Raw genomic sequence first — 57,671 nt, 5'->3', positions numbered from 1 at the left:
CAGGATTACATACACCCGCCATAGGAGCAAGCACGACTTGATTCTTCATTTCTATATCGCCAATTTTTAGCATGTTAGATCCCCTAAGAGTTTTTATTGTGTTACTTCTAGATTTACTTCTTAAAAACTCACTTCGAAAGCATATGCTCTGAGTTTTTATTGTGTTACTTCTAGATTTACTTCTTAAAAACTCACCTCGAAAGCATAGGCTCTGAGTTTTTATTGTGTTACTTCTAGATTTTTACGTTATTCGTCAGATCCTCAACCGTAATTCCTAAGGAATCTGCAATTTTATTTAAAATTTGAACTTCCACGTGCCGATTGCCACGTTCAATTTCTCCTAATATAACAAGCGATACACCCATCTCAGATGCCAGTTGTTGCTGCGTGTAACCTTTTAACTTTCTGAAGGCACGGATCCGGGAAGCCAATTGTAAGTTCTCCATAGCAGTATCCCTTCCTTTCCATCTAGCCTCTCAAGTGCTGACTTAATGACAGTATATAAACCAGTGGATTCCTCCATCGAAACAATATCATTTAATGGAACAAGAACAAATGCACGTTCTGCCATGCGAGGGTGTGGCAGAATAAGATCCGTTGTAGATTCAATTAACCCTTCCATCCACAGTAGATCTAGATCAACTGTCCGAGGACCCCAATGAATATGACGTACACGTCCTAATTCACGTTCTATCCCTTGCATCACCTGCAAAAGTGAATGTGGTTCTAAATCCGTCTCGACCGTGATTGCCATATTGAGGAAGCTAGGTTGGTCTACATAACCTACAGGCTCCGTCTCATATAGATGCGACGATCGCAGGACGTTGATTCGAGAATGTGCGTGCAGTCGCTCTATGGCTTCCATTAGCGTACCCTCTCGATCTCCCAAATTAGCGCCTAAAGCAATATAAGCCTCTGATCGCTCAGAGGTGAAATGTGATTTCATGATGGGCTCTCACTTCCTTGTTCTGAACAGCTCCACCGTTACACCTTGAAAGTGAATATCAAACGGAGGATGCGGTTTGGTCACTTTGACCGTCAATGCACAGATACTAGTATAAGTGTCTAATAACGATGATGCAATCACTTCTCCTAAAGCTTCGATTAATTGGAAGGATCTGTTCTCAACGATGTCTTTGACACTTTTATGTACTTCAGCATAATTAACCGTCTTCGTTAAGTCATCCGTTTCCCCCGCTTCGCGCAGATCTATTTCCATCTCTAAATCAATATAGTAACGTTGACCAAGCTTTCTCTCTTCTTCAAATACACCGTGATATCCGTAGTACTCCATTCGATGCATAACCATTTTATCCATCTACTTCATCGCCCCTATCCTACAATTTATGTACTATATTGGATCCTGCCGATCCATACAACATGGCGTCGCACATTTGAACGGTTCGTTTTATAGCAGCTACATCATGTACACGAACAATCTGACAACCTTGTGCAATACCAAAGGCGACAGTAGCTGCTGTGCCTTCAACAATATCATCCACAGGTAAATCTAGTGCGGTGCGAATGAACTTCTTACGTGATGTTGCAAGCAACACCGGATATCCAAGATTAGATAGTGTATCAAGCCCCATCATCACTTGTATATTGTCATCATAATCTTTTGCAAAACCTATACCGGGGTCAACCATAATATTGTCTTTATGTACACCTGCTTGAAGAGCTAAATCGATACTATCTTGTAGATCTTGAATAACATTCTCGATCAAGTTGGTGTATTTCTGGTCATGGCGGTTATGCATCAGAATGATAGGAACTGCAAGTTCTGCCACCGTTGATAACATCTCTGGATCCCCAACTCCCCTCCAAATATCATTGATGATATGGGCTCCAGCTTGAATGGCTTGTCGAGCAACGCAAGCTTTATACGTATCCACCGATATTGGAATATGTGGGGCGGCTTGATGAATGGCTTTAATGACAGGAATAACACGAGCCAATTCCTCCTTCATCCCCACTTGCGTTGACCCAGGTCTAGTAGACTCTCCGCCTATATCAATTAGATCTGCTCCGTCCGCTATCATCTGAAGCGCATGTTGAACAGCCAGTTCTGTATTCATGTATTGTCCGCCATCCGAGAATGAATCGGGTGTAACATTCAATATACCCATGATTAATGTCGACTGACCTAATCTTAATTGCGTTGGTCCACAGGAATACGTACGGTCATAAATGGTTGTTCTCATAGATGAATTCCTGCCTTCTGTCGATAAAGTTGTAAAAGCTTGCGTGTTATCGGACCAACCTTACCGTCCCGGATGGTGATGCAAGTACCGTTTTCTAATAGAAGTGACGTTACTGGAATTAGCTCTTGAATCGAACTAGTCATCCATATCTCATCCGCATTTGCTAAGTCTGCCCAAGAATACCAGCCTTCCTCGCAATCTAGACCCTCGTGCTGAGCTAATTGCAATACGAGTTCCCTTGTAATTCCGGGTAGTATGCCGGTATTTATATGTGGTGTATAAATCGTTTCTTCCCGCACAAAAAACACATTGCTTACGATCCCCTCAGCGATAACTCCCTCGGCATTCAACATCAGCCCTTCGGCTTGATACTGGGTTGCTGATGGATAACTCATCAATTCCCGCTTCGCTATAATGTTATTCATGTAATGCAATGACTTCAGACGTATGGGTCCCTCAGGTGTATTGCGAGGCGTAGAAAGTCTTTGCAATCCTTTGCCATGAATATATAGATCCGGGTCGGGTTTTGGAAGTTCTTTTACCATAAGGATATGTGTAGGGTTACTGTATTCCTTGGCTGGCAACCCCAGCATATCTTCACCCGCACTGATCGTGTATCGAATATAAGCCTCTTGTAATCCGTTAGCCTTCATCACATCCGCAATCCAAGTAGCAGTTGCATCTATATCTTTGTCATACTGAATCCCAAGGTACCTACATCCCTCAGATATCCTTGTTAAGTGTCGATCTAATAAAAAGGGGATGCCATGGTAAGTACGAAATGTCTCAAAAAGACCCATACCATAGAGCAGTCCATGATCCATCACAGATACCCGTGCATCTATATCTCGAACAATATCGAAATTCATGCCAATGAAGTTCATGCCTTCTGTACAGATGATTGCTCTAAGAAGTTACGTAGTATCTGTAATCCATGATCTGTAATGATTGACTCCGGATGGAATTGAACACCTTCAATAGCGTATTCTTTATGACGTAACCCCATAATTTCTCCTTCTTCAGTCTCAGCAGTAATCTCTAAACAATCTGGTAAGCTCTCCCGCTCTACGATTAACGAATGATATCTAGTTGCCGTAAAAGGTGAGGGTAATCCTGCAAATACGGATGTTCCACCATGAAGTATGGGTGAGGTCTTGCCATGCATTAAACGCTCTGCACGTATGACCTTGCCGCCAAAGGCTTGTCCTATCGCTTGATGCCCTAAGCACACACCAAATATCGGAATGATTCCTTTAAAGTGTTCAATCGTCTCCAGACTAATCCCTGCCTCGTTCGGTGTACAAGGCCCCGGAGATAATAGGATATAATCTGGTGCCAGCTCTCTAATGCCTGCAATATCAATCTCATCATTGCGATAGACCTTTACCTCTTGACCCAATTCACCTAAATACTGAACCAAGTTATAAGTAAAGGAGTCGTAGTTATCCAGCACTAATATCATTTCATATCCCCCTTATACATGCTTTACAGCTGTTTCCTCTTCACTACATAATACGGCCTTGATCATCGCCTTTGCCTTGTTATGGCATTCCCGATATTCCCGATATGGATCGGAGTCTACCACGATACCCGCTCCAGCTTGAATATATCCCTTACCATCTTGTATGGCCAATGTACGTATAATAATATTTAATTCCATATTACCATTATAGTCAATCCATCCCATAGACCCTGTATACGGACCACGACGCACAGGCTCAAGTTCCTCAATGATCTCCATCGTTCGGATTTTGGGCGCACCTGTGATCGTTCCCCCAGGAAATAGAGCCGCAATCACTTCATATACACCCTTACCTGACGCTACCTTTCCCTCTACCTGGGATACAAGATGCATCACATGAGAGTAATATTCGATCGTCATGAACTCGGGGACATGCACAGAACCATATGCAGCTATACGTCCGATGTCATTACGTTCCAGATCGACTAACATGATATGCTCGGCACGTTCCTTCTCATTCATCATAAGCTCGGAAGCCATCGCTTCATCCTCAATAACCGTATTGCCCCTTCGTCTTGTTCCAGCAATGGGTCGAGCACTTACCTTGTCCTTCTCCAATTTCACGAGCAATTCAGGAGATCCGCTAACTAACGAGAAGTCAGGTGATCTAAGCATTCCCATATAGGGAGATGGATTTAACAAACGAAGCCATTCATATATTTGCTCAGGTGAAGAGTGTAATTCAACCTCCTGGCGAAGGGACAGATTCACTTGGAAGACATCACCTTGCCTAATATATTCTTGAATGCGTAGGACAGCCTTTTCAAAGGACTCTTGGGAGAATCCCGATAACATGCCTGGCCACAGCTGCTGAGCAGACTTATCTAACGATTGACTCTGTTCCATTTCCTCAAATACCTTCAATTGTTCCAATCGCTGATTGCGTTCTACCGCTCCATGGCTATCTTGTTCGGTGTTGCACGCAATAAAGGAATGCCAACTATTCATCATCGCCGCCGCTCTAAGCTCAGCTTTCTTATACAATGCAGCCAGCGAGGCGTAGTCGCTACCTGCGTTTTCCTTACTTATTGGCAAATGTACCGCGCACGTAACTATTTGCTCGTGATGATCATAAATCCATACTTCATCCATTCTCATCCATATATAATCGGGAATGGATGGGTTATCTTCTGCCACTGTTGGGAGCCTCTCCAGAGTACGAGCAACATCGTATCCAATAAAGCCGACACAACCTCCTACAAAAGGTGGACATTGCTCATGGTCCATCCGGGGGGAATGATATGGTGCCATCCATTGCTTGATAAGTTGAAGCGGATCTCCGGACACTTTGTCATTCTCACCGGAACAAAGATGTAAGATATTTGCGTCCGTATCCTTACCCGTGATAACTGACTCAGGTCTAATACCCAAATAGGTATACCGTCCACCCTTGCCACTCTCTAGCACAACAGCATAAGGCGATGCCGATTCCCAGGCACTTGTCCATGTCAATGGCAGAGCTTGACACTTCATCTGAACAAGATAAGGTAGCATACTCCACCCTTCCGTCGACCACTGCTCCCATTGCACCAATGGAGTTATTACATTTGAAGCCACCTTATCATCTCCTAAAAGTTCTTTTTATAGCGTTACATCATGCTTTACTTCGTAAAAAGGACTTGCATCGAAAGCATATGCTTAGCTTTTTTGAATTTAGTTCAACCTACATATGACACTTCTTAAAAAGCTTGCTTCGGAAGCATATGCTTAGTCCTTTTTATAGCGTTACATCATGCTTTTTATCATTATTGTATCTAATCTATTGATATTATCAATAGAAAACCCCTATTGGCAATATAGCGCAATAGGGGTTTAGCTGATTCGTACACTCTAAGGGATTAGATTAGCCCTCGAAATTGTAAAGCGGTGTACTTAGGTAGCGTTCACCATTACTAGGAATAATAACAACGATACGTTTTCCTTTTCCTAATTGTTTCGCAACTTTAAGTGCAGCAGCTACAGCAGCGCCTGAAGAAATCCCGGATAGAATACCCTCTTCTGTAGCTACGCGACGTGCATATTCAAAGGCTTCTTCATTCTCGATATGAATGATCTCATCATATATATCTTGATTAAGGATTTCCGGGATAAAGTTAGCACCTAATCCTTGAATTTTGTGTGGTCCTGGCTTACCGCCTGCTAAGATTGGTGAAGCAGCTGGCTCTACAGCATAGATCTTAATATCCGGGTATTGTTGCTTCAGAACTTCTCCAGCGCCCGTAATTGTACCGCCTGTTCCGATTCCTGCAACAAAGGCATCCAAAGTGCCCCCGATAGACTCAATCGCTTCCACAATCTCTGGTCCTGTAGTCTCACGGTGAATCTTCACGTTCGCTAAGTTCTTAAATTGCTCTGCCATGAAATAGCTAGGGTTCTCCTTCACGATATCCTCAGCTTTACTAACAGCACCATTCATACCTTCGGATCCTGGCGTTAGGATAAGCTCTGCACCATAAGCGCGCAATAGATTGCGGCGCTCTAAGCTCATAGTCTCAGGCATTACAATAACTGACTTATATCCTTTAGCTGCGGCTACCATAGCCAACCCAATTCCTGTGTTACCACTTGTAGCTTCAACAATAGTGCCACCTGGCTTAAGACTACCATCTCGCTCTGCTTCTTCTACAATACTGATTGCAATACGATCCTTCACACTGGAACCTGGATTCTGATACTCTAATTTGAGGTAGATCTCAGCACTGTCTTCAGATACTAAACGATTTAAGCGAACTAGCGGTGTTCCTCCAATTAACTCTGTTACATTATTTACGACTTTTGCCATGGATAAGCCCTCCCGAGGATATTTTTAGATGTTTCTGTACCATTCAAGTCATTAGATTTTTATGTTTTATGTCTTTTTTGTTAATCCGAGTAATTCAGTAGGTATTTAGTAACATCATATTATCAAACTATTTAGTCCCTTGTCAACACACTATATAAAAAATACTTTACTAACAGTTATCATAAACTGTAAAGCAAAGTATTCCACAAAAGAACACAGTTATTAACTGTTGTATTAAACATGTTTAGGTTGAAGGAATATACACCAACATCCTAGCTTGGTATTTCTCCCTTAAGATATCTTCTAACTGGGTAAGGGGCATGGCTTTATTTAAAGCAAGCTGTTTGGCAATGGATTGGCGGATGAATTCTATCTCCTCTTGCTCTTCCACAATCGTATCGATTAGCTGAATAATGACATAATCATCATCCCATTGAAATGGACCTGCAATGTCATTCATGTTCATTGTACCAGCTGCACTGAGCATCTCTTGCGGCAAAAATGGATCGTTCGATTCCACTGCCCCTATTCTCCCGCCTATGTCACGACTGCTAGCATCTATTGAGAATTGGCTTGCCATCTCATTGAAGTCTGCTCCTTGATCGAGCTCATTCAATATTTCATCAGCATCCTTCTGGCTTGTTACTTTAATAACAGCTAGTTGAAACTGTTTACGCGCTTCGAACTGGTCTTTATTCTCCTCATAATACTGCTCTATCTCTTCATCCGTAATCACAATATCTGATATGGCGATACGCTCTAACGTTAACCTATATCTCATCTCCATCATAACATCTTCAGGTGAAAGACTTAGTTGTGTCTCCATCTCATGATAATAGGATTCTTCAGAATCATAACCCATGATATCTTTCTTCAACTTCCTCAAGACTTCATCTGATGAGATATCAATATCTAATGCCTTCGCTTCTTCATACACCGCTTTACGGTTCAACATATGAACCAATACATCATAACCATGCTTACGTTTTAGTTCTACTAGCCATTCTTGCTCAGAAATCGACTCTTGCTTAAAAAGGGCTACGGCATCATTTGTTCGTCGCTGTGATGTATCTGTTTTATGAAGTCCGCGAATCACAATCAACGATCCCATGATGAGGACACTAATTCCTAACATCACAATGACGCCTAGTAGCCATCTTTCTCTTGTATTCATTCTCATCATCTCTAAAGAGCGAGTTGTTGCATAATTTGTTGAAGCTCTACTTTATTAAAAGAAAATGCTTCATTACAGAAATGACATACGACTTCAGCCTGCCCATCTTCTGCAATGATCTGTTCAATCTCGCTTTGTCCTAGACTAATAAGTGTCTTTTCCACGCGATCCTTCGAACATTGACATTGGAAACGTATATCCATTTCTTCTAGAATCTCTGCATCTGGTAGCAATCGATGAAGCATTTCCTCCAAATCCAACCCTTGGTCCATTAGTGAGGTAATTGGGGGAAATGTGCTTACGGCTTTTTCAACCACTGTAATCTCGTCATCATGAAGACCAGGCATAAGTTGGATAATGAAACCTCCAGCTTCCATGACCTCATTATTTGTACCTACCAATACCCCTAACCCCACAGCAGAGGGCGTCTGTTCTGATGCAGCGAAATAATAAGTCATATCTTCTGCAATCTCACCTGAAATGATCGGGGTACTACCTGTATAACATTCCTTCAGTCCCTGATCCTTGATTACGTGAATAAACCCAGTAGTTCCAACTGCGCCTGCGACATCAAGCTTACCCAAGCTATTACTGGGTAGATGAACATGTGGATGTGTTACATAACCTCTAATATCACCTATTGCATTAGCTTCAACGACAATATGACCGATCGGTCCATCGCCTTTGACCTGAATATTTAATTTTTCCTTGCCTTTGAGCATAGCACCCATCATCGCTCCAGCTGTTAATGTTCTACCCATAGCAGCTGTAGCTGTTGGCCATGTATCATGTCTTGATCGAAGTTCATCTACAAGGTTGGTCGTTTGCACCATGAATACGCGAACACGACCATTCATAGCTGTTCCTCGGATCAAGCGATCCTTTCTGTTATCCATGTTGTCATAACCCCCTAGTTAGTCGTTATCATAACCCTATTCTTTTTAAGCATCTAATAAGTCTCATTGGTTCTTATAGTAAATAATACGCAATCCTTCAAGGGTAAGCATTTCTTCTACCTCATGTATTGATGTCGTCTCACTGGCGATCAATTCCGCCATGCCTCCTGTAGCAATAACCTTTAGATTTGGCGCGTTCATCTCGATCTTTATTCTTGCTATAATGCCATCCACTTGACCAGCATAGCCAAATATAATACCTGATTGCATGGCATGTATCGTATTACGGCCGATCACCTTTTTAGGTTTCTCAAGCTCTATCCGTGGCAATTTCGATGCCCTTTGATACAGCGCTTCGGTTGAGATACCTATCCCAGGGACGATGGCACCTCCAAGGTAATTACTCTCCTGATCTATACAATCAAATGTGGTGGCCGTACCGAAATCAACTACAACCAATGGCCCCTTATATTTATTAACAGCAGCTACGGCATTGACGATGCGGTCAGCACCCACTTCTCTAGGGTTCTCATAACGTAAGTTCAAGCCCGTCTTAATTCCTGGACCAACGACTAATGGTACGATATTCATATACTTCTGACACATATCCTCAAACACATGAACCAATGGCGGTACAACAGAGGATACAATTACACCTTCTATTTCATCAATTGAAATAGTAGACATTCTGAATAGATTAAAAATCATCACACCTAACTCATCCACTGTAGATTGACGTAATGTACTCAGACGGAAATGGTGTGCTAACTCCATATTCTTGTAGATGCCTAATACGATGTTCGTATTGCCTATGTCAACAACAAGAATCATGACCCTTGACCCTCCTTCTTGGCATTGAGATCAAGACTAATATCTAAACTGTTGAAGGAATATGTTAGTTGGCCTACCGAGATAATATCTATGCCACAAGAAGCCATTCCATGAATAGTCTCTAGTGATACATTCCCAGAAGCCTCAATCTTGATGTGTGGTGCTGTGGAACGAATGGCTTTTACAGCCTTTTTCATAAGCGTGGTACTCATATTGTCCAACATAATAATATCAGCCCCAGCTTCAATCGCCTCGTTCACTTGTTCAAAATTCTCTGTTTCCACTTCTATGGTCATGGTGTGTGGAATATGTGCTCTTGCACGGCTCACTGCTTGCGCTATACTACCTGCACCTTTTATATGGTTATCCTTAATCATCACAGCATCATATAGCCCAAATCGATGGTTCGCACCACCTCCAACCCGTACGGCATACTTCTCTAGCATGCGGTGACCTGGCGTTGTCTTACGTGTATCTACAAGACGAGTTGGTAACCCTTGAAGAGCCTTCACGAAGGCTTGTGTCTTCGTAGCTATACCGGACAGTCGTTGCAATAGGTTTAGAGCAATTCGCTCACCTGTAAGAATGCTATGTGTACTTCCTTCTACCTCTGCAAGTATGGTTCCTTTGCTAATCCATTCCCCTTCATTCACATGGGCTACGAATGAAAGCGATGGGTCTACAATCTGAAATACGAGTTCTACCAACGGAATACCTGCTATAATACCATCTTCTTTGGCATGAATAATCCCTTTAGACAGATGTCCTTGAGGTATTGTTGAAAGTGAGGTAATGTCGCCTGAACCTACATCTTCTCTTAACCATTGACGAATCGAATCCACTAGGCTTTCATTGTATCCATTAAACATCATCACTATGCTCCTCCACAATCTCATGCTTATGTCTTTGTATTAGATGCTTCTGCCAATTCTGATCATCACGATCTGGATAATCAGACCGATAATGTGCGCCTCGGCTTTCTTTACGTGCTAGAGCAGCCTGGGTAATTAGTAGTGAACATGTAAGCATATTTGCAAACTCAAATTCTTCCCTTTTGAATAATTTCGATTGGAGAACGGGTAAATGACGATGCAGCTCTTCTAGCCCCTTCACCAGCAACTCCTCCGTGCGACGTAGTCCTGCATTTCGCACCATGGCCTTTTGGAGTTTCAACCGCCGTTCTTTCATTGGTTCTGTATTCGTGTCCACTCGATTATATTCTACCACGAGCGGAACGCTAGACCAATTCAGTGCAGGCAACTCCTTTACTCTACTTACAATCTGATGACCAAACACCAGTGCTTCTGTTAATGAATTACTTGCTAGACGATTGGCACCATGTACCCCTGTAGAAGAGGATTCCCCGCATGCAAACAGTCTAGATATGTTACTCTCTCCACATAGGTCAGTCTGAACTCCGCCCATTATATAATGAGCAGCAGGAGCTACAGGTATCCAATCTGTTGTCATATCCAATCCATATTTCATACACGTCTCCATAATGTTAGGAAATCGACGTTTAATGAATTCTGGTGCCTCATGGGTCATATCCAAATATACAAACGTTGATTGTGTCTCTTCCATTTCGCTAACAATTGCCCTTGCTACAATATCGCGTGGAGCGAGTTCAAGCATCTCATGATATTTGAACATAAACGGCTCGCCTTTAATATTTCGTAGAATCGCACCTTCGCCACGTACAGCTTCCGATATAAGAAACCGTGGAGCCTCAGGATAACATAAGGCAGTAGGATGAAATTGAAGAAACTCCATATCCCTAATCTTAGCTCCTGCACGGTACGCCATAGCAATACCGTCGGAAGTGGCTACTTCGGGATTAGTCGTGTATCGGTATAATTGACCCGATCCACCGGAACATAGAATGGTTGCATCTGCTTGTACAAAGACACGCTTGCCTTCTGGTGTCTGTACTAATACACCTACACATACCTCTTCATCGGTGATGATATCTAGCGCGAAATGATAATCCCACACCTGAATGTTTGGACTTTTTTTCACTTGCTCAGATAAGGCTCTGACAATCTCGGAACCTGTTGCATCTCCATTCGCATGTAGAATACGTCTATGACTATGAGCACCTTCTTGTGTAAGTGCTAATTCGCCATCATCCTCATCAAAGGTCGTACCAAGCTTCATAAGCTCTCTAACGCCAATTGAGCCTTGGTTCACAAGGATATCGACTGCTGAAGATGAACAAAGACCAGCCCCCGCAAGCAGCGTGTCCTGCCGATGGGAAGCTGGTGAATCATCCTCTGAAATAACCGCTGCAATTCCACCTTGTGCATAACGTGTGTTGCTTTCCTCTAGAGGACCCTTGGTAATTATGATTACTTGTTGATTCTCAGCTAACTTAATCGCTGTGAATAACCCGGAAATACCAGATCCGATGACAATAACATCCGTACTTACCTTAGGTAAACTTTCTAGATTGAAATCTACCAAATATCGTGGAATCATAGTGTTGTTCACCTATCTTAAGAGAAGGAGTAGCGCATGCTACTTAACCTGTAACATGCGCTCTAGGGAAACTCTGGCCTTTTCAGCAACTGCTGGAGGTACATAGATTTGAGGCTTCATGGTCTCCAGACACTTCACAAGCTTTTTCAGATTGTTCACTTTCATATTAGGACATACTAGGAACTTCGTAGCAAAGTGAAAGGTCTTATCTGGACTATCCAATCGAAGCTGATAACCTGTGCCATCCTCCGTACCAACAATAAATTGCTTCACATCGGACGTTCTGCAGTATTCTAGAATAGCTGTCGTACTGCCTACGAAATCACCTAATTCTACGACTTCAGGTCGGCATTCTGGATGTACGACAAAAAGAGCATCAGGATATTTAGCTTTCATCTCATAAACATCTTTCACGGTCAACATATCATGTGTATTACAATAACCTTCCCAAATAATTAACTTCTTGTCTGTATGTTGTTGAACATAATGGCCTAAATTCTTATCTGGAACCCAAATAATCTCATCGGAATCCACAGATTGAATGACTCTCACGGCATTCGCTGAAGTACAACAAATATCCGTCTCTGCCTTGATCTCTGCAGAAGAGTTAATATAAGTAACGACCTTTGCATTGGGATGCTGTGCCTTTAACTTACGAAGGCCCTCCACATTCACCATATCTGCCATAGGGCAACCTGCCCGTTCATCAGGTATCAATACCGTCTTATTCGGTGCAAGTATCTTTGCACTTTCGCCCATGAAATGGACACCACAGAAAACAATGACTTCAGCATCGGTTTCTGCAGCCTTTTGTGCAAGAAGAAAGGAATCCCCTCTAAAGTCAGCTACCTCTTGGATTTCATCTCGTTGATAATAATGAGCTAAGATAATCGCATTACGTTCTTTCTTTAGTTCCATAAGTCTTTCTGTTAATTCTTTATTCTGTTGCGCCTTACGTTCTAATGCGAGAGCTTCCACGTTTCTTCCCCCCAATTATATATCTATATAAATATCATCATTTGGCTAATTGACGTTATTTTTTATCTTTTATGTTATACCTAATCATTGTAAGAAGCTAGGGTTGTTCATCAACTAATTTACACAAGGTTCATCGCGCTGTCAATCAACGTCCTTAGCTAAATGTGTATGTAAAAGAAACGTTTGTATGCTCATTATGAATGTTTGCCTTCTATAGCACCCAATTTCCTTATAAATAGTGTTCAACAATACCTATTTATGACGCAAAATAAGAAGCCCCCTTCACACAACAGTGTGAGGCGGGCTTCCTGAATATTATCTATTCTGCGTCTTAAATCTTATTTACTCTCAGGTGGTATTCCACCGCCATTACCTGAATCGCTTGGATCTTCCTCATCACTCTTAGGAAGAATACGAACGGTAACATCACCTACGGTTTCAACAATGGGAGTGCCCTCAGGTTCAGAAGGAGTATCGGTGGATACTGTCTCCTTGGCCGGAGCTTCCGTAATGAATCCTTCATCAATCAGTTGTTTAATCTGATCAATCTCCAATGTTTCTCTTTCCAATAGCGTATTCGCAATAAGATGCATTTCCTTAGTATGCTTAATCAGTAGATCTTTACAACGTTCATAACAATAATTAGTAAAGTTCTGCATTTCCTGATCGATTTCATACGCAATAGAATCACTATAGTTCTGCTCATGTCCAATATCTCTTCCTAGGAATACTTGACCTTGGGATGAACCGAACTGCATTGGACCTAACTTTTCACTCATTCCGTATTCCATAATCATACTACGAACGATAGCTGTTGCTTGTTGGAAGTCACTGTAAGCACCTGTACCAATTTCACCAATAAATACTTCTTCTGCCACACGCCCAGCAAGTAAACCCGTGACTCTATCAAACAATTCTTGTTTCGTAACAAGCATCCGATCTTCCTTCGGAAGCATAATTACGTAACCACCTGCGCGTCCACGAGGAATGATGGTAACCTTATGAACCATATCAGCATGCTCCAAGAAGTAACCAGCGATGGTATGCCCTGCTTCGTGATAAGCAACAATTCGTTTCTCACGATCGCTGATGACACGACTACGCTTCTCTGTACCCACAATGACGCGATCAATCGCTTCATCCACTTCATCCATAGATATATCTTTACGGTTACGGCGTGCTGCAATTAATGCCGATTCATTCAATAAATTCTCTAAATCCGCACCTGTAAATCCAGTAGTACGTTTAGCAATAACATCTAATCTCACATCATCTGTCATTGGCTTATTACGCGCATGTACTTTCAATACAGCTTCACGACCTCTAACATCTGGACGATCAACCGTGATTTGGCGGTCAAAACGCCCTGGACGAAGTAACGCAGGGTCTAATATATCTGCACGGTTCGTTGCTGCAACAATAATAATACCTTCATTGCCTCCGAAACCGTCCATTTCTACAAGCAATTGGTTTAGTGTTTGTTCGCGTTCATCATGTCCACCACCAAGACCAGCACCACGCTGACGACCTACAGCATCAATCTCATCAATAAAGATGATACATGGAGCATTCTTCTTGGCATTCTCGAATAAATCGCGAACACGTGAAGCACCGACACCAACGAACATCTCTACAAAGTCAGAACCTGAGATACTGAAGAATGGAACACCTGCTTCTCCAGCTACTGCACGGGCTAACAATGTCTTACCTGTACCTGGAGGGCCGACTAACAGTACCCCTTTTGGAATACGTGCCCCTACAGCTGCGAATTTACGAGGATCCTTCAAGAAGTCAACAATCTCAACGAGTTCCTGCTTCTCCTCATCAGCACCTGCAACATCCTCAAATGAGACCTTCTTCTTCTCTTCATTATATAACCGGGCTTTGCTCTTACCAAAGTTCATGACCTTGCCGCCGCCACCCTGCGATTGATTAAAGATAAAGAAGAAGAGGACGAACATTAGAATTAAGGGAATGAAGGAGGACAATAAAGTCAACCAAACACTTTGACCTTCCATTGGCTTCAATTCAAGACTAAAACCATTCTTCTCACTTAATTGAATGACTTCTTCCAAAGCGAAATCATTGTCCGGAATATAAGTCGTAAAGGTCTCAGACTTGCCGTTTACAGCCTTCTTATATTTACCAGTCACAAGATAGGCATAACCATCAAATTGAGCCTTCATTTCTTCAATGTTATTTTGTTTTATCTGCTGACGTATTTCGTTATATTTAGGGGCGTCAGCAGCCTCCTGGTTATTACTGAGAAATTGAACAATACCCACCACGACTAAGAATAGAATCAAATAAAAACCAGAATTACGGATGAACCGATTCATCCCGAACCTCCTCTCAAGACACTTAAGTTATTTTACCATAGTGAAACAGTCTATCTCAATTGAGGTTAAGTCAAAAAGACTATACCTTAGGATTACTGTACTAACTGTTGTATATTTCTGGCTTCAATACTCCTACATAAGGTAGATTTCGGTATTTCTCCGCATAATCTAACCCATAACCTACAACAAAGGCATCTGGTAATATAAAGCCAGTATAATCTGCTTGTAAATTTACCGTACGACCAACAGGTTTGTCAAATAGTGTAACGACACAAGTTGATTTGGCCTTCCGATTATTTAATAACTCAATTAAATAACTAAGGGTAAGCCCACTATCTATAATATCTTCTACAATCAGGACGTCTCGCCCCTCTACAGATACGTCAAGATCCTTAATGATTTTGACTACACCTGAAGATTGGGTGGATGCACCGTAACTTGATACCGCCATGAAATCAATCTCCAATGGCACGGTAATATGTTTGATCACATCTGCCATAAACACAAAAGCACCCTTTAACACACAGATAACTAGTGGATTACGACCTGCATACTCCTCACTTAACTTAGCTCCGAGTTCTGCCACTTTCTCCTTGATTTGTTCTTCACTAATGAGTACTTCTAGTATATCTTTCTGCAACTGACTGAACCTCCTATGTTTCGCTATGAGACCATTCATACCTTTACTATTAACCCATTTCCAACGTCTTTGTATCTTCGAGTGATAAATGAAGAATCGATGTGGTCTGTTGTTCAATAGGTGCATGTTCGGAGCGCCGTATCCCTGGTATCCAAATGATGTTGTTATTGGCATCCACAATCATTGGAATCTTCGAACGAACCGATGGAGGTATTTTATCATTTATGAAAATATCCTTCACCTTTTTACTACCGTTCAAGCCCATAACTCTTATAGTATCCCCATCGCGTCTCGAGCGCAAATATAAAGGAAATATTAATTGATCCACATCAAAGATGGCTTGATCTTCACCTAATGTTGATCTTGACCATAACATTGTATGTTTGGGCTCGATAGACATTCTTAGAACTTTTCCAATCTCCTTCACCATATGTTCAGGAACAGCTGTACTTAATTCATATGTATAGCTCAATCTTTCCATATGTGTCACAGGTTGAAATGTAATGGCATCATATTCGCGTATGCATTCGGTTCCTCCGCCAAGATGTCTGATCCAGGTCGTTGAATGATTGCTCATGATGCCTTCTCGAAGAGACTCAATCTTGTTGTAGTCAATTACTTCTGAGTCGATTGACATATAATTTAATATTAGTTTAATCAACCGCCGTTGTAAAGCGACATGTACCCTTACGAAGGCTGATGCCTCTAAGGTTAATATTCCGCCATTCATTCGCACTAATTCTCTAAACATTTGTTCGGCAGCTAACTCTAAATAATCATCTTCAACAACCATCATACTTGCTAATTGGTTAAGCGATTGTGATATCTGCCCATTATATTTCCCCAAATAGGGCAGTATATCCAGACGAATTTCATTGCGTCTATACTTCGTCTGTAGATTACTTTGGTCAACGGCATAGGAATAATCCTCTTCTTCACAAAGAACTATAAGGTCTGTTTTGTATATACGTAAAAGTGGACGAATAAGTTCCATATTATTTATAGTCCTTTTATACTTCATACCCGAAAGTCCAGATGGACCACTTCCTCGCAATAAATGAAGCAACACTGTCTCTGCTTGATCGTCTGCATGATGTCCTAGAGCAATAGCCTGCGCACCATATTTCTTAGCTATCTTAGCTAGGTACTCGTATCGCTTATCTCTAGCAGCTTCCTGAGTGCCCTTACCTGATTCTTCCATATAGGCAGGAACATCAATGGATTCCATCACAAAGGGAACAGCAATTCTATCCGCCATTTCCTGTACCATGATCGCTTCAAGATCTGATTCCACCCGGAAGCCATGATTCACATGAGCACATATTAAATTCAGAGGGGTATGCTTCTGGGATATCTCATGCATAATATGCAAAAGAGCCACAGAATCCGGACCACCGGAGACTGCGACTATGATCGTATCATCAGAATTCCATAGACTATGTTCCTTCGCAAGTTTTAGCACATGCTCTACCATGGTATGCATCATCATATCTAGTTACTCCTTTTCTGCGTTATCCACTTACAGTGCTAGGTCTACCTTTATACTTATAACCAAATAGCTACGTAGACTACACCACACAGCAACAGCAGAGACATCGTAAAGGCAACACTTAACCATCTTGGCGTCTTGATGGATGGACCACTCAATTTAACTGGCTTATAGACTTGTTCTCTCCAACACCGCAATGCTTGATCAGAGCCCTGAAATTCACCTTGAATAGCCTTTGTCAACCACGATGCGTACGGCTTAAGTCGATGACTACGGTCTACAAGTGAAATAAGATCTGACTTACTGCGTGTCTGAGGAAGGTGCTGTGAAGCTACATTTTTTAAACCTTCTTCGTGTATAAGATGAATACAAAGAATGGCAACTGAGAACAAGTCATAACTTTCATCACTAATTCTGCTTCCAGCATTCCAATATCCCCGGTCATACCATTCCGTAAATTGCTTCACACTACGACCTACAGAGCTAACTCCACCATAATCAATTAGATCTACTTCCCCGTACTCTGAAACCATGACATTCTCAGGCTTCAAATCTCCAAAGACGAATCCTAGTTGATGGATTTCATGAAGTTTTGCCAAAAGTCTCAAACCGACGATACCTATCCACTCTTTGCCACGCGTCTGAATGAACCAATGTAGTGGTCGCCCCTCTACATAACGCATTACATAAAATGGAGTATCACGTTTGGCAACAGAATAATCGTCCACATCTAGCAGATATGGACGATGTGTTATACCTTCTTCGATATCCTTTTGTTTACGTTGTGCCTGCAATGAACTTAGAACATTAATCTCGGATTGCAGTTCAAGTGTATCGTTGCCCATCTTCAGCGCATAGAGTTCCTTATGACCTGCCTTTTGAACGAGATAAACAGTTCCATTCGCACCACTTCCGAGTACACGCTGGATGATAAAGCGGTTGCTCCGCCATTTACCTACGATTACTGTACCGGGTGAGTATTCGACTCTAGACGACGTTACCACCTAGTATCCCTTCCTCCTCATGGGAATTTTTCCGCCATGTTTCATGTTTGTCTAGTGTACCATACCGGAAGAAATCAATCACCTTCATGATCGCGGGCCCTGTGGGTGTAACACCTTTCATCTGAATTCGATGAAACAGGGACTTCACGTTACTAATATCGGATGTCCAATTCATATTCATAACAGCATCTTCCTCATTATGCCTTCCTGGATAATGAAAAATAGCTAATTCACTAAATCCTTCTCTAGCCTGTAAGCTTAACATCAAGTCACGAATGGCATCTTCCACCGCAGAGAGTTTGGGCTTCATGCTAGCACTAGCATCAATAAGTAGGGCTACTTGTAAAGGTGTAGTCTCTGTTAGCTCATCTACGACTTGAACAACCTGCGAACGACGCTGTGGTGGAAGATCCTCTATCGTAGTGTCTCCCAATATTTGCTTCAATTCTTTATTGACTGCTTGTTGAATGGTTTGTACGACTGTCTTACGAGTCATCATTTGCATCGTATGGGCTAATTTCTGTGTCCCCACAATACGGCTAATTCCTCCCCCAGCTTTAGCGATATCGGAAATTTCTATACTACCAAGATCACCGATCGTCCCATAATCTATCACACCTGCAACGTTCACTGTGATTCCTGCTTCCATCGCAAGTGCTGCAGCTAGTATAGGACTCACGCCCATATTTGAACATCCATCGGTAATTAGCATAATCTGTTTCATGATCATACACCCTCTCCATGGTTATCTACCTCTCTCTATCATTTCCATAAATGAGAGATTTCAAACCAAAGGTTACAAGTGAAGCGAAGTCATGTCATAAGAATTACTCTAGATAATAAGTTACGTAACACTTCTAGACTAACTAACCGTTCGTGGTCTTTCCAATCTTTCTAATCCAGGAACATGTAAGCTTGCCCACTGTGGTTGGTAACGTTCCACCTTTCCTACGACAACGGTCATGTCATCCACCACTTGATTATGCTGATAACGAATAACCTTTTCCAGTAAGCAATCTGCAATATATTGAGGGTCATGGCTATCAATCTCCTGAATGATTCTCTTCATCCAAATCTCTTTATTTACAGTATAGCCTGGCGCATCATATAGACCATCTGTCATCATAATGACAATATCGCCAGCTTGAAGCTGAATGGTAACCAAATCAACTTCTATTTCTTGAATAATACCGATAGGCAAATTACTAGAAGAAACAAGAATAACCTCATGACCCCTTTTTATAAAGCTTGGCGTTGACCCAATTTTCATAAATGTTGTCTCTGCTGTGAATTGATCGATTAATGCCATGTCCACGGTAGCATATATCTCATCAGGCGATCTAAGAAGTAATATAGAATTGACGGATTTAATCGCTAACTTCTCATCCATTCCCGATTGAAGAAGTTGTTCTAATATATTTAGGGCAGTACTGCTCTCTTCCCGTGCTCGTTCTCCGTTGCCCATACCGTCGCTCAAAGCAACTGCAAACGTACCATTACCGATCTCAACTGTACTAAAGCTATCACCAGAGAATGCATCACCACCTTTTGCAGCGCAAGCAACCCCAGTTGTGATCTCAAAGGCTTTGGCTGAACCAAATACAACTGTTGCTAGACCATCACGATTGGGAGATGCCGTCTCCTTCATGACAGCGATATGCTCATCTAGAATATTGGAGAGTAGTGGGGCAATGATCTTGCGGCATTCGTCATAACCTTTCATATATGCATGAACAATCTCAATTTCAACATGTCCTGAATCGAGATTGATAATGTCAATACCATGTATAGATAATCCCATCTTCTCTAGTACATCTCTTATTTCCTCTTCTTGCTTGTACATAGCCTGTCCTTCACGTTTGATCTCTCTTGCTAAATCGTCCATTACTTGTGAGACACCTGATAATTGTTCAGCTACTAGATGCCTGCTGTCGTATATTTGACGTTTCCACTGCATATCATGTTGATAGAGCTGATACTGTTTCTTCATCACTTCAAGGACATCACTTGTCCGATGACACATGCGATTCCAATGCGTCGGTAGCTTATCGGGTGAGATATCTACTTGCTCTTCAATCATATTCATCATGTCTGTCATATATTTATACGTCTGATAGAATTTAGTATCCCAACAGTGTTGGTTCTTGAAGCATCCTGCACATGTTCCCTCAGAGACAGCATTCATGAAATGATCCATTTCGTCTGTACCCTTATTCACTTCTGATGTACCTGATATTTGCCCAAAGCTTTGAGATAACTGTCTAAATACTTGTGAGAATTGTGTTACCCGATCTGCTGTCAAATCACGTACACGCTTTGCATATTCATGCTGAGACTTGGTATGGTCTTGTGTTCCAGGGACATATTTAGAGATGACTCCAATCATACTCTTAGGCGTTAACATAAAAAGAATGATAGCTGCGCATGTCTCCCAAGTAGACGTCATCACATGTTCTGGTCCAATGAAATAAATAGATAGAATAGATGAGCCCAATAACATACCTAGAGCAACCATCGCTCGTCGACCTTCCTTTAGCATTCCTGCAAGCATACCTGAAAATGCAAGCAGACTCATTTGATATATAGCGGTAATATCAGCGAGACTAAGAATTAGTCCTGTGATCACTCCAACTGATGCACCTAGAGATGCGCCACCTACAAGTGCAAACAACAATACCAAATAGCGAGATAGAATATGCTCGAGCGACAACGAGTAGACACTCCAACCCACAGCGCCTGTCATAACAGATGCTAATAGAATAATTAAGCAGAGCACTTCCTCATTCTTTAACTGATAGTTCTTGCTACGATAGGTAAAAACAGGAACGGCCTGAATAAACACCATTGTGAGTACAAAGCTCAATACTGCATTTAAAGTCATCATAAGTAACGTATACCATGTTAGTGAAGGCCCTAATAGAACGTGGAATACATTGACGCAGAACGTAGCTACAAAAACCATCATTGGTGCATAAGATATTTCAGCATGTTCAAAGGATTGTAGCCCTTTATAAATTAAGAAAAAAATGAAAATTTCTGCTGCAATTAACAACGGCATGGGAAATGGTGCAAATAAGCTACCCGCGATAATCCCCACCGTAACCATTGGCAAATAATCTTTCCTAATAAAGGTGATGACGGCAAAGTAGGCTAATGCAAATGGGGACAGTTCATCCAATATCATGGCTTTTCCTAGTAAAAATCCCATAATGGTCAGTAATAACATCCACTTCTTCGTTACAATAACATAACCAATTCTTCCAATCACACGCCCCTGTGTGAATCGTGTTCTCCCGGATTTCGCTTGAGAAGCTGAATCAGATCTTTCGGCAACCTGAATTTGAGGAAAATTAACGATGTTTCTATTCTCCAAGATTGTAACACCACCCTTATCATGTTTATTAGTAACATTATAGGGTGTGTCTGCCGTGAGAATTTGTCATAACAGAGGACAAGCTACTAAGAAATTTACGACAAAAAAGCCATGTCTCTGCATTACACACAGACAGGCCCCAACCGCTTAACACATAACGCTTTGAAGCTATCACTCACTTTATTAACTCGTTAGTAAACAAGAGAAATATATTGTTTTTAACTAGCGATTGAACATGAGATTACTGGAAATCAGTTGGATGTTGTCGCTAACTATTGCTAAGCGACAAAAAAACCGTAGAGGCTTAAATAGCCTTCTACGGTTATCTTATAGTTATAACAATTACACGCGCTTCGCTCCACGTCCACCTCGTTTGGATTCCGTGTTCTTCTTAATTGAAGATGCGCGTTCTTCGCTATCTTTTAGGAAACGTGACACTTTATCCTCGAATGTAGCTTTGTTAACCGGAGGCTTAAACGAACGCCCACCGCGATCACGATCACGATTGAACCCACCGCCACCTTCTCTGCCGCCGCCACCGCCACTAAATCGTTCTCCACCGCCGCCGCCTTCTCTGCCACCTGTACTACCGGTGCGTTCAGGTCTTGGACTTCTTGCTGGTCTTGATTCAACTGGCTTATCAACAGTTTGTTTGATGGATAGTCCGATCTTACCGTCCTTATCGACGTTGATGACCTTTACTGTCACTACATCGTGTATCTTCAAATGATCGTTGACATCCTTAACATAATTATCAGCGATTTCTGAGATGTGAACGAGACCTGTGATTCCTCCAGACAGATCCACAAACGCTCCAAAGTGCGTTATGCCTGTCACCTTACCTTCTAACTTAGTGCCTACTTCGATTGCCATAGAATAAAATGATCCTCCCTTAAAAATATACAGCGAAATTTATAAATCTTGGCTGTGGTGATTTGATTATACATAATGCGCAAAGCAAGGTCAATATGGTAATGACCTACATTCACAACTATATTACGGGCTTGATACGTCTGGGCGAATCGGTGTCTCTTCCGGTCTAAATAGACCATAATCCTTACGCGCCAGTTGCCCAATATATTCTGGGTCTTGTAGTCGATTAACTTCATGCTCCAATTGGGATACAGTCTTATCTAACTCCGCCTGTACTTGTCCCTTTTCAACCAATTGTGTGTCCATGTCAGCAATCTGAGACATTTGATTCACAAGAGTATAGCCTGCCCAGCTTAGAAAAAGGACCATAAAGCCTATCCATATGGCTAAACGTCTACGCCCGCCTACATATTTATTTGATTGTTGCTGTCTTGATGTCTGCGAAGCATATTTGCCCATGAATAAACCCTCCTTTACGACCATCGATTCCAAAGATTAACGCTAGCTCTCTTGATCTTCTTCATCCAGGGTTGGTTATCCAACTTCGATAGTACAGGTCGTGATATCCATTTAAGTACATACCACAATGGATATAAACAACGCCATACAATGCCCATGATGAACACGCATACTGTCCATATTACACGAATAACTGCTACGACTAAACGATATAATGTCCTAACCGGTATCCATAGTGTAACCATGATTAATCGCTCTATTACACGTAATACAAATTGAATTACCTTTATTAACATTACCACAAATCGTTGCGTTGTAACACTTAAGATTAAAAAATAGCACCAAACTCCTAGAAACAAGCCAATAAAGACATAAAATCGTAGTTCTCCTTGGTTGCTAATATAGAGCATTCGAAAGATAAATATAGCCATCCCACACCAATACATGAAATCCATGAGATGGATTGTCCACTTGGGACAACGGAACTGAATGGACAACACCCGATAGCTGTCATAGACCAGTCCCATTGATGCCCCTGAGAATAACATCCATAACAATGTTATCCACTGAGCATGCGGGTTCATCTAAATAACTTGCCTAACATTCGTTTATTCTTATTTGGGTGGGAACCGGGTTCCAAGTACACCAACGAATGCACGACCCCATCAATCGATAGCAGCCCATGTTCTAGATTCAGATTATGAATATGTAAATTCTGACCTTTAATCGTTAGATGGCCAAGTTCAGTCTGTAATATAAATACCTCACTATCGAAACGCTCTACATTTATAACGCCTGTCATATGAAGTTGCTTACGATTCTGCATTTGGAGATCATGGCCCTTTTGTTTACTTTGTTCAATCATAGCATGTACCCCTCCTTATACAGATAACTTATGACAGGCTATAGGCGATTAGAACTTTCGTTGTAAATTATGCCTATCCCTTACGTATGCCTATTGTTCCTTGACACAAAAAAAGAGCGCCCTCCACAATGAAGGTGCGCTCTTCCATTCTTAGTATAACTATTGCCAATCTAACGTGTTTTCTTTTGCGATTGGCTCTTCCTTAATCAAGGTGTAGAGGGTTGATGCCTCTTCTTTGCGGGTGCTCTCGGCAAGCCTTTCAACTCGAACCGTAACCAGCTTCTGACCAAATTGGACCGTAATTTCATCGCCCACTTTAACCGCGCTGCTAGGTTTAGACTCCCGACCATTAATGAGAACCCGACCTTGCTCCGAAATATCCTTAGCTACCGTGCGCCGTTTAATTAACCTTGATACTTTCAGGAATTTATCAATTCTCATACTTATTTTACAGCATCCTTAAGTTTGTTACCTGCTTTGAATGCTGGAACAGTAGACTCTTGAATCTCAATTGCAGCACCCGTCTGTGGGTTACGACCTGTACGGCCCGCACGCTTACGTGTTTCAAAAGTACCGAAACCAATCAATTGTACCTTGTCTCCACTTGCTAAAGCTTCAGTAACTTCATTCAAAAAGCCATTTAGTACCGCTTCAACATCCTTCTTCGTCAAACCACTCTTGTCTGAAATGTTGTTAATAAGGTCTGTCTTGTTCATCATTAATTACCTCCTAAAGATATCTTTAACTATTTATTAGACCACAATGATGGCCTATCATCTACAAATCCTTATAGATGCTCGGAATTGCTCTATATGGGTATTCTTGATAAAGTCTGGTATTCCTGCTTTTGTCATGTAGTTTTTTATATTTTCAGTGAAGTTTTTGTGGTTAATTGACGGTTTTTGTTTTGGCTAGAGCCCATATCTCTTCCATTTCCTCTACTGTACTATCATGAACTGATCGTCCTTGTTGTGCTAAATAAGCCTCTATAAAGTGGAATCGTTGCGTGAATTTTTGATTAGTAGTAGATAGCGCTGCTTCAGGATCCGAATGAATAAATCGTGCTGCATTCGAAACAGCAAACAATAAGTCTCCCAGCTCAGACACTTGATCTTCATGGCTTTGATCCTGTTGAATCGCTTCACGCAACTCATCTAATTCCTCTTCAATCTTGGCAAAGACACCGTCAATATTATCCCAATCGAACCCTACCTTTGCTGCTTTCTTCTGCAATTTATACGCCTTCATCAATGCTGGTAAGTCACGTGGTATGCCATCTAATACAGATAACCTCTGTGCATCTAATCCTTTTCTCTTGTTCTCTTCTTCCTTCATCTTATCCCAATGCGTAATTGCAGATTCAGCATCTTGTGCGGTCACATCACCAAACACATGTGGGTGTCGATATATTAATTTATCATTAATACCTTGAATGACATCATACACATTAAAGGAGCCGTTCTCTTCTTCCATCTGGGAGTGTAGTAGAATTTGTAACAATAGATCTCCCAATTCTTCTTGCATATGTTCTGGGTCATCTTCATCTATCGTCTCAAGCACCTCATAAGTCTCTTCGATCAGATTCTTACGTATGGATTCATGTGTCTGTTCCTGATCCCAAGGACAACCACCTGGGCTCCTAAGAATACCAACAATTTCATGCAATCGCTCAAAGGTGCGTTGTCTAAGCTGATCCTCGGTATTTCTAGGAACATAGACCAATGATAGATTGCCAAATCCCTCTACACGATCTAATTCGTATAAAGGTACGTGCAGAATGCACTCCTGTCCCTCCACACCTAGCGCATGACCCACGATGACGTTATAGTCATCTGGATAGACCTCCATAAGACTTAGCTTCACCTCGGAAGCTGTAAATGCGTCATATACTTGTCCAATTAGCGTATGTAACTGTGGCTGTATTAGGTTCCTATGTAGACTCATAGCATCTAATAGCTGGAACCCTTCAATGGGATCGAAGCCTAGTCTTGTAAATGCCTCGTCCAAGAAGCTTTCCCCACCTAACACCTCTACTTCAATGCCATGTATAGAACCATATTCACGAAGCAATTGTACCGTTGATTCTGCCACCATAGGATGACCTGGAACGGCATATACAATTTGTGTTCCTTCTTCTCCACTGCGAGCTAAATCGACTAATTGATTCGTAATAGCATGATAAACATCGGGAAAAGAGTCATATCTCTCGTATACTTCATCAAAGGATTGAAATGACACATTCCATTCTTCAAAAGATTCAATAACAGGATGCTCCTTCGTTCTAACATATACCGTTGATGCGTTCTGTAATAGCTTCATAATGCCTACTGTGATTCTATCCGGGTTCCCTGACCCTAATCCTACAACCGTTATGGTGGAGCTCATGACTCATCCTCCGCTCTATTCTAATATACCCAATATCGTATAGCTTACTTCGTTTAGCGGATAATGTGAAATGTTCTGAGTAACTTAACTAACCTATGCCCTACCTTAGGAAGCATCATCAGTTCATCTTCGTTAACCATTCTCGTGAGAACGACAAGCACAACAAATGTTATCAAACCTGCCAATACCCCGCCTAGACTCTCCATAGCTGCAATAAATCGGTCTGATTCTATTCCTTGTGCTGACAATATTCTATATATCACCCACCGAGCACTTCCTGCGGCACTGGCTAGACCAGTTATGACTATGGCTGGTCGAAGCAGAGTTGCACTCATGCTAAGATGTAATCCGCTACTCCTGGTCAGTAGCATTATATTTAAGGTTGCCGCAATGAAGTGTGCCACTACGGATGCAACAGCCGCTCCTGTGATACCATACTGTGGTATGAGCCATAGATTAAGCAATGTCTTTGCCACCGCACCGATAAGTAGATGCACCGCGGGAGCCTTAACTATACCCATACCTTGCAGAAGTGCTGCAGAAATTAGACTTACCGTGCTAAAAGCTGCTGTTAAGGCGATCCACCTCATGGTAATAGTACCTACAGCATCCTGATATAGCAGAATATTAACTGGGTTAGCCAACACACATAGACCAATAGAAGCTGCAAGACTGATCAACCAGAACCAGCGAAGTGATAAACGAATTTGATGCTTCACAAGCATACTATCACCTTGAACTCTAGCCTCTGCTAATGCCGGTATGAATAACACCGATAGCGACATCGCAAGCATCGTAACTAGTTGTACCAAAGGAATACCGCGATTATAGATGCCCAGCTGTACCATAGCGCCTGTCTCGCTAAGTCCCTCCATCTTCAGTAGTCGAGGTAGTGTAAATGTATCGACTAAGTTCATTAGAGGAACCGCCAATGAGGCTAGGCAGATCGGGATTGCATACACCAATATTCTTCTCAAAAGATGCCAGGAACTCTCACGCTTTAATGATAAAGAACGCATCTCTTCTACTTTTATCTTCCTTCTGTCTGGTCTCTTGGTTACATACCTGCGCCAGTATATAAGCATCACTAGAAGCCCAGCAGCTCCGCCTGCAGCTGATCCGAATATGGCCCCTGCCGCTATAGTCTGCGTTGTGGATTGGTTCGCTGTCATGTACAGCAGTAGAACAATCATTACCATCACACGTACAGTTTGTTCGATAACCTGGGATACTGCGGTAGGCACCATATTCTGATGACCCTGAAAGAATCCGCGTAGCAAGGACATCATGGGCACGAATAAGAAGGCAACTGAGACATACCTGATAGCGAGTGTCACATGAGAATTATCTATGAGACGAGCAATCAGCGGGGATCCCACATAGGTACATATCCCAAGTACAATACCAAATGAGCCTATAAATAATGACGATACCCGAAGCACTCTATCGCTCTCGATGCTATTTCCAACGGCTTCATTCTCTGCAACAAACTTAGAAATTGCGATAGGAAATCCCCCCATCGAAATGGTAATCAGAAGTAAATAAAACGGATAAATGGTGTTGTAAATACCAAATACCTCATCACCGGCCAAATTCTGTAGAGGAATCTTCTGGAGTGTTCCTAGTAGCTTGGATAGAACACTTGCTATCGTTAGAATAAAGGCACCACGTAACATTCTGGAAGCTGTGTCGTTCTGAGTCATCAGTTCTTACCTACTTTTATATCCTATTTAGAGATCATATACTCCATTATAACTGAAACCAACACACACAAAAACCCCTATACATCTATTCCACACCGTGGAGTAAATGTACAGGGGTTAAGCGAATCTTGGCTCTATTGTTCCATTTGTTTGCCTAGAAATGAAGCAGCTGTCTCAGCCATCTTCACTTCAATCTGTCCCATCTTCACGGATTCATCTTTATTCATGAGAATAACCGATCCAATCGGGTCGCCCCCCGATATAATGGGTGCAATAACATAAGATGATAGAGCTTCCGGGTTCTCTTTTCCAATTTCATACTGACCTTGGTTTGTTTCTATTATCGTCTTTCTGCCATCCATACAATTCTCAAGAAGTATTCCAACTTGCTTGTCCAAATATTCCTTCTTGGAGCCCCCTGCTACCGTAATAAAAGTATCACGATCAGAAATAATCGTTATATGGCCAGTCCCCTCGAATAATGATTCGGCATATTCTTTGGCGAAATTACCAAGTTCACTAATAGGAGAGTATTTCTTTAATATCACTTCACCATCACGGTCAACAAAGATCTCAAGCGGGTCTCCTTCGCGGATTCGGAGTGTGCGTCTAATTTCTTTTGGAATAACAACTCTGCCTAGATCATCAATACGTCGTACAATTCCAGTAGCTTTCATTTCACATGTTGCCCCACTTTCATAAGAAGATTTTTCAACTACTGTTCTAACATGAAAAAAGGTGAATCCGATGAATCAATGTGATATCTGACCATAGTATTCAACCTTTTCCATATCCTTATACATGTACTTTGATGTTGTTATGCAGATTGTTACTCATTCTTGCAGTATGACAGGGCTTCCTATTTCTTATCGGTTGCTGGTACATCGGTTGCTGGAGCATCCGTCCCCGTGTTATTATCTTGTTTAACCTCAGGAGTAGTCTCTTTATCCGTTGTACTCTTAGGAGATGCTGGCAAATTCACCTTCGTAATGATCCCTGGTAAATCCTTCTCCATGAACTCATCAATCTTGTTAGACCCAAGCAAATTCTTAATGGCATCCTTCTGTTCTTGTGTTAACTGTTCAAATGTTGTCTCTTTACGTGATTCAACCCTTAACACATGGTATCCGTAATCGGTCTCCACCGGTTCACTAATTGTATTCAATGGAAGCGTCAATGCACTCTCTTTGAAGGCTTGTACCCATTTACCTACTGGCGTATCTGCATACAGACCACCATTCTCAACTGACCCTGGATCTTCTGAGTATTCATCTGACATCTTAGCGAAGTCAGCTCCTTTATCCAATTGAGCCTTCACATCTTTTGCTATTTTGAGAGCTTCCTCTTTAGATCGCTCTTTACCTTCTGCATCTTGTAATGAAATCAGAATATGTCTAACCGAAGCTAGCGTGTAATCCTGTTTCGTAGCGTCATACTGTGCCTTGATATCTGTATCTTTTATTTTCAGGTTCATATCTTCCATAGAAATCATGACCTTCTCAAGGTAGCTCTTCAAATCTGCCTCTGATAATCCTTGTTCTTTCAACATTTTCTTGAAGCCTTCTTCGTCACCAACCATGCCCTTCATATTCGCAAGTTGGTCTTTGGCTGTCTGTACACCCAATGTCTTAGCTTCTTTATTCGCATTTTCACTTAAATATTCAAATGCGACTTGTTGATTAACAAGATATGTCTTGAACTCGTCCATCTCTGCGAGTTGGGCATATTGAGGTGTAAGGAACATGAGTACCTTTTTCTCCATATTGTATTCATCTAAAGTCACTTCTCCACCCTTATATGTGGCTACAGCTTCTTCTGTATTCTTACCACAAGCAGACAATAAAGTTAGTGCTAACGCTGTAACTAGTGTGATCGACACTAGCTTCTTTAATCTTTTATTTAACAACATTTTGTACTTCCCCCTTTAATTTAAACGGCTCTTGGATCTCTTCAAGAAAACGTTCTAAAAGTTCCAATAGCTGTTTTTCCTCAAGCCCCTTACCCTTGACCTTAATGGTCATAACAGACTCTTGTTCAAATTGTACACGTCTTTCGAATGAATTTCCAATTCGTACGAGCTCAGCCCGATTCACTATTTTCTCTTGACCTGCATAGAACTTAAGCGTGACATCATCTCCGCGTTTCACAATGGATTCGATCCCAAACATTTTACCGTATAATTTCATTCTCGCCACAGCAAGCAGATTGACAACAGCTTCTGGCAACTCACCGAAGCGATCCATCAATTCATCTTCAAGCTCCGCTACCTCATCAAAAGATGATGTTGCAGCAACCTTTTTATAGATTTCAATCTTTTGGATGCTATCGTATATATAATCACCTGGTAAATAGGCATCGATGCTAATATCTATGAGTGTATTCCATACCTTCTCCGGCGCAACTTCCTCACCTAACATCGTTACTTTGCGCTTCTGTATTTCCTCAGCAAGCATTTGGGAATATAGATCGAAGCCGACCGAAGCAATGAAACCATGTTGTTCCGCTCCAAGTAAATTACCTGCACCTCGGATGGATAGATCTCGCATTGCAATTTTAAACCCTGACCCAAGCTCTGTGAACTCTTTAATCGACTGCAAACGTTTCTCGGCAACTTCCGTTAATATTTTATCTCTTTGATACGTGAAGTACGCATATGCAATACGATTAGATCGACCTACCCGTCCTCGTAGCTGATACAGTTGGGATAATCCCATCTTATCTGCATCATGTACAATTAACGTATTCACATTAGGTATATCCACACCTGTTTCAATGATGCTCGTACTAACTAACACATCATATTCACCATCTAAGAAATCAAGGATTGTCTTTTCGAGCTCAGACTCATTCATTTGACCGTGGCCCACACCCACTCTGGCGTCAGGAACAAGCGCAGAGATCTGGCTAGCCATTTCCTGTATCCCTTGTACTCGGTTGTAGAGATAATACACCTGTCCTCCGCGAGCAAGCTCCCGCTCGACCGCTTCACGTACAAGTGTCTGGCTATGTTCCACAACGTATGTCTGAACAGGGAATCGATTCTCAGGTGGTGTCTCAATGACCGATAAATCCCGAACTCCAAGCATGGACATATGGAGCGTTCGGGGAATAGGTGTAGCTGTCAAGGTGAGTACATCCACATTGGTCTTTAGCTTCTTCAGCTTCTCCTTATGTGTCACACCGAATCGTTGCTCCTCGTCCACAATAACAAGCCCCAAGTCTTTAAAGATGAGGTCTTGTGACAATAACCGATGTGTCCCGATGATAATATCAACCGTTCCCTGACGTATGCCTTTGATCGCTTCATTCTGTTCCTTGCGAGAACGGAAGCGACTTAGCACTTGAATATTAAGAGGATGGCCGGAGAATCTCTCCTTAAATGTCTCATAATGCTGCTGCGCTAAAATTGTGGTCGGTACTAAGACAGCAACCTGCTTACCTTCGATAGCAGATTTAAATGCGGCACGAATAGCCACTTCTGTCTTACCATATCCCACATCTCCACACAGCAATCGATCCATTGGTCGAGCCTGTTCCATATCCGCTTTGATCTCCTCAATCGCTCTCATCTGATCGCGAGTCTCATCATAAGGGAACATCTCTTCAAATTCCTGCTGTTCTTGCGTATCCTTTTCAAAGGCGTACCCTTGGGTAGATTGACGCTCTGCATATAATTTAATGAGATCATCTGCAATATCTTGTACCGTAGAACGCACCTTATTCTTAACGCGAATCCAGTCGTTTCCACCGAGCTTATATACCTTTGGTTCCTTATCCTCTGATCCAACATATTTCTGAATGAGATCTACTTGCTCAATAGGAACCGACAGCTTGTCGCCACCCGCATACATGATGTGCAGATAATCCTTATGAATACCATTGATATCCAAAGTGCCAATTCCCATATATTTACCTATACCGTGATTCTGATGTACGACGTAGTCACCGACCTTCAGTTCGGTATAGCTCTTAATACGTTCCGCATTATCCACACTTTTACTTAACTTGCGGACCTTACGTTGCTTCTGAGAGAACATCTCCCCTTCGGTAATGACCGCCAATTGAATCGATGGCAACTCAAATCCAGTCTGTAAGTTCCCCTGTAGCATCATCGGTTCATGAATACCATAATCGATAAGGACTCGCCGCATCCGCTCCATACGTTCTTCATTACTTGCAAGCATCATGACACGAACACCAGACTTCTCCCAGCGCTCCATTTCAGATTTAAGAACATTCATCTGACCATGGTAATCCTGCATTCCTCGACTAGCAATATTCAGGATATTCTGTGGCTGGATATGCGGGATTTGCCGTAAAAAGATAGATAGGAATAACGTCTGATACTTCCGATTATATATAATGCCATCATTCTCGACAGATAGCAGTAATTGAGGTAGCATCTTGCCATTCTGCATTAGATGTAAGTTCCATTCAGACTCATCTCGCTCTAGTTGCTTAGCTGTTTCTATCAATCTAGTAGGTTCATCAAGAACGAGTATGGTATCATCTGGTAGGAAATCAAACAAATGACACCTTTCTGGATACAGCACAGATATGTATTTATAAATTTCAGGAAAATACACATGTTCCCGCAACATATCAATCTCGCGCTTCATTTCCTCTTTGAGACGAAGTTTAGCTTGGCGATCTGTCATTTTATCAAGCTGTGCAACCAACAGTAAATCCAAGGCATCGGCTGCTTGTTCTAATCTTGTATGATCCGCAATGATCTCCTTACATGGTGTTATTACAATCTTGTTCACCTTGTCTATAGAGCGCTGATCCACAGGATCGAATGTACGAATAGAATCAACTTCATCATCAAATAACTCCACACGATAAGCGAGTGATGTCGTCATTGGATAAAAGTCGATAATACCGCCACGAATGCTCATCTCTCCCTTATTCTCCACACGCTCAACACGTTCATATCCCATTTCTACCATACGCATCAGGAAAGAATCTAATTGAATCGTTCCTCCGTGCTGGATATAGATCTGAGCATTAGCCATCACTTCAGGTGAAGGAAGAAGCCTTCTCACCCCTGCAAAAGGAGCTACGACAACCCCTTTGAACCCTTGAGCACATTTCATCAATACATCTATGCGTTGTGCAAGCGTCTCCGGGCTTGATACCGCGGTCTCCGCTGCAACTAATTCATGTGCGGAATAGAGTAGTACTTGATCAGATGAGAGGATTTCCTGTAGGTCATCCGCAATTTTTTGTGCAGAGAACATATTATGTGTAATGATTAACATTGGTCTCTCAACTTCCGCATATATCGAGGCCATCATGACCTGCCTAGCTGACCCAGATAATCCTGAAATAAGCTGTTCTTTCATACCAATGGAAATGCCAGAAACAATCGATTGTAAATCAGGGTCTTTAGAAAAGGATTTTATTAGTGCATCTAACAAAGGTGGCACCTCTCTTATACTTACTTTTTATAACTCGATTTAACAAACCATACATTATACTTCTTACCGTCAAAAGAAGCCTCAGCAAACTGCTAAGGCCCTGTAACGATGATGTGATCCTCGTCAAGACACGAAAGTAAATGATACAACAAGCTCTTGTTCATTCATTGAAGCGGATTACTTAATAAGCTTAATTCTGGATGGCTTGAGAGTGCCTCATTGCAGTAGTCACAAGTGACCTTCACGGTCATATTGCCGCTCAAGTCATATGCTATGATTTCTTGGCGTTCTAAGGTGGTCAAGGAATGCAACCCCAGCTGTAGTTCACTTACACTCGCTGAGTTGATGGTTCCAAGTACCATTTGACAGTGTGGGCAGATGTACTTAATAGCCATGTTTATGCCTCCTGATAGTCATTTATACCCTTATTATGCCCTATCATCCACTGATTTAGCCTCTTGAGCATTTATCACATTACCCGTTATACTTGGCCATCGTCTGTTCAAAGGAGTGCGACAGACTATATTCTATGGCGTCACAGCTATGATCTATCATCTGAGCCACATCTTCCTTTTCCTTTTTAGCGAAAGAAGATAGCACATAATCTACAACTGCAAAGCCAGGATCTGGTCGAGAAATGCCTAGACGAATCCGGTTAAACGTTTGTGTACCTGTATGTTGGATAATAGATTTAATACCATTATGTCCGCCTGCGCTTCCTTGATACCGTAACCGAACTTTACCCACCACTGTATCCAAATCATCATAGACAACGATTAGATCCTCAAGAGTAGCTTTATAATAATTCATAAATGCATGAACAGACTCACCGGAGAGGTTCATATATGTGGTTGGCTTGATAAGAACAACCTTTGTCCCATCAATATGTCCTTCACCCATCAATGCTTTACATTTACTTGGTCCAAAAGAGATTCCATGACGTGCTGCTAAGGCATCTACTGCCATGAAGCCTACATTATGTCGTGTCTTATCATACGACGAGCCTGGATTCCCAAGTCCTACAATCCACTTCATAAGGTTATATATCCTCCATCAGACTATATTGATATTACATAACAATGCACGATAAGGGTTATATCTTCTCCGTGGAGAAGATATAACCCTTTGCTTATGTTCTTTAATGCTACTCAATCTCAAACAACTTACTAATGGATAACTCTTCATGTACGCGGATGATAGCTTCACCCATCAAAGGTGCTACGGATAACACTCTAATCTTATTGCTTGGGTTTGGATGTTGAATTGGAATAGTATCTGTTACGATAACTTCCTTCAATGGTGAGTTCTCAAGTCGTTCCATAGCTGGTCCTGACAATACCGCATGTGTACAGCATGCATACACTTCCTTGACTCCACCCTCCATCAAAGCGTTAGCACCAAGTACAATTGTACCCGCTGTATCGATAATATCATCGATTAGAATGGCTGTTTTACCTTCAATGTGTCCAATGATATTCATGACTTCACTGACATTCGGCTCCGGGCGACGCTTGTCAATAATCGCAAGCGGTGCATTGAGGAAGTCAGCTAGCTTTCTTGCACGTACTACCCCACCATGATCTGGAGAGACTACAACAGGGTTCTCAATCTGTAAGGAGCGGAAGTATTGGGCTATAATTGGCACACCCAACATATGATCTACAGGGATATCGAAGAATCCCTGGATCTGCATCGCATGCAAGTCCATCGTAATGACACGATGTGCCCCAGCCTTCTCAATGAGATTGGCTACCAGCTTGGCAGTAATAGGATCACGAGAACGAGCCTTTCGATCTTGACGAGCATATCCATAGTATGGAATGACGACATTAATACTCTTTGCAGAAGCGCGTTTCAATGCATCAACCATGACCAATAGCTCCATCAGGTTGTCATTCACTGGACCACAAGTAGACTGCACAATATAGACGTGACAGCCTCGTACACTTTCATTCAATTTGACTTGAATTTCTCCATCACTGAAGCTTGTTGTATGGGAATCCCCCATTGGAATACCGATATAATCGGCAATTTGGTTAGCAAGCTTGGGGTTAGAGTTACAAGTAAAGATTTTGAGTTTGGAATCACAATAAGTCATAAAGTAAAAACCCTCCGTGCGGATTCATTGAATTCTTGTTCATTATTTATGTTTACTCTTCTTATCTTTGGCCTGGGTACGAATCTTCTCTGCATATCCTGGTTTATTCACTTGCCGTTGTCTAGCGATCGCCATATCATTCTCATCAACGGAATGGGTTATGGTTGAACCTGCTACAATGAAGGCACCTTTACCAATGGTGACCGGCGCTATAAGATTCACGTTGCTGCCAATAAAGGCGTCATCCTCAATCTCGGTTACAAACTTATTATACCCATCATAATTAACTGTTATTGCTCCACAACCGACATTTACATTCTTGCCTACTATAGCGTCGCCAATATAACTTAAATGGGATACTTTAGAACCATTATCAATGACAGCATTCTTTAATTCTACGAAATCGCCGATTTTAACATTCTCACCAAGCTTAGAGCCTGGTCTAAGATAAGCAAATGGTCCCACTGTTGAACACATACCTATTTCAGCATGATCTAGAACAGAATGTTTAACCTCAACACGATTCGCAATAATAGAGGAGTCAATATCACTGTTTGGTCCGATAATACAATCTTCACCAATGACAGTATATCCTTTAATGATGGTTCCTGGATAGACAATCGTGTCTGTACCAATGATAACATCTGCGCCAATGACTGTTGATGATGGATCAATAAGCGTCACACCATTTAACAAATGACCTTTGGCGATTCTTTCTCTCATCAGTTGTTCTGCTTGAGAGAGCGCTAGACGATCATTTACACCGATAGATTCGGATGCATCATCTGTGCAATAACCAAGAACCGTCTCGTTCGCATTCACTAGAATACCAATGACATCTGTCAGATAATATTCTTGCTGTGTATTCTGATTCGTCACTTTTTCAAGTGCATCGAACAATTTAACATTGTCAAAACAATACGTACCCGCATTAATTTCCTGAACCGCATCTTCTTCTGGTAGACAATCCTTCTGTTCTACAATTCGTAGCACATTACCATCTTCTCCACGAATAACACGTCCATAACCCATGGGATTATCCATATTCGCAGTTAATACCGTAGCGGCTGCTTGGTTACTCTCATGTAGCTGCATCAACTGTTCTAATGTCTGCGATGTAACTAACGGTGTGTCACCACAAATAACAATGGTAGAGCCTTTCTCATCACGAAGCAAGGATGCGACCTGTTTAACAGCATGCCCTGTGCCTAACTGTTGCTCTTGAAGCACATATTCTGCGTCATCTCCAATAAACGATTGCACATCTTTTGCACCGTGGCCAACAATCACAACGACTCTCTCGCTGTTAACCTTCTTAACGGTATCAAGTACATGTCCAACCATTGGTTTACCACACACAGGATGAAGTACTTTGTATAATTTGGATTTCATCCTTTTGCCCTGACCTGCGGCAAGAACTATAGCCATTCTTTTCAAGGGTCATAACCTCCCGCTGTTGAACTCACTACTGAATATATCTCATTCTAGGTAAAAAGAAAAGAGAGCCCGTCATATGGCTCTCTTTTCTTCAAATCTGAATAGTAAAACTTAAGCGCCTTCTTCAATGACTTCTTCCTCTTCAATAGCCGCACGTTCATATTCTGCTAGTACAGCAGATTGAATCTTCTCCCGCGTAGCGGAAGAGATAGGGTGGGCAATATCGCGGAATTCTCCATCAGGAGTACGTTTGCTCGGCATAGCAACAAACATTCCGTTGTTACCATCAATAACCCGAATGTCATGAACAACAAATTCGTTATCAATGGTAATGGATGCGATCGCTTTCATTCTTCCTTCAGAGTTTACCCGACGAAGTCTGACATCCGTAATTTGCATGTGTGTGTTCACCACCTTTTTCCATTCAGAGACTTGGTGTATAATTCCACACAGCAAACGAAAATCCTTTATTTTTATAAGAAAAATATCCTAAAAACAGGAATATGTGAAATAAAAATATCTTTCGACAGTTTTCTTCTTTTTTCGTTCCGAAATACACTATATTTCACCTATGAAAATACAAAATTTTCAAGGACGTCCAGCAAACTATTCATCGAAATAATTACCGGGTATGACTACGATCTGTTTACTTTTGAAATCTACGGCTGTTAATTTGGCAATAGACACATAATCATGAAGCAATCGTTCTTCCATTTCTACAGTGCCTAGTTCAACTAAAACACCAACTCCAGCTACTTCCGCATCAAATTCAGCTAATAAATCTACCATACCCTGGATGGTTCCGCCGGCTTTCATGAAATCATCAACAATAAGTACTCTCGATTTATTCTTTAATGCACGACGTGATAATGACATCGTATGAATGCTCTTGTGTGATCCTGAGACATAATTAATACTTACAGCCGAACCTTCAGTCACCTGATGATCTCGACGAACAAGCACCACGGGCAGATTAAGCTGTGTTCCTGTAGCATAGGCCAATGGAATGCCTTTGGTCTCAACGGTCATGACACAATCGATCTCTTTGCCTGCAAATGCTGTTGCAAAGATCTTACCCGCTTCATTCATAAGAGATGGCTCACCTAGTAAATCAGAAATATATAAGTATCCACCTGGTAAGACCCGATCCTTCTGTTCGAGCTGTGCACATAAATTATGCGCATAGGCTAGAGCATGTTCCTTCTTCACCTTAGGGATGAATCGAACCCCACCTGTAGCCCCTGCGAATGTTAGTAGATCTCCCATACCTTCATCCTCAAACACCTCTTTAATAATAGCCAGATCCTCACTAATAGAAGATTTAGCCGCTCCATAACGATCTGCAAACGTTGTAAGAGAGATTAATATATGTGGTCTGTTTAACAGATATTGTGTCATTTCTACTAATCGTGCACTTCGTTTTAGTTTTTTCACAGAATACTCCTCGCCAAATCCGAATATTATTTATAAAATATACCACTAACATACGTCTTTACACAAGAGTTGTTCGACTTATGTTAAGAGACGTACAGCGTATACCTCACGACAAAACCCTCGTAAGCCATTATATATTCTGGATACTTTGGATTGCTTGGAGACTAGCCCGAAGACAGTAGGTCCACTGCCCGACATAAGTGTTCCATCAGCACCCAACCTCATCATCGCTTCTTTGATTTGTTGCACTTCAGGATGCAACTGTAGCGTGACATCTTCTAGAACATTACCTAGCTGATCACACACATCATGAAAGCTTCCTGATCGGATGGCTTGAATCATATCCGTAGCAGATGGATGTTTCACGATCTGTTGTGCATTGAATCGACCATACACATCTTGTGTGGACACGTGGATTGGCGGTTTAGCTAATACCACCCAACATTGTGGTGGATTGGGAATAGACGTTAACACTTCGCCCCTGCCTGTAGCTAATGCTGTCCCTCCTGTGACGCAGAAGGGGACGTCAGAGCCAAGCTCTGCACCCAGCTGTTGCAACTCTTGCATTGGGATATGAAGCCCCCAGAGACGATTCAGGCCTCTAAGCGCGGCTGCTGCATCGCTACTACCCCCAGCTAATCCAGCGGCTACAGGTATTTTCTTATCTAGATGAATATGAACTCCTTTATTTACATCATATCGATCTTTGATAAGTCTAGCAGCTTTGAATGCTAGATTCTTCTCATCCAGAGGGATATAACCGACTTGACTAGATATAATAATGGTATCCCTTGGTAACTCTACCATCTCTAGCCGATCGGCTAGATCTACCATGGTCATGACCATTTCAACCTCATGATAACCATCAGGACGTTTGTGTAATACATCCAGCATTAGATTAATTTTTGCTGGTGCTTTCTCATAGGTTTTCATGGCGTTCACCCACCCTTAAGTTTTCGCTCGTTATCACTTCACAATATTATAACAAACTGTCTTATTCAAGTCATTTTAAGTTTTGATGGAGGTGATATATCGGTATTGATTGACTCACGCATCCTATTTATGTTCATCCGTGCAATAAACAAAGAGATCACCACTGAAGGCTGATCTCCTTGTTTATTGCACAGATTAGTCAGGGTTTCTCGCTGCTGCCTTCTCTGCAAGCTCAATGGCTCGCTTAACCATATTACCCGCATCTTTAGCTCTAATTCCTCCCCATCCATCTTTCTGGACGGTGTCATAGAATCCTAAATCCTTAGCAAGCTCATTCTTGAGTTCTTCCGACATCACACTTCGCTTTCTACGGCTCATGAATAACCCTCCTTCTTAGCAATAGGGATAAATGACACACATAGTATAACTCCATGAACTGTTTCTCATGCAATAATGACGATATTCACTTTAAATTCAAAATGATCACACAAAATCAGCACAGCCTTCACGAATGAGGGCTGTGCTGATTTTGTTGTTGTTATTTACGCTTTGATATACTCGAGTAAAGTTTCAGCGTTATTTTCGCAAATGCTTACTTCTACCGAAGAAGTAAGGATATCAGCATAACTATATGAAACGCGCTTAAAAGTTTCTTGTTCTTGGTCAAGCTTCACAATAAATACAGAAGGGTACGTTTCTTCCAAAACACCAGTTCGCTCAATAGTCTTCCTGCGTCCACCATTAGCACGTAACATAATTTTTTGACCCACATGAGCATCGAGACTAAGTTTAATCTCTGACAGTGCATTTTTAGCCATGTTTAACGACCACCTCTTTCCTTGTCCATTATAACGAACAATAGGAGGTATGTCAAGTCAAAACAATAATTATAACAATAGTAATTTTATGTTGTCAACGGTTTTTTTTTGGACATCTATTTCAGTACAGATTGAGCGCCATGTTACAGAACATAAGAAAAAACTCGAACCTTTAGAAAAACAGATTCAAGCCTCTTTAACCTACATTGCAGATGGGGTTACTTTTAACGTCGAGAGATCTTGAAGTCTAGGCAAGCCTATTCGATAGCTCCCACGGGATTCAATTCCACCGACACCCTGACTACCACTAATCGTGTTACTTAATACTTCATTCATGTTTATGGTCTCTCTGATCGACGTGAATGCCGCTTTGGCTGCCACATATACAGGATCTAACGCATGAATAAGAATTCGACCGGGTGAGCTTGCAAAATTAGCACCTGATTGAATTAATGCCTCGAAATGGGACTGACAGGCACCAGCCACAATAGTCAATGAATCTAAGTTGCGCTCATAGTTCCGTGCAGTTTGGATCGCAGTTACGAAATTCTGTGAGTTTTTATAACTACTTAGACTGTATAGATCTCGATTCTGCCTATGCTTCAATACCCCATCATGACCAGTAATGACAACAATATCAGGTCTCACTAATGGTAATAATCGATACAAGGCATCCGCCATACCCGATTCTCTAACATAATGACCTTCTGCTGGTACATGTAGTTGCTCATAAATAAGAAGGCTTTTCTGCAGATAATTATAATCCCCATCTAGATGAAGAACCTTTCCAGGTACTTCAAAGAAGGATATTTCTTTCGTTAATTCTCTTCGGCCACTTACCTGAGCCTGATGGCGTAACATTTGTTCCTCACGCTGCCTCGAAAAGGAAGTTAATGACTCATCCGCTCTTTCCTGGGCCTCTTGCATCTTTTGACTGATCGGTACGGTTGGTGCCTTCACCAAATCCCTAACTGGGGAGTCGGCCAATAACCTAAACTGCGTACCTTTCAGGATGGCATGGTCTTGCTGTATCTCTTCAATACGAAACGCAATATCGCCACCATAGGAACGGCGCACAACCAAGTCGCCCAAATTCATCACAACATCACCCCTACGACATGATATGGGCGAAGTTCTTGATTGGTTCATATTTTTTTAATTATCTGCCTAACCTGGTGTCACACAATACCTGCCTCAAATAGTACATTACTAAGTGTGGCGAATTCTTGCAGACTAAGTGTTTCTCCACGACGCGATGGTTGAATCCCCGCTTCTACCAACAATGCATCGATTCTTTCTCGGCCTTCAGGAAGCGCGTAACGGCTCTTTAGATTGTTGGAGATCGTCTTGCGCCGCTGTGTAAATGAGGAGCGAACGACATCGAAGAAATGTGCCTCATCTAACGTATCGACAGGGGGTTTCTCCCTGACCGTAAGACGAATGACTGCAGAATCTACATTCGGTTGAGGAATAAATACGGTATGCGGTACGGTACAGATCAACTCAGGAATGCTATAGTATTGAACTGCAATACTTAGACTGCCGTATTCCTTACTTCCTGGTGAGGCCGCCATGCGCTCTGCAACTTCTTTTTGAATCATGACAACAATGTGCTCCAATGGAAGTTTGCCTTCCAGTAGCTTCATCAGAATTGGAGTGGTCACGTAATAAGGTAGGTTAGCAACCACACTTACCTTGGATACATCATTGAAATGGGTCTGAAACAATGCTTGTAAATCGACATCAAGTACATCGGCTTGTACAACTTCAACGTTATCGTATGGCTCCATCACTTCTTGTAGTATGGGAATGAGACGTCTATCAATTTCTACAGCAGTCACAGTAGCTGCATTCTGTGCAAGCCTTTCGGTAAGAGCACCGATGCCAGGCCCTATCTCTAATGCCCCTTTGGACTTATCTAAATCTGCTGCTTCAACAATTTTATTCAGAATATTCTGATCAATAAGAAAGTTCTGACCTAAGCTCTTCTTAAAAGAGAAACCATGGCGCTTAATAATATCTTTTGTTCTTTTGGGTGTGGCAATGCTATCTATTTCATTCATTTGGTATTTAATCCTTCCTCTTCAATTTGGGCGAGAGCACTAACGAATTCATCACGCGTAATTTGGAAGATCGCTAGTCGCTTTAGAAATTGCTTACCATTACAGTAACCAATGCCCAGTATATTACCCATTTCCATTCTACGATTTGCCGCATCAGAATGAACCATGAGTCCCGCTTCTATGAGATCCTCCATATCGATCATACTTGGTACACCTTCATAGGAGGTGTGAACACGTTCTAAGGCATGCCTTATAGCTTCAGGAGATGCATTCTCTACCCCGATATCTCCTTTACGCGTTGCATCCACTTCAGGGATAAAGGCATGTTTGCACCCAGGTACCTTGTTGGTAATCATTTTGCGGATTCGTTCGCCTGCATGGTCAGGATCGGTAAATATAATAACCCCTCTACGCTCTTGGGCTAATGCAATTCGTTGTATGGTACGTGCATTAAGCGCTGAACCACCTGTCTCAATTGTATCGGCTTCTACCGCCCTCTTAATGGCTGTCGTATCATCCCGACCCTCAACTACAATAACTTCCTTGATCATAACGATACTTCCCTTCAGTGCCGGAATAACAACAGCAAAAAGAAGAGGATAAATCCCCTTCTTTATTATGACGTCCATATGTCCTTAATAGTATAGGAATAGCAAGCTGTTGTAAATTATATTAGTTCAATTGAGGCTTAACCGGTCCGATAACATATACCGTTCTACCATTCTTACGTCCGAAATTACGTGCATTCTGTAAAGAATCATAGTACACATCAATCTTGTTACCTTTGATTGCTCCACCGGTATCTTCTGCACGACGGAATCCTATTCCTTCGATATATACCCACCAGCCCATAGGAATAACGTTCTTATCTACAGCAATCGTACGTCCTTCGGTTACTCGTGTACCCGAGGCGGTGCGAGTTCCAATACCAGGCTCCTCTGAAGAGTATGCGGTCATAGATACATTCTTCAGCACCTTTTTATACGTAAAATCAACACCAGCTTTACTGGTTCGATTATTCACATTAGCAATCTCTGGCTTACTGCTGCTTTTTGCACTGGCCAAAATAACTGGTGCGGGCTTGGGCTTAGGTGCTTCAACCTTGGTGCCAACAGCAACGACTTTATCTTGAACTTTATTTCGTACTTCTTTATTGACTAGACTCATCGTTACAAATTGTCCATCTTCATATATTTTCTCGATATGTTGTACGATTGCCCCAGATTGTCCATTCTGTACGATCTTGACATTTCCCTTCATGATCGAGGGATCGGAAGTCTTAATCACCTGGAAAGGAATAGTCTCCACACGCTCAACCATCTGTTTATTAATCCGAACAATTCTAATGTCCAACTTATCTGTAATCTTTGTGTTTAAATCAGGAAATATTTTATCGTGCTCATCTAGTGTAATACCTAGTTGTTTAATGGTATCGTTAACGGTCCCTTGTGTTGTAAACGTATTGACTGACTGACCATCAGCAGTAATATTGACCGCAAGTGCACGTTGAATATGAATCTTATCGCCATCTTTAATCTTATTATCTAGTGCCATGGATACATTATCTTCCGGTCTTAACATGATAGCTTGTTCATTCAACATTTCCTGTAACATAGCATGTTGGGTCTCAATGACATTCACTTGCCCATCCATCACCAAGTACACTTGTTTACGCCCTTGAATACTAACAATTAATAGAACAGTCAGGGTTATTGCGATTAATACAATAGCAGCAACAGAGATCTTACTCAAACTTTCATACTTCCAACGTGGTGCATAAGTCATGCTGGATGATGATGAATCATGGGTCTGGTTCTTGAAAATGCCCACTATCCGATCCTCCTTCATAGCCCGCCGTCTGAAATAAAGCTGATGTGTAATTGACGCGACTAAAATAAATTTTTACAGGATACTAGAGCAATATCCATCCTGCATCATGAACCAGTCTTCTCGTCCCGTTGTCACCCCCTACATAAGAGTATGATGACAAAATTGTCTTTATTCAAAAATAAAAGAAGCCTAAAGAAAGAGTTAGAGGAACTCCTTCGCGGCTTCCCATTGTATGAATAAGGGAACTATCTGCACGAGTTGGCCTCTCTTCATTGCGCTGACGGGGTTAGCTGTCGGGTTTGGGCAAAAGAGAGTTGCCCTATCTCAGGTCATTCGCTCATGGCGGATGCCCTTGAATTCACCCCAAAGACTCAATAAAAGAAATCAAATACGATTTATATCCTTTACATGATGGATATATCATATTGGTTCCCCCGTTCTCCAACAATCAGGAGATTAAGCGAGACTGATTCATGAAAATAATAAGCTAACTAAATTGACTAGCTTACATCACTGAAAAGATGATATCGCGTTTTGATACATATTGTAAAGGAGCATTCAACCACAAATAACTGTATAAATGGTTAAAACTTTGTAATATTCCATCACTACTTAATCATAACTCATGATTAAGTAGCTTAATCTCACTCTTTCGTACCATTTGCTCTGCTATTCACGTTATACCAAATAAATACAGGGCATTTTTGGTGGTTATTTGAGCTAATTCATCGATTTCTATGCCTTTAATTTGAGCCGCAGCCTCTGCCACTAACTTCACATGAGAGGATTCATTCCTCTTTCCACGAAATGGGTGTGGTGTAAGGTATGGGGAGTCTGTTTCGATTAATAATCGATCCATCGGTACCTGAGCTAATACCTCTTTAGGTTGTTTCGCATTCTTGAATGTTATAGGTCCGCCAAATGACAAATGGAATCCCATATGAAGACACATCTTTGCAGTCTCCCAACTACCAGAGAAAGAGTGCATAATTCCACCAACCTCATGTGCCTTTTCCTCTTTTAGAATTCTAACGATATCTTCATGTGCATCCCGATTATGAATCACGATGGGCATCTTCATTTCGCGGGCAAGTGCAATTTGCTGACGAAGAACCTTCTGCTGTACATCTTTTGGTGATGTATCCCAATGATAGTCGAGCCCAATCTCTCCAATAGCCACGACCTTCTCATGTTGGCATAGTGATGCGACCCATGCCAGATCTTCATCCGTCATCGTTATGGCATCAACGGGGTGGAACCCTACTGCCGCATAGATAAAGTCATACTTCTCAGCCAATTGCATCGTGGATGGAATGGTTTCTCTATTAAAACCGATATTGACCATCTTACCAACGCCATCTTCTACTGCGCGTGCAATTACCTCATCGCGGTCTTCGTCAAATTCCGGTGCATCGAGATGCGTATGTGTGTCGAATAACATCATGATATTAACTCCCTTTTGTCATCGTAGTTTTACTGCTAGATAAACCGCTAGTAGGTTCAAGAGGTTCTATCAGAATACCGTTATTACTTCACTTGGTATAATCCATGAATAGACGAGCAACAGAAGGCGTAAATGCTGTTAATACGTTCTTAACCTTCTGTTCAGGATAATACAAGCGAAACTTACCACGTTGGAGGCCACTGATAGATCGTACAATGTCAGATACCTCCGAAATCTCCATTAGCTTCTCTTGCCGGTTCAACAATAAGATTTGCTTTTGACTAACTTCATCACCGGAGTGAAATACATCATACGGAAGATCGCTAGGAGAATCAATAATAAGGTCATATTCTGGGTTAAGACCATTGCGATGAAATTGATCATAGATTTCAGGAACCATATCTCTATCATGTGGTTCTAATTCAATATATTTATATAATTTGCGATGCATAAATCGACAGCAAAGCTCGCTTAGTACCTTGTCCTTCTCTGTCGTCCACTGCATAAATGCAGTCTGAATGAGAGCTTCATCTAATTTCAAATACTGCTCTACTGTAACTTCCCCCTTGAACAAACAGATAAATGGTTGAAGCATAAATTCAAAGTGATAACCTTCTATATACAATTCCTTAGCTCTTTTAAAAATAAGCCTTAGAATAATCTCAGAACTTCGCGTTACGGGATGGAAGTACACCTGCCAATACATTTGATACCTTGCCATTAAGTAATCCTCAACAGCATGCATTCCTGATTCCTTCACGACAATTCTTCCATGATAGGGTCTTAACATTCTTATGATCCGATCGATATCGATTGTGCCGTAATTCACACCGGTATAGTAAGCGTCACGCAATAAATAATCCATCCGATCAGCATCAAGTGCACTGGATACGAGATTAACCACAATAGGCTTATCATATGTCTTACCTATGACAGAGGCTACCTTTTGGGCGAAATCCTTGTCGACCTCACATAGGATTTGATTGATTTGCGTATTACCCATAATCAACTTAATCGTCCAATCCTCGTGATTCATATGAAATGCTTCTTCTATAGAGTGTGAGAATGGTCCATGTCCAACATCATGAAGTAATGCCGCACAAAGCGTAACCAATCTCTCCTCCTTCGGCCAATCTGAGTAATGATTCTTTTCAAATAAGGAGATAATTTGTCTAGTTATTTCATATACACCTAGTGAATGTGAGAATCTGCTATGTTCGGCACCATGAAAAGTTAAATAAGATGTTCCTAATTGACGTATTCTGCGCAACCGTTGAAATTCAACTGTATTGATTAATTTCCAAATGGTTGTATCCTCGACGTGAATATAATTGTGGACTGGATCCTTAAATACCTTCTCTTCGTTTAAAAGATGCATCTTCTCGTTTCCACTCCTTCATAATTTTATTTTATTAAAATAGTAAAGTATTTGTCGATAAATGACGTTTTTATGACACTATTTGTTATTTTTTGATTATTATTTTTATCCTATCTTTTCTCTATTTAATCATATCTATCAATACTAATGGGGATTTTCCTTGATCTGATTGGACTTTTACGATTCAGGTCGTGTTGACTTAACTAGTAATGGTAGGTAAAATCAATAACATAAAACATGGAATTATGTCGAATCATGGAATACTTAAACTTACGTTCGAAGGGAGCAAGACCACAAATGATGAAATCAACCGGAATTGTAAGGAAAGTAGACGAGCTAGGAAGGGTTGTTATTCCAATTGAATTACGCCGCACACTAGGTATTGCTGAGAAGGATGCTTTAGAGATTTATGTAGATGGTGAACGCATTATCCTCAAAAAATATGAGCCTGCATGCATATTCTGTGGTAACGCCGAAGGTGTTATTTACTTTAAAGGAAAAATAGTCTGTAATGATTGTGTATCTAACATGCCAAAACTTGTGACAAATTGATAATTATAGAGTATACTATAATTAATTAAATCGTTAATTCAAACCTTTATTATATCTCCTTAATGTCTACCTCAGCTTTATTACAAAGCAGATGGTGGGCATTCTTTTTTTAATGGAGGAAATATAGACATTTATCGGTCTATATCTCCTAACAATATTAACTACTGCCTCTCTTCTACAAGAGTGCATTATAAATGTCCCTCTTGGACACCCCACGGTCTGTGGCCGTTCTCTTCATAGCATCTTTTCGAGAGTCTCCATCCTTCTCATAATGTGCGACATGTTCCTCTAGCGCTAGTTCCTGCCACCAAGCATCCTTTTGCTTCTGTTCTTCTTCTTGACTTGCGCCTTCTACCACTAATACATATTCGCCAATCGGCGCATGTTCCTCTAACCATTCTAGACATTCACTGATAGGTCCACGAACGATTTCCTCATATCTCTTAGTCAGCTCACGCGCAAGTGCTACCTTACGATCACCTATCACTTCCAGCAAGAAGCCTAATGTCTTTATGATTCGATGGGGTGACTCATAGAATATCAATGTTCCTTGTGCATACATAACAGAACTGAGTACCTTCTGAACATCTTTACGATCGCGTGGTAGAAATCCAACAAAAGTAAATCGCTCTGTTGGCAGTCCTGATACGATTAGGGCAGATAAGGCTGCATTTGCACCTGGTATTGGAATAACAGGTATCCCTTCTGCAATAGCCAATCGAACAAGATCAGAACCGGGATCGGATATGGCAGGTAGCCCAGCATCACTAACTAGCGCTAAGTCCTTTCCTTCTAATATATATCGAATTAATTCAGGACCACTCGCGCTCTTGTTATGTTCATGATAACTAAATAAATGTTGCGGTGTGATTTCAAAGTGTGTTAGTAACTTACGTGTCTGACGTGTATCCTCCGCTGCAATAATATCGCAACTCTTTAACACATTTACTGCACGATAAGTCATATCTTCTAGATTACCAATGGGCGTACCCACTAGATACAATGCTCCGCTACTTCGATTGTCTTTTCCTTGGAAGCTACTTTGTTTGGTTATACTCATCGTTCACCTTCACTTGATCCGTAATATATTTGTGCTAGTTCTGGCGTATATTCATGTTGTTCGTTATATACAATAAGCGGAGGCAGTATTCTAACTTCTGGCTTTCCATCACGCATTGCTTCAATTAATACCATATTGGCCTCCATATTGGCTCTTGAATGAACAAAGCGAATCCGCTTAGGTTCAAGACGATACTCTCTCATCAAGGTCATAATTTCACCCAGTCGCTGAGGTTTATGAACCATATTAACTTTGCCACCTGGACGTACTAGCCGTGTACAAGCCTGTACGACTTCCTCTAATGTGCATTGTATTTCGTGACGTGCAATGGCTTGGTGTGCATTTAATTTAATATCACTGCCATTTAGCGGCATATATGGTGGATTCACTGTGATTGCATCATAAATACCGTGCCCTGTCTCCTTATAGAGATCCCTTAAGTCACCTTCTCTAATACTAATAGTGTCCTCTAGCTTGTTCAGACGAACACTACGACGTGCCATGTCTGCCAATCTAGGTTGGATTTCAATGCCCTCTATTGAAGCTTTGGTTCTTGTCGTTAACAAGATAGGAATCGCACCATTACCAGTACATAAATCTAGTATCCGTCCCTTTTGGGGGATATTTGCAAATCTTGCTAGTAGCACTGCATCCATAGAGAAGCTGAATACCTCATCACTCTGAATGATTCGTAGTTCGTTCGTTAATAAGTCATCAATTCTTTCTGATGGTTGAAGCATCATATCATGTGTATTCATATTCATATACCCTATCCTTACATCATTATTAAGTGAACGAATCCATTTACTTTATCTACAGTATTTCAAAAAAAGCCGTAGGAACATTCCCTACGGCACTACTCTATTACTTATTTAAAAAAGATAGACAAAACAGACAGTCACCTTCTGTTCGTAAATGTCCATAATAGACATTACAAATATGGAAGCCCTCATGATATAACCTCGCGAGGTTATCATATCCTTCTCCAACCACATCTTCAGGTATGACATGTTGAAGAGGAATGGAGGATATGTTTGCTTCTTCCATCAATTGAGCTTCTCTTTTAAGAATAATACGAAGTCTCTCATTCTCTAGAGCAATTCGATTATTCTCTTCTAATAGCTCTTTCACATGTGACTTCAAATCACCTAAATCTTGAATCATATGTTCCATTTGTGCTTCCATTTCCTGTATGCGCTGAAATACATTTCTCTTCTCCATGTTTCCACCCCGAACAGTAACCTCTATGGTCTACTTGATGACAACGTCATCTATTGGAAGTTCCTTGACTTTGCCAATCTCAAACAATTGTACGTGAACACTTCGGCTGCCAGCATTAATTCCCACGACTTTACCATCACCTAATGAGGTAACAACCATCTTGCCTATGGAAGGTAATTCTTCTCTTACACTTTCATAGTTATCATGTTCAAATTTAAGACAACACATCAGTCTTCCACACAGGCCTGAAATTTTACTTGGATTAAGGGATAGCCTTTGATCCTTGGCCATCTTAATCGATACAGGCTCGAAATCACCAAGCCAAGAGGAACAACATAGAATGCGTCCACATGGACCAATTCCACCGAGCATTTTGGCTTCATCACGTACACCAATTTGTCTAAGTTCGATTCTTGTTCTGAAGATACTTGCTAAGTCTTTGACTAGTTCTCTGAAATCAACTCTTCCCTCTGCTGTGAAATAAAATATAATCTTATTTCGATCAAAGGTGAACTCCACATCGACTAGCTTCATCTTCAGTTCATGTTCTCGAACTTTATTTAAACAGGTTGCAAATGCATCCTTTGCTGCCTGCTGATTCTCTTCAACGATATTGGCATCGGAATCACTGGCGATACGAATGACCTTCTTCAATGGTAACACCACATCAGATTCATTCACTTCTTTCTTTCCAATGACAACCTTTCCATACTCGATCCCTCGCGCTGTCTCAACGATAACGTGATGGTCCTTTGTAATAGGAAAGTCCAATGGATCGAAATAATAGATTTTGCCCGCTTTCTTGAATCGGACACCCACTACGCTGTACAAAGACTAACCCCCCTACCCTTACTTCTTAATATTTCTGAAGTCATTGATCATTTGGATCTATTATTCACCCAGACCAATCAGAAATTGTTCCAGACAGAGTTGTCCATTCACATTATGACGCAACTTTTTCTTCGCCTCTGTCGCAAGATCCATATATGTGACCCATTGTGCATGACTTCGTGAAGTTGCTTGTGTAGATATGAACTCTATCTGATCTATAAATACGATACTTTCATGCCTATCAAATTGAACATGCAGCATATCTTTGAACCACAAATGAAACAAATTAAATAATACATCTAGATGCTCTGAGAGTCCGGTCTTGAATAGCTTCGTCCCAGCTGTAATAAGAGACGTGCTTCCTCTTCCTATAGACTCCTTTCCTAATTGTAACACTACGTTTCTAATTTCTGCAAACCAATTCTGCTCTAAGAGTTCCCTACATCCTTCTAACCCATAAGTTAAATGGACAGCACAACGAACTAATGATGAAGGATATCCTTCATGTATGAGTACTTCCATCATCTTGGTTGGACTTACAGGCTTAAAGGGAACGCGTTGCGATCTCGATTGAATGGTTGGTAATAATGCTTGTACATTCTCTGATATCAGTATAGCAACTGCTGGAATTGGCGGCTCTTCAAGAAATTTAAGTAAACTGTTGGCTGCTTGATTCGTCATCTTATCAGCCTGATCTATAATGTATACCTTAGGATTATTAGTATCCGAACGATACGAAAAGATCCGCTGTAATCCGCGGATCTGGTCTATTTTGATCGATGCGCCATCTGGATTGATTAGTTGTATATCTGGATGATTGCCATGATCAAATTTACGACACTCTAAACAATGTCCACAAGCATCTTCTTTATTCTCAGTACAGAACAATGCCTTGGCAAATGAAAGTGCCGTATTCATCTGATCGCATCCCGCTGGTCCATTAAATAGATATGCATGACTCACAGTATCCCGACGCAGTCCATTTTGCAACATTTGTACAGCAACATCCTGCCCTACAATATCAATAAAAGACATAAACCCTCTCTTCCTGAAATATAAGAAAGTATAAATCCTACAATATATCAACTACTCACATATATGAAGGCGGACTATCTTCGGACAAGTTTATTAATGATTATAAACTTAAGTTAATCAGCATGCCTCGGATTTCACCCATTTGATGTAGAAGGTTTATTTTACCCTCTTCGCTTTCTAATAATTCATCAGCCATTGCTAATAATGCTGAATCTAATTCATCTATTAACTTATAACGCTTACCACGCCCACGTCGGTCCCATCCTATGGTTTCCTTCATGGTTACTCCGTTGCGCACCGTATCTTCTAAGAATCGTTTCACCATCATGCGATAGGCTTTAAGTTCTCGAATCGTCATTGATCTGGCTAGGCGATCACCTTGCATTTGGATTTCCTTAAATCGTCTGCTGAGTTCTTCTTGAGAGGCTTGTTGCCCCTGTTGTTGAATAACGTCGGAGAATGACTTCTGTTGGACTATCTTTGTATTCCCCTCATTCGGCGAGACTTCACTTTTAAAAGGCCTAAGGCCTGGATTTATTTTCAAATGAATCACCTACCTTTATGTTTGATCCCACTAGCTAGTAGGATACAGAAAGCTATCTACTCTATATCCTCTTTAGAAATGTTCATAACGCTCAACTGGCATCACGAACACCGTAGCTCCACCTACTTGTACTTCTACTGGTAGTGGCAAATAGGAGTCGGTTGTCCCGCTCATTGGTGTGACTGGCGTAACCAGCTGTTCACGAACTTTACAACTCTTATTGATAACATTCATTACGGCATCGATCTGTCCATCATCCACACCGATCATAAATGTTGTATTCCCTGCGCGCAGGAATCCACCTGTACTAGCTAGTTTGGTTGCACGGAAGTTCGACTTTACCAATTCAGAAGACAGTCTATTGCTGTCCTTATCTTGTACAATCGCAATAATTAATTTCATGTTGTTATCCTCCTCATTAATGTCACTTTACAGTATTATTTGACAACGAACCTTGTATTCCCTTTAAAATGCCGTTATTCATTTTATTAATAATATCACTTACGACCTTCATAGGCATCTGCTCTGCATCAACCGTGACGACACGGTGTTGATTTTGTTTAGCAATCATCTGGTAACCCTCACGTACTTTACAATGGAATTCCATCTTCTCTAGGTCTAATCGATTGACTTCTCTTTCCTGGCTTGCCTCTATACGTGCTAACCCCACTGCTGGATCAACATCTAAATAAAAGGTCAGATCAGGCATCATAGCATCAATCGCGAACTGATTAATTCTCCATACCTCTTCCATACCCAATCCTCTAGCATAACCCTGATATGCAAGACTGCTATCGACAAAACGATCGCAAAGAACGACCTTTCCTGCATCTAAAGCTGGCTTCACCTTTTCTACTAAATGTTGGCGACGTGCAGCAGCATATAACAACGCTTCTGTTCGAGCATCCATCGCAGTATGCTTGGTGTCTAGTATAACATCTCTTATCCTTTCAGAAATCTCAATTCCTCCAGGTTCTCTCGTCAACATGTAGGGAATCGCTTGATTCTCTAGATACAAGCTGATTTCTTTGAGAACCGTAGTCTTTCCAGCTCCCTCACCACCCTCAAAGGATATAAACTTACCTCTAATATTCATCATTTCTCCTGCTTTCTCTCGTTCTTGAAGACTTTTATATGATGCAAGTTAGAATCTGATGCGCCATGACACTTGGCTCCCACCGCTTCTAGTGCAAGTAGATGTTCGTAAACTTCCCTCGATATGTGTTCCCCCGCATATAGCAGTGGTATTCCTGGAGGATAGGGAACGATCATCTCTGCTGCTATCTTTCCTTCACATTCTGCTAGGGGGATGGACTCGGTAGCATTGGAAGGTATGGGTTGCATACTAAATGGGATTAATGTTGAGAACTGTTGTCGAGATTTGTTCCACGTGGAGTATTGGACAGCATTCCTTGTCGCTAACTGTCTACCCTGATCATCCTCCGCATTTGTCTCTACTACAGATATATGCTGGAGAGCCTTTAAAAGGTGCTCAACATCCTCCAATGTGGATCCTAAGCTGAAGAGTAAGACGACGTACCGTTCGTCGTTCATCTCTGGTATGCAGCCATGCACCTCCAAGTGCTGCTGCAGCTCATACCCACCCAAGACTCCTGTGACGTCATAAATGACGGCCTTGAAGGGGTCTTGGGTCGTGTATGCACCGGCCATATGCGTAGCAGGCCGGTGCTCAACTGTGGTCGTCGAAGATGCGACGACTGGATCCTTGGGCTGCGGCGGTTGCAGCAGCCCGAAGCGTGGCAGCAGCGCAAGGCCACGCTTGAAGGCGTTCACGGCGGATAGTCCAGCCGTGAATGTGTCTGCGCCGCCTAGATGAAGCTGGCGGCGTGCCAAGTCGAGCGAGGCCATCAATGGATATGATGGACTAGAGCTCTGAAGCATCGCCAGACGTTGGCGTAGCAAATCTCTGTCCACTCTTGCACCTTGAACATGTAACATTGAGCCCATTGTAAGAGCAGATAACATCTTATGTGTAGATTGCACGACAGCATCAGCACCACAGAACAATGCACTCTGTGGGAGCTTCTCATGATGGCCATAATGGGCGCCATGCGCTTCGTCAACGATCAGTGGCACATCATGCTGATGGCAAATACCCGTTATTGGCATTAGATCTATACCCATGCCGTAGTAATTAGGCATCGTAAGTAGTACTCCTTTGGCTTGAGGGTACGCTTCTAGCGCCTTAGTAATCGTTGTCAATGTGGGTGATGTGGCAAGTCCACTGATTGGGTCTATCTGAGGTTCTAAGAACACGGCATTGGCACTCGCTAACATCAGACCATGTAATACAGACTTATGGACATTTCGTTGTACAATCAGAATGTCTCCAGGGTTTGTGCAAAGCGTGAGGATCAACGCAATATTTCCAACCGTGCTACCTCCTACAAGAAGATAACTTTCTTCTGCGCCGAAGCAATCTGCTGCAAGTTCCTGTGCTTCCTTAATGATCCCTTGGGGATGATGAAGGTCATCCGTCCCTATAATCTCTGTGACATCAATTTGCATCACATCCGCTAACATTTCCGCACCACCACAAGAAGCATAGGCTTGTCCATTCTTATGACCTGGCACATGAAAACTAGCTCGCTTGTTATTCCTATATTGGAGCAACATCTCATAGATCGGTGCCTTTTCTTTATTTAGAACATTCTTATCTACTTGTTCCCATGTCGTTCGTTCTATTGTTGTTCCTTCTATTGAATTGCTTGGTATAGGCATGAATCATCCGATTCCTTCCCATATTTTATTTATTTCTATTTTATCTTAATCTGCAACATACGCCAATCGTTGGTCTTTATATACACCACTCTTTAGACTACTCTATTATCTCATACATTTGACTATTAGAAAGGAAGAACTCCTTTATTCTGCTATATATCCTCAACTACAAACAAAGAGCAGCCGTTGGCCACTCTTCATTTATTCAGATCATCTCATATTTGCACTGATGTTAATTCTTTTCATTTGATGAATAAAAAATTGATATTTCTCTTCCTCCGCGTTTGTATGCACCATTTCTAATTCACAGGACTCACAAATAAATTGTGACACAATACATATCCCTTCCTCTTTAGGTTGCCCGCAAATAATACAGACGTGTTCGGTATGATTCTCCATCATCCACCCCACCTTGTCTCTTTTTCTATCAGTATGATGCAGTTTCTATTATTTTAAACCTTTTCATAGAAATTTATATAATCATTAATAGTCCTATAATCATATTCAAACGTAGGTATTGCTGTGTATGTCCATAATTTATCTTTAGAAACAATCTACGAATGCCGATATATTAATATAGATAACCTTAAGGGGGATAGTTGTATCATATGACTGAAGAAATCGGCTCAAGTGCTACCTTTTATCAATATAAACTCATTAAAAAGACACAGCTTTCAAACAACATGAACATCATATATTGGATTATTCCCTTTATTGTACTTACGTTAGTTACAATACTAATTAACTTTGTTAGCATTTTTTACTTCATATTAGCTGCTCCTATTGTATTATGGATACACTTTGTTGTTTCGCGTACAGCATTACTCATCTCAGGTCCACGTTATCATAAACGTTGGTCTTTCCATTGGAAGACACCATGGATTGGATATATGCCTAATCAATTTATTACTTATCTTTTATTTATCAAAATAAGTTCTATCACGATGTGGTTTGGTCTAGGTATCTTTACGATTATCGCCTTTTGGTCTCCGCTCTCATTTATTATTGGGATGCTGTATTGGCACCTGTGGTTCTTGCTACCACGCTTATACGCGATTATAGCTCTATCGGGTCAGCGTAAAGATGGTGTGATCAAATTCAATCCTCAAGATATTTCGTATTATAAACAGTGAATAATGATGAAGAAGGCCTTCTCCAATAACATGGGAAGGCCTTCATTATTTAATTTCCAAGCTTCTCACAACTGATTTATCATTTGCTTTAGGCAACATAATCAAAAAACAATTATCAAGTATAGTCACCTGTACCACTTTATTATCCTTTTGGAATACCCGAACAGCGTCTTGTCGATCTTCCTTTACCTCATGCCAACCCCACTCAATAATAGACTCTAAATAAGGCTCGGGAAATACGCTTGTTTCTTTAAGACCAGGTAAGGAATAATTTACAACATTCATATCTGTGTTTGCTGTAGAGCGATCTTTTTGATTCGCTTCTTTAGGTACAGGAAAGCTCTTCTCATTTGCTGCACCTTCAAAGGATGTCCAGGAAGGCTTGGAACTTCCACATCCAGAAAGAATAACTGTTAATGTACATAACAGAACGAGAGCGTGCAGCCATGCTATTTTACGCATGAATGTCCTCCTTACTTTAATTCGCATATTTTAAAATTTAGCGAAAGTATCGTATTCTGCTCTGTAGATACTAATCACAACAGATAACATATATTAAAGGTTCCTATTTACACTTTATTATTATACTTGGAAGACTATGATTAGCGGTTACAGAAATGTTACATTATTTCCAACGGTTATCTCAATTATGTGCAGTTTATTAGCAGAATCCTTCAATATGGCTATATAATACCTCCTCATTAACTCTCTTATTACACAAAATCAATCAATAATAATCTATAAAAATTCGTATTTTCCTTAATAATTTCATTAGATCAGCTCATTCGAATGGTACATTTAGGGATCAGACAATGGCCATTAGTTGCTTAAAATAAAATAAAAAATTAGTTTTAGGCAAAAATACCCGATTTTGAGTAATTAAGTATCCATTTTGTAACTGTCTTAGTCTATAGAATATTTAGAGTCAATTTTAATGATCATTTAGTAACTAAATACTATGATGTAGTGATAGTAATAGTTGATATATGTGGCTTAGGTCAAAATAGTAACTTAAGATGATGGAGTTGTTAGCACGCGTTCTTATGCGTTCTTAAGCTTTTGTATTAATTATCCAGTTAGTTGAGAGGAAATAAGATAGTACTCTAGTTACAGCGTAGAAGAATGAAGTGAATAGGATTCCAGATATTAACACTTATGTGGAGGTTATGTTGTTCTGCATGGAATAGTTGCATATATAGTAGTTAAATGGCCGGATATCGTAACGGAGTGTGCATTAGATGCTTAAAAGACATTTAAAAGTTGGGTATTAGCAGAAAGTAGCTGGTTTGGAGTAACTAAGTGTTGGTTCTGCAACTAAATTTGCGCATGGGACGATTCGATGCAATTTAGTTGTACTTCGAGCAACTAAATTCATTTAAATACACAAATAAAAACCACTGTCGATATACATCAACAGTGGTTCTTGTGCTTGGCGACGTCCTACTCTCCCAGGACCCTGCGGTCCAAGTACCATCGGCGCTGGAGGGCTTAACGGTCGTGTTCGGGATGGGTACGTGTGGAACCCCTCCGCTATCGCCACCAAATAGGATTTATGCGTTGCTATCTTGCTTCAATAAATTCACCTCAGCAAAATATCCATCCTTATTAAGGACATGCAACCTAAATCAGTTATCCAGATGTTTGATCACCTGAAAACTAGATACGAACGAATTTGTGTAAGAACATGTATAGCTTATGCTTTC

General features: G+C 41.3%; 60 protein-coding genes, 1 rRNA gene and 1 riboswitch (1 of these 62 running past the window's edge). Of the genes, 2 read left to right on the top strand and 59 right to left on the bottom strand.

What is annotated here, in order from left to right; translation table 11 throughout:
• From dusB to ACH8E3_RS11965, 47 genes are all read right to left on the bottom strand, one after another.
• Positions 1 to 73, bottom strand: the beginning of a protein-coding gene (gene dusB / locus ACH8E3_RS12195) for a tRNA dihydrouridine synthase DusB (RefSeq protein ID WP_458632912.1). It extends 947 nt beyond the left edge of the window; only the first 73 of its 1,020 coding nucleotides appear in the window; it begins with the start codon at positions 71 to 73; its stop codon lies off the left edge, out of view.
• A gap of 160 nt (positions 74 to 233) precedes the next feature.
• Positions 234 to 446, bottom strand: a complete 213-nt coding sequence (locus ACH8E3_RS12190) for a helix-turn-helix domain-containing protein (protein ID WP_458632911.1) — start codon at positions 444 to 446, stop codon at positions 234 to 236.
• Entirely contained in the window at positions 398 to 946 is a 549-nt protein-coding gene (gene folK / locus ACH8E3_RS12185) for a 2-amino-4-hydroxy-6-hydroxymethyldihydropteridine diphosphokinase (protein ID WP_458632910.1), read from the bottom strand. Before folK ends, ACH8E3_RS12190 begins: the two co-directional genes overlap by 49 nt.
• A gap of 9 nt (positions 947 to 955) precedes the next feature.
• Entirely contained in the window at positions 956 to 1,318 is a 363-nt protein-coding gene (folB, locus tag ACH8E3_RS12180; RefSeq protein ID WP_458632909.1) for a dihydroneopterin aldolase, read from the bottom strand.
• Positions 1,319 to 1,337: 19 nt separating this feature from the next.
• Positions 1,338 to 2,204, bottom strand: coding sequence for a dihydropteroate synthase (gene folP, locus ACH8E3_RS12175; protein ID WP_458632908.1), 867 nt, complete (start codon positions 2,202 to 2,204; stop codon positions 1,338 to 1,340).
• Positions 2,201 to 3,088 (bottom strand): aminotransferase class IV, encoded by an 888-nt coding sequence (locus ACH8E3_RS12170; protein ID WP_458632907.1) that lies wholly within the window; start codon positions 3,086 to 3,088, stop codon positions 2,201 to 2,203. The genes folP and ACH8E3_RS12170 overlap by 4 nt, the downstream gene beginning before the upstream one ends.
• A complete protein-coding gene (gene pabA / locus ACH8E3_RS12165) occupies positions 3,085 to 3,666 on the bottom strand; it encodes an aminodeoxychorismate/anthranilate synthase component II (RefSeq protein WP_458632906.1) in 582 nt (193 codons plus the stop codon). Before pabA ends, ACH8E3_RS12170 begins: the two co-directional genes overlap by 4 nt.
• Before the next feature lie 12 nt (positions 3,667 to 3,678).
• Complete coding sequence (locus ACH8E3_RS12160; RefSeq protein ID WP_458632922.1) at positions 3,679 to 5,220, bottom strand: anthranilate synthase component I family protein; 1,542 nt, start codon at positions 5,218 to 5,220, stop codon at positions 3,679 to 3,681.
• Positions 5,221 to 5,569: 349 nt separating this feature from the next.
• Positions 5,570 to 6,508, bottom strand: a complete 939-nt coding sequence (gene cysK, locus ACH8E3_RS12155; RefSeq protein WP_458632905.1) for a cysteine synthase A — start codon at positions 6,506 to 6,508, stop codon at positions 5,570 to 5,572.
• 244 nt (positions 6,509 to 6,752) lie between these two features.
• Positions 6,753 to 7,682 carry a peptidyl-prolyl cis-trans isomerase gene (locus ACH8E3_RS12150; RefSeq protein ID WP_458632904.1) on the bottom strand — a complete coding sequence of 310 codons (930 nt, stop codon included), beginning with the start codon at positions 7,680 to 7,682 and terminating at the stop codon, positions 6,753 to 6,755.
• 11 nt (positions 7,683 to 7,693) lie between these two features.
• Complete coding sequence (hslO, locus tag ACH8E3_RS12145) at positions 7,694 to 8,578, bottom strand: Hsp33 family molecular chaperone HslO (RefSeq protein ID WP_458632903.1); 885 nt, start codon at positions 8,576 to 8,578, stop codon at positions 7,694 to 7,696.
• 63 nt (positions 8,579 to 8,641) lie between these two features.
• Complete coding sequence (locus ACH8E3_RS12140) at positions 8,642 to 9,409, bottom strand: type III pantothenate kinase (protein WP_458632902.1); 768 nt, start codon at positions 9,407 to 9,409, stop codon at positions 8,642 to 8,644.
• Complete coding sequence (gene nadC, locus ACH8E3_RS12135) at positions 9,406 to 10,281, bottom strand: carboxylating nicotinate-nucleotide diphosphorylase (protein ID WP_458632901.1); 876 nt, start codon at positions 10,279 to 10,281, stop codon at positions 9,406 to 9,408. The genes ACH8E3_RS12140 and nadC overlap by 4 nt, the downstream gene beginning before the upstream one ends.
• Positions 10,271 to 11,887 (bottom strand): L-aspartate oxidase, encoded by a 1,617-nt coding sequence (gene nadB / locus ACH8E3_RS12130; protein WP_458632900.1) that lies wholly within the window; start codon positions 11,885 to 11,887, stop codon positions 10,271 to 10,273. The genes nadC and nadB overlap by 11 nt, the downstream gene beginning before the upstream one ends.
• A 39-nt stretch (positions 11,888 to 11,926) precedes the next feature.
• Positions 11,927 to 12,865: a quinolinate synthase NadA gene (gene nadA, locus ACH8E3_RS12125; RefSeq protein ID WP_458632899.1), complete on the bottom strand. Its 939-nt coding sequence runs from the start codon at positions 12,863 to 12,865 to the stop codon at positions 11,927 to 11,929.
• Positions 12,866 to 13,203: 338 nt separating this feature from the next.
• Positions 13,204 to 15,204 (bottom strand): ATP-dependent zinc metalloprotease FtsH, encoded by a 2,001-nt coding sequence (gene ftsH / locus ACH8E3_RS12120; RefSeq protein WP_458632898.1) that lies wholly within the window; start codon positions 15,202 to 15,204, stop codon positions 13,204 to 13,206.
• A gap of 100 nt (positions 15,205 to 15,304) precedes the next feature.
• Positions 15,305 to 15,844 (bottom strand): hypoxanthine phosphoribosyltransferase, encoded by a 540-nt coding sequence (gene hpt, locus ACH8E3_RS12115; protein WP_458632897.1) that lies wholly within the window; start codon positions 15,842 to 15,844, stop codon positions 15,305 to 15,307.
• A 49-nt stretch (positions 15,845 to 15,893) separates the two neighbouring features.
• The gene (gene tilS / locus ACH8E3_RS12110; protein ID WP_458632896.1) at positions 15,894 to 17,333 is read right to left on the bottom strand and encodes a tRNA lysidine(34) synthetase TilS; all 1,440 of its coding nucleotides are present in this window, start codon (positions 17,331 to 17,333) and stop codon (positions 15,894 to 15,896) included.
• A gap of 56 nt (positions 17,334 to 17,389) precedes the next feature.
• Positions 17,390 to 18,337 (bottom strand): serine/threonine protein kinase, encoded by a 948-nt coding sequence (locus tag ACH8E3_RS12105; RefSeq protein ID WP_458632895.1) that lies wholly within the window; start codon positions 18,335 to 18,337, stop codon positions 17,390 to 17,392.
• Positions 18,321 to 19,061, bottom strand: a complete 741-nt coding sequence (locus ACH8E3_RS12100) for a vWA domain-containing protein (RefSeq protein ID WP_458632894.1) — start codon at positions 19,059 to 19,061, stop codon at positions 18,321 to 18,323. The genes ACH8E3_RS12105 and ACH8E3_RS12100 overlap by 17 nt, the downstream gene beginning before the upstream one ends.
• Positions 19,062 to 19,199: 138 nt before the next feature.
• The gene (gene spoIIE, locus ACH8E3_RS12095; RefSeq protein WP_458632921.1) at positions 19,200 to 21,713 is read right to left on the bottom strand and encodes a stage II sporulation protein E; all 2,514 of its coding nucleotides are present in this window, start codon (positions 21,711 to 21,713) and stop codon (positions 19,200 to 19,202) included.
• Positions 21,714 to 22,052: 339 nt separating this feature from the next.
• Positions 22,053 to 22,583, bottom strand: a complete 531-nt coding sequence (locus tag ACH8E3_RS12090; protein ID WP_458632893.1) for a S1 domain-containing RNA-binding protein — start codon at positions 22,581 to 22,583, stop codon at positions 22,053 to 22,055.
• A 123-nt stretch (positions 22,584 to 22,706) separates the two neighbouring features.
• Positions 22,707 to 23,042, bottom strand: coding sequence for an FtsB family cell division protein (locus ACH8E3_RS12085; RefSeq protein WP_458632892.1), 336 nt, complete (start codon positions 23,040 to 23,042; stop codon positions 22,707 to 22,709).
• A 14-nt stretch (positions 23,043 to 23,056) separates the two neighbouring features.
• Complete coding sequence (yabQ, locus tag ACH8E3_RS12080; protein WP_458632891.1) at positions 23,057 to 23,626, bottom strand: spore cortex biosynthesis protein YabQ; 570 nt, start codon at positions 23,624 to 23,626, stop codon at positions 23,057 to 23,059.
• Positions 23,623 to 23,907 (bottom strand): sporulation protein YabP, encoded by a 285-nt coding sequence (gene yabP / locus ACH8E3_RS12075; RefSeq protein WP_458632890.1) that lies wholly within the window; start codon positions 23,905 to 23,907, stop codon positions 23,623 to 23,625. The genes yabQ and yabP overlap by 4 nt, the downstream gene beginning before the upstream one ends.
• A 159-nt stretch (positions 23,908 to 24,066) precedes the next feature.
• Positions 24,067 to 24,348: an RNA-binding S4 domain-containing protein gene (locus ACH8E3_RS12070; RefSeq protein ID WP_458632889.1), complete on the bottom strand. Its 282-nt coding sequence runs from the start codon at positions 24,346 to 24,348 to the stop codon at positions 24,067 to 24,069.
• 2 nt (positions 24,349 to 24,350) lie between these two features.
• Entirely contained in the window at positions 24,351 to 24,623 is a 273-nt protein-coding gene (locus ACH8E3_RS12065; RefSeq protein WP_458632920.1) for an HU family DNA-binding protein, read from the bottom strand.
• Positions 24,624 to 24,795: 172 nt separating this feature from the next.
• Complete coding sequence (gene yabN, locus ACH8E3_RS12060) at positions 24,796 to 26,292, bottom strand: bifunctional methyltransferase/pyrophosphohydrolase YabN (RefSeq protein ID WP_458632888.1); 1,497 nt, start codon at positions 26,290 to 26,292, stop codon at positions 24,796 to 24,798.
• Positions 26,293 to 26,345: 53 nt separating this feature from the next.
• A complete protein-coding gene (locus ACH8E3_RS12055; RefSeq protein ID WP_458632887.1) occupies positions 26,346 to 27,995 on the bottom strand; it encodes a putative polysaccharide biosynthesis protein in 1,650 nt (549 codons plus the stop codon).
• A gap of 134 nt (positions 27,996 to 28,129) precedes the next feature.
• Positions 28,130 to 28,672 (bottom strand): stage V sporulation protein T, encoded by a 543-nt coding sequence (gene spoVT, locus ACH8E3_RS12050; RefSeq protein ID WP_458632886.1) that lies wholly within the window; start codon positions 28,670 to 28,672, stop codon positions 28,130 to 28,132.
• 182 nt (positions 28,673 to 28,854) lie between these two features.
• Positions 28,855 to 29,904 (bottom strand): peptidylprolyl isomerase, encoded by a 1,050-nt coding sequence (locus ACH8E3_RS12045; protein WP_458632885.1) that lies wholly within the window; start codon positions 29,902 to 29,904, stop codon positions 28,855 to 28,857.
• Positions 29,891 to 33,415: a transcription-repair coupling factor gene (mfd, locus tag ACH8E3_RS12040; RefSeq protein ID WP_458632884.1), complete on the bottom strand. Its 3,525-nt coding sequence runs from the start codon at positions 33,413 to 33,415 to the stop codon at positions 29,891 to 29,893. The genes ACH8E3_RS12045 and mfd overlap by 14 nt, the downstream gene beginning before the upstream one ends.
• Before the next feature lie 164 nt (positions 33,416 to 33,579).
• Positions 33,580 to 33,810: an anti-sigma-F factor Fin gene (locus ACH8E3_RS12035; RefSeq protein ID WP_458632883.1), complete on the bottom strand. Its 231-nt coding sequence runs from the start codon at positions 33,808 to 33,810 to the stop codon at positions 33,580 to 33,582.
• A 79-nt stretch (positions 33,811 to 33,889) separates the two neighbouring features.
• Positions 33,890 to 34,450 carry an aminoacyl-tRNA hydrolase gene (gene pth, locus ACH8E3_RS12030; RefSeq protein ID WP_458632882.1) on the bottom strand — a complete coding sequence of 187 codons (561 nt, stop codon included), beginning with the start codon at positions 34,448 to 34,450 and terminating at the stop codon, positions 33,890 to 33,892.
• Between the two features lie 109 nt (positions 34,451 to 34,559).
• On the bottom strand, positions 34,560 to 35,513 hold the full coding sequence (locus ACH8E3_RS12025; RefSeq protein WP_458632881.1) for a ribose-phosphate diphosphokinase: 954 nt from the start codon (positions 35,511 to 35,513) through the stop codon (positions 34,560 to 34,562).
• A 42-nt stretch (positions 35,514 to 35,555) separates the two neighbouring features.
• Positions 35,556 to 36,950 carry a bifunctional UDP-N-acetylglucosamine diphosphorylase/glucosamine-1-phosphate N-acetyltransferase GlmU gene (glmU, locus tag ACH8E3_RS12020; RefSeq protein ID WP_458632880.1) on the bottom strand — a complete coding sequence of 465 codons (1,395 nt, stop codon included), beginning with the start codon at positions 36,948 to 36,950 and terminating at the stop codon, positions 35,556 to 35,558.
• Positions 36,951 to 37,061: 111 nt separating this feature from the next.
• Positions 37,062 to 37,349: a septation regulator SpoVG gene (gene spoVG / locus ACH8E3_RS12015; RefSeq protein ID WP_458632879.1), complete on the bottom strand. Its 288-nt coding sequence runs from the start codon at positions 37,347 to 37,349 to the stop codon at positions 37,062 to 37,064.
• A 207-nt stretch (positions 37,350 to 37,556) separates the two neighbouring features.
• The gene (gene purR / locus ACH8E3_RS12010) at positions 37,557 to 38,384 is read right to left on the bottom strand and encodes a pur operon repressor (RefSeq protein ID WP_458632878.1); all 828 of its coding nucleotides are present in this window, start codon (positions 38,382 to 38,384) and stop codon (positions 37,557 to 37,559) included.
• A gap of 78 nt (positions 38,385 to 38,462) precedes the next feature.
• Positions 38,463 to 39,317 carry a 4-(cytidine 5'-diphospho)-2-C-methyl-D-erythritol kinase gene (gene ispE, locus ACH8E3_RS12005; RefSeq protein WP_458632877.1) on the bottom strand — a complete coding sequence of 285 codons (855 nt, stop codon included), beginning with the start codon at positions 39,315 to 39,317 and terminating at the stop codon, positions 38,463 to 38,465.
• A 195-nt stretch (positions 39,318 to 39,512) separates the two neighbouring features.
• On the bottom strand, positions 39,513 to 39,695 hold the full coding sequence (locus ACH8E3_RS12000; protein WP_458632876.1) for a small, acid-soluble spore protein, alpha/beta type: 183 nt from the start codon (positions 39,693 to 39,695) through the stop codon (positions 39,513 to 39,515).
• Between the two features lie 164 nt (positions 39,696 to 39,859).
• A complete protein-coding gene (gene veg / locus ACH8E3_RS11995; protein WP_458632875.1) occupies positions 39,860 to 40,135 on the bottom strand; it encodes a biofilm formation stimulator Veg in 276 nt (91 codons plus the stop codon).
• 201 nt (positions 40,136 to 40,336) lie between these two features.
• Positions 40,337 to 41,233: a sporulation peptidase YabG gene (gene yabG / locus ACH8E3_RS11990; protein WP_458632919.1), complete on the bottom strand. Its 897-nt coding sequence runs from the start codon at positions 41,231 to 41,233 to the stop codon at positions 40,337 to 40,339.
• A gap of 80 nt (positions 41,234 to 41,313) precedes the next feature.
• Complete coding sequence (gene rsmA / locus ACH8E3_RS11985) at positions 41,314 to 42,198, bottom strand: 16S rRNA (adenine(1518)-N(6)/adenine(1519)-N(6))-dimethyltransferase RsmA (RefSeq protein ID WP_458632874.1); 885 nt, start codon at positions 42,196 to 42,198, stop codon at positions 41,314 to 41,316.
• Positions 42,195 to 42,749, bottom strand: a complete 555-nt coding sequence (gene rnmV, locus ACH8E3_RS11980) for a ribonuclease M5 (protein WP_458632873.1) — start codon at positions 42,747 to 42,749, stop codon at positions 42,195 to 42,197. Before rnmV ends, rsmA begins: the two co-directional genes overlap by 4 nt.
• A 121-nt stretch (positions 42,750 to 42,870) precedes the next feature.
• Positions 42,871 to 44,028 carry a 3D domain-containing protein gene (locus ACH8E3_RS11975; RefSeq protein ID WP_458632872.1) on the bottom strand — a complete coding sequence of 386 codons (1,158 nt, stop codon included), beginning with the start codon at positions 44,026 to 44,028 and terminating at the stop codon, positions 42,871 to 42,873.
• A 260-nt stretch (positions 44,029 to 44,288) separates the two neighbouring features.
• A riboswitch (cyclic di-AMP (ydaO/yuaA leader) is annotated at positions 44,289 to 44,501 on the bottom strand.
• Positions 44,502 to 44,701: 200 nt separating this feature from the next.
• A complete protein-coding gene (locus ACH8E3_RS11970; RefSeq protein ID WP_458632871.1) occupies positions 44,702 to 45,472 on the bottom strand; it encodes a TatD family hydrolase in 771 nt (256 codons plus the stop codon).
• A gap of 88 nt (positions 45,473 to 45,560) precedes the next feature.
• Positions 45,561 to 46,850, bottom strand: coding sequence for an HD domain-containing protein (locus ACH8E3_RS11965; RefSeq protein ID WP_458632870.1), 1,290 nt, complete (start codon positions 46,848 to 46,850; stop codon positions 45,561 to 45,563).
• Positions 46,851 to 47,147: 297 nt separating this feature from the next.
• On the opposite strand from ACH8E3_RS11965, the gene ACH8E3_RS11960 reads away from it, so the two are divergent.
• Positions 47,148 to 47,402, top strand: a complete 255-nt coding sequence (locus ACH8E3_RS11960; protein WP_458632869.1) for an AbrB/MazE/SpoVT family DNA-binding domain-containing protein — start codon at positions 47,148 to 47,150, stop codon at positions 47,400 to 47,402.
• 175 nt (positions 47,403 to 47,577) lie between these two features.
• On the opposite strand, the gene rsmI is transcribed toward ACH8E3_RS11960, so the two are convergent.
• The 10 genes from rsmI to ACH8E3_RS11910 form a co-directional block, all read right to left on the bottom strand.
• Positions 47,578 to 48,462 (bottom strand): 16S rRNA (cytidine(1402)-2'-O)-methyltransferase, encoded by an 885-nt coding sequence (rsmI, locus tag ACH8E3_RS11955; RefSeq protein WP_458632868.1) that lies wholly within the window; start codon positions 48,460 to 48,462, stop codon positions 47,578 to 47,580.
• The gene (locus ACH8E3_RS11950; protein WP_458632918.1) at positions 48,459 to 49,220 is read right to left on the bottom strand and encodes a tRNA1(Val) (adenine(37)-N6)-methyltransferase; all 762 of its coding nucleotides are present in this window, start codon (positions 49,218 to 49,220) and stop codon (positions 48,459 to 48,461) included. Before ACH8E3_RS11950 ends, rsmI begins: the two co-directional genes overlap by 4 nt.
• Before the next feature lie 106 nt (positions 49,221 to 49,326).
• Entirely contained in the window at positions 49,327 to 49,683 is a 357-nt protein-coding gene (gene yabA, locus ACH8E3_RS11945) for a DNA replication initiation control protein YabA (protein WP_458632867.1), read from the bottom strand.
• Positions 49,684 to 49,713: 30 nt separating this feature from the next.
• Positions 49,714 to 50,514: a PSP1 domain-containing protein gene (locus tag ACH8E3_RS11940; protein ID WP_458632866.1), complete on the bottom strand. Its 801-nt coding sequence runs from the start codon at positions 50,512 to 50,514 to the stop codon at positions 49,714 to 49,716.
• A gap of 60 nt (positions 50,515 to 50,574) precedes the next feature.
• Positions 50,575 to 51,549 carry a DNA polymerase III subunit delta' gene (holB, locus tag ACH8E3_RS11935; RefSeq protein WP_458632865.1) on the bottom strand — a complete coding sequence of 325 codons (975 nt, stop codon included), beginning with the start codon at positions 51,547 to 51,549 and terminating at the stop codon, positions 50,575 to 50,577.
• Between the two features lie 100 nt (positions 51,550 to 51,649).
• Positions 51,650 to 52,093: a YaaR family protein gene (locus ACH8E3_RS11930; protein WP_458632864.1), complete on the bottom strand. Its 444-nt coding sequence runs from the start codon at positions 52,091 to 52,093 to the stop codon at positions 51,650 to 51,652.
• A 72-nt stretch (positions 52,094 to 52,165) separates the two neighbouring features.
• Positions 52,166 to 52,495, bottom strand: coding sequence for a cyclic-di-AMP receptor (locus tag ACH8E3_RS11925; protein WP_458632863.1), 330 nt, complete (start codon positions 52,493 to 52,495; stop codon positions 52,166 to 52,168).
• 22 nt (positions 52,496 to 52,517) lie between these two features.
• On the bottom strand, positions 52,518 to 53,183 hold the full coding sequence (gene tmk, locus ACH8E3_RS11920; RefSeq protein ID WP_458632917.1) for a dTMP kinase: 666 nt from the start codon (positions 53,181 to 53,183) through the stop codon (positions 52,518 to 52,520).
• A 5-nt stretch (positions 53,184 to 53,188) separates the two neighbouring features.
• Positions 53,189 to 54,730: an aminotransferase class I/II-fold pyridoxal phosphate-dependent enzyme gene (locus tag ACH8E3_RS11915; protein ID WP_458632916.1), complete on the bottom strand. Its 1,542-nt coding sequence runs from the start codon at positions 54,728 to 54,730 to the stop codon at positions 53,189 to 53,191.
• Positions 54,731 to 55,045: 315 nt separating this feature from the next.
• Positions 55,046 to 55,234, bottom strand: a complete 189-nt coding sequence (locus ACH8E3_RS11910; RefSeq protein WP_458632915.1) for a sigma factor G inhibitor Gin — start codon at positions 55,232 to 55,234, stop codon at positions 55,046 to 55,048.
• Positions 55,235 to 55,443: 209 nt separating this feature from the next.
• Here ACH8E3_RS11910 and ACH8E3_RS11905 point away from each other — a divergent pair, with 209 nt between their 5' ends.
• The gene (locus ACH8E3_RS11905) at positions 55,444 to 55,968 is read left to right on the top strand and encodes a hypothetical protein (protein WP_458632862.1); all 525 of its coding nucleotides are present in this window, start codon (positions 55,444 to 55,446) and stop codon (positions 55,966 to 55,968) included.
• Positions 55,969 to 56,013: 45 nt separating this feature from the next.
• On the opposite strand, the gene ACH8E3_RS11900 is transcribed toward ACH8E3_RS11905, so the two are convergent.
• On the bottom strand, positions 56,014 to 56,430 hold the full coding sequence (locus ACH8E3_RS11900) for a hypothetical protein (RefSeq protein WP_458632861.1): 417 nt from the start codon (positions 56,428 to 56,430) through the stop codon (positions 56,014 to 56,016).
• 965 nt (positions 56,431 to 57,395) lie between these two features.
• A 5S ribosomal RNA gene (rrf, locus tag ACH8E3_RS11895) occupies positions 57,396 to 57,512 on the bottom strand.
• Positions 57,513 to 57,671 lie beyond the last annotated feature (159 nt).

Source organism: Paenibacillus sp. CMAA1364 (genome assembly GCF_054373195.1).
Note: the sequence above shows the minus strand (reverse complement) of the source record. Positions and strands in the feature narration are given on the sequence as shown.

Excerpts from the sequence above, each read along its gene's own strand:
- ACH8E3_RS12190 (WP_458632911.1), bottom strand. The coding sequence starts at position 446 with ATGGAGAACTTACAATTGGCTTCCCGGATCCGTGCCTTCAGAAAGTTA.
- folK (WP_458632910.1), bottom strand. The coding sequence starts at position 946 with ATGAAATCACATTTCACCTCTGAGCGATCAGAGGCTTATATTGCTTTA.
- folB (WP_458632909.1), bottom strand. The coding sequence starts at position 1,318 with ATGGATAAAATGGTTATGCATCGAATGGAGTACTACGGATATCACGGT.
- folP (WP_458632908.1), bottom strand. The coding sequence starts at position 2,204 with ATGAGAACAACCATTTATGACCGTACGTATTCCTGTGGACCAACGCAA.
- ACH8E3_RS12170 (WP_458632907.1), bottom strand. The coding sequence starts at position 3,088 with ATGAACTTCATTGGCATGAATTTCGATATTGTTCGAGATATAGATGCA.
- pabA (WP_458632906.1), bottom strand. The coding sequence starts at position 3,666 with ATGATATTAGTGCTGGATAACTACGACTCCTTTACTTATAACTTGGTT.
- ACH8E3_RS12160 (WP_458632922.1), bottom strand. The coding sequence starts at position 5,220 with ATGCTACCTTATCTTGTTCAGATGAAGTGTCAAGCTCTGCCATTGACA.
- cysK (WP_458632905.1), bottom strand. The coding sequence starts at position 6,508 with ATGGCAAAAGTCGTAAATAATGTAACAGAGTTAATTGGAGGAACACCG.
- ACH8E3_RS12150 (WP_458632904.1), bottom strand. The coding sequence starts at position 7,682 with ATGAATACAAGAGAAAGATGGCTACTAGGCGTCATTGTGATGTTAGGA.
- hslO (WP_458632903.1), bottom strand. The coding sequence starts at position 8,578 with ATGGATAACAGAAAGGATCGCTTGATCCGAGGAACAGCTATGAATGGT.
- ACH8E3_RS12140 (WP_458632902.1), bottom strand. The coding sequence starts at position 9,409 with ATGATTCTTGTTGTTGACATAGGCAATACGAACATCGTATTAGGCATC.
- nadC (WP_458632901.1), bottom strand. The coding sequence starts at position 10,281 with ATGATGTTTAATGGATACAATGAAAGCCTAGTGGATTCGATTCGTCAA.
- nadB (WP_458632900.1), bottom strand. The coding sequence starts at position 11,887 with ATGATTCCACGATATTTGGTAGATTTCAATCTAGAAAGTTTACCTAAG.
- ftsH (WP_458632898.1), bottom strand. The coding sequence starts at position 15,204 with ATGAATCGGTTCATCCGTAATTCTGGTTTTTATTTGATTCTATTCTTA.
- tilS (WP_458632896.1), bottom strand. The coding sequence starts at position 17,333 with ATGATGATGCATACCATGGTAGAGCATGTGCTAAAACTTGCGAAGGAA.
- ACH8E3_RS12100 (WP_458632894.1), bottom strand. The coding sequence starts at position 19,061 with ATGAAACAGATTATGCTAATTACCGATGGATGTTCAAATATGGGCGTG.
- ACH8E3_RS12090 (WP_458632893.1), bottom strand. The coding sequence starts at position 22,583 with ATGGCAATCGAAGTAGGCACTAAGTTAGAAGGTAAGGTGACAGGCATA.
- ACH8E3_RS12085 (WP_458632892.1), bottom strand. The coding sequence starts at position 23,042 with ATGGGCAAATATGCTTCGCAGACATCAAGACAGCAACAATCAAATAAA.
- yabQ (WP_458632891.1), bottom strand. The coding sequence starts at position 23,626 with ATGAACCCGCATGCTCAGTGGATAACATTGTTATGGATGTTATTCTCA.
- yabP (WP_458632890.1), bottom strand. The coding sequence starts at position 23,907 with ATGATTGAACAAAGTAAACAAAAGGGCCATGATCTCCAAATGCAGAAT.
- ACH8E3_RS12070 (WP_458632889.1), bottom strand. The coding sequence starts at position 24,348 with ATGAGAATTGATAAATTCCTGAAAGTATCAAGGTTAATTAAACGGCGC.
- ACH8E3_RS12065 (WP_458632920.1), bottom strand. The coding sequence starts at position 24,623 with ATGAACAAGACAGACCTTATTAACAACATTTCAGACAAGAGTGGTTTG.
- yabN (WP_458632888.1), bottom strand. The coding sequence starts at position 26,292 with ATGAGCTCCACCATAACGGTTGTAGGATTAGGGTCAGGGAACCCGGAT.
- ACH8E3_RS12055 (WP_458632887.1), bottom strand. The coding sequence starts at position 27,995 with ATGACTCAGAACGACACAGCTTCCAGAATGTTACGTGGTGCCTTTATT.
- spoVT (WP_458632886.1), bottom strand. The coding sequence starts at position 28,672 with ATGAAAGCTACTGGAATTGTACGACGTATTGATGATCTAGGCAGAGTT.
- ACH8E3_RS12045 (WP_458632885.1), bottom strand. The coding sequence starts at position 29,904 with ATGTTGTTAAATAAAAGATTAAAGAAGCTAGTGTCGATCACACTAGTT.
- ACH8E3_RS12035 (WP_458632883.1), bottom strand. The coding sequence starts at position 33,810 with ATGGCTATTAAGTACATCTGCCCACACTGTCAAATGGTACTTGGAACC.
- pth (WP_458632882.1), bottom strand. The coding sequence starts at position 34,450 with ATGAAGTGGATTGTAGGACTTGGGAATCCAGGCTCGTCGTATGATAAG.
- ACH8E3_RS12025 (WP_458632881.1), bottom strand. The coding sequence starts at position 35,513 with ATGACTTATTGTGATTCCAAACTCAAAATCTTTACTTGTAACTCTAAC.
- spoVG (WP_458632879.1), bottom strand. The coding sequence starts at position 37,349 with ATGCAAATTACGGATGTCAGACTTCGTCGGGTAAACTCTGAAGGAAGA.
- ispE (WP_458632877.1), bottom strand. The coding sequence starts at position 39,317 with ATGAAAACCTATGAGAAAGCACCAGCAAAAATTAATCTAATGCTGGAT.
- ACH8E3_RS12000 (WP_458632876.1), bottom strand. The coding sequence starts at position 39,695 with ATGAGCCGTAGAAAGCGAAGTGTGATGTCGGAAGAACTCAAGAATGAG.
- veg (WP_458632875.1), bottom strand. The coding sequence starts at position 40,135 with ATGGCTAAAAATGCACTGTCAGAGATTAAACTTAGTCTCGATGCTCAT.
- yabG (WP_458632919.1), bottom strand. The coding sequence starts at position 41,233 with ATGAATTTGGGCGACTTGGTTGTGCGCCGTTCCTATGGTGGCGATATT.
- rsmA (WP_458632874.1), bottom strand. The coding sequence starts at position 42,198 with ATGAATGAAATAGATAGCATTGCCACACCCAAAAGAACAAAAGATATT.
- rnmV (WP_458632873.1), bottom strand. The coding sequence starts at position 42,749 with ATGATCAAGGAAGTTATTGTAGTTGAGGGTCGGGATGATACGACAGCC.
- ACH8E3_RS11970 (WP_458632871.1), bottom strand. The coding sequence starts at position 45,472 with ATGATGTTATTCGACACACATACGCATCTCGATGCACCGGAATTTGAC.
- ACH8E3_RS11965 (WP_458632870.1), bottom strand. The coding sequence starts at position 46,850 with ATGCATCTTTTAAACGAAGAGAAGGTATTTAAGGATCCAGTCCACAAT.
- ACH8E3_RS11960 (WP_458632869.1), top strand. The coding sequence starts at position 47,148 with ATGATGAAATCAACCGGAATTGTAAGGAAAGTAGACGAGCTAGGAAGG.
- rsmI (WP_458632868.1), bottom strand. The coding sequence starts at position 48,462 with ATGAGTATAACCAAACAAAGTAGCTTCCAAGGAAAAGACAATCGAAGT.
- ACH8E3_RS11950 (WP_458632918.1), bottom strand. The coding sequence starts at position 49,220 with ATGAATACACATGATATGATGCTTCAACCATCAGAAAGAATTGATGAC.
- yabA (WP_458632867.1), bottom strand. The coding sequence starts at position 49,683 with ATGGAGAAGAGAAATGTATTTCAGCGCATACAGGAAATGGAAGCACAA.
- holB (WP_458632865.1), bottom strand. The coding sequence starts at position 51,549 with ATGTCTTTTATTGATATTGTAGGGCAGGATGTTGCTGTACAAATGTTG.
- ACH8E3_RS11925 (WP_458632863.1), bottom strand. The coding sequence starts at position 52,495 with ATGAAATTAATTATTGCGATTGTACAAGATAAGGACAGCAATAGACTG.
- ACH8E3_RS11915 (WP_458632916.1), bottom strand. The coding sequence starts at position 54,730 with ATGTTGCTCCAATATAGGAATAACAAGCGAGCTAGTTTTCATGTGCCA.
- ACH8E3_RS11910 (WP_458632915.1), bottom strand. The coding sequence starts at position 55,234 with ATGGAGAATCATACCGAACACGTCTGTATTATTTGCGGGCAACCTAAA.
- ACH8E3_RS11905 (WP_458632862.1), top strand. The coding sequence starts at position 55,444 with ATGACTGAAGAAATCGGCTCAAGTGCTACCTTTTATCAATATAAACTC.
- ACH8E3_RS11900 (WP_458632861.1), bottom strand. The coding sequence starts at position 56,430 with ATGCGTAAAATAGCATGGCTGCACGCTCTCGTTCTGTTATGTACATTA.